The sequence below is a fragment of the Symmachiella macrocystis genome (assembly GCF_007860075.1).
Taxonomy (GTDB): Bacteria; Planctomycetota; Planctomycetia; order Planctomycetales; family Planctomycetaceae; genus Symmachiella; species Symmachiella macrocystis.
In genome coordinates this window covers 4,137,583-4,195,253 of record NZ_SJPP01000001.1, presented here as the reverse complement: position 1 = coordinate 4,195,253, position 57,671 = coordinate 4,137,583, and the positions used below count along the sequence as shown (strand labels likewise).

Here is a 57,671-nt window from a genome sequence, read left to right as displayed (position 1 = left end):
GGAAAGGCGATTGTGATTGGTTTGTGCGGCGCAGCGGCCGGTTTTTTCCTCGGTGGGGCATTGGCCTTAAACCTCGGACCGATAATCTTCCCCGTGACCGCCGCCGCCATCAAGTGGCCTTGGCCGCTACTCAACGCATCATTAGCGGCGGCTACGGGGTTTACGGTGATTGCCAGTTTTCTGCCCGCCGCAGCAGCCGCAGCACAAGACCCCGCTGTGGTATTGCGTGACACCTAGACCGCGCCACGGTAAAAATAAGCCGCTCACTCAGTATAAGAAACTTCGTTGACGTCATGATTCGATTCGAACACATCACCAAAACGTACCGCAAAAAATCAGCGGATGTCTCGGCGCTGGCCGATGTCTCGCTAGAAATTGCGACTGGTGAATTCGTCTCCGTCCGGGGTTCGAGCGGCAGCGGCAAGACCACCTTGCTGCTGACGACCGCCGGCATGTTGCGTCCCTCAAGCGGGCGCGTGTTGATGGGGGACCGAGAGTTATACGCGCTCCCACAACACGAACGGGCGACGATTCGCAGCCATGAGATCGGCTTTGTATTTCAAATGTTTCACCTCGTCCCCTATCTGAACGTGTTGGACAATGTGCTGTTGGCCGGGACGGGCAAGTCATCCCGCGATGAGGCGATTCGTTTATTGGACCACCTAGGAATGTCGGGACGCGCGGGACATCATCCGGCCGAGTTGAGTGCGGGGGAATGTCAACGGACGGCATTGGCGCGTGCGTTTTTGAATTCTCCCAAGTTAATTCTGGCGGACGAGCCGACCGGCAATCTCGATCCGAAAAATGCCACAGTGGTCATGGAGCAATTGAAGGCATATCAAAAATTGGGTGGCACGGTGATTGTGGCGACGCATAGCGAACGCATGGACGAGGTCGCCGACCGCGTCGTGCATTTAGAACATGGCCGGTTACGAACGATTAATGCGGGCAACTAAAACGTACATCACCAACCGAAACTGCAAACACCACGAAGCATTGAAGAACTGAGTTGACGCATGACGGAATTGGAAGAGAAGATAAACCATTCGGTACTGAGCCGTTTCAGCCTACGCGACTTCGCGCCGCTGATCAGCCTGTTTGTCATTGTGATGTTCTTCACGCTGACCAACGACGAGTTCCTGTCGTTCGGACGCTTACGGCTTGTTCTGCAGCAAGGGGCCGTATTAGCGATCGTGTCGACCGGATTGACGTTCGTGCTGTTGTGCGCGGAAATTGATTTGTCGGTCGGCATGTTGGCGCTGTGGACCGCATGCGCTTGCGGTGTGTTGTACGAACAACCATTCGCTGCCGGGGAAGGCGGTCAAGGAGATATTTCGGTGACAACCCTTGTGGTGGTCATCGTCGTTCCGCTGGTCAGCAGTCTGTTGTTGGGTTTGATTTCGGGGCTGTTAACGGTTTCGTCGCGGTTGCCCAGTTTTATCATCACGCTCGCCATGATGAACATCGCCGACGGGTTGTCGAAAACGCTGACGCAGAGCGAAAAATTTTCCGTGCCCGAGGTGCTCAAAGAGATCGGCAACGGGCGGTTGCGCGTGACGGACGATTTCTATTTGCCGTACTCCGCAATCTTGGCAGCTGCCGTGATGATTCTGGGCCACCTGGTATTGCAACATACCCGCTTCGGCCGTTACGTTTATATGACCGGTGGCAATCGCGAAGCCGCGCGGTTGGCGGGGGTGCGAACGGGGTGGATCGTGATCGCTTGCTTGGCCATTTGTGCTGTGACGGCCGGCTTGGGCGGCCTGGTGAATGCCGGACGGTTGGGGAGCGTGACGTTGGATCAAAACGGCGAGTTATTGCTCAGCGCCGTGGCCTGTGTGGTGTTGGGCGGGACGAGCCTGTTTGGCGGCGAAGGAGGCATCGGCCGGACGGTGATCGGTGTCCTCACCTTCAGCGTGTTGGGCGTCGGCCTGAGCGGATTGATCTCCCAAGTCGATTTCCTGGAAGACCGCATGCGACCGCTGTTGATGGGCGTGGTGCTGATGACCGCACTGGTAATCAACGGATTTCTCTCCCGCAAATCTGGTTAGTCGCACAGCTTCGTGGCATGAGGTTTCTTCGTGGGGGAGAATCGCTCGTCCTGCGAAGATAAGTGCGTCGATAGGCAGCCTACGGACGAGGTTTCAACCGGTGTCATCAGTGTTGCTGATAGCGGGGTTGGCCGGCCCAGCCGAGTTTTCTGTGCAGTGTGCGGTAGTAGCTGTGGCCGGGAAGCTTCAGCATGTGCATCGAGACCGATGCGCGGGTGACTTCGATACGGTCGGCCGCCGTCAGTGGTTCGTGGATCTGCCCATCGATGACCAGCGTGACCCCTTCGGCGCATTTGGGCACGGTCAGGGCATAGACGCAGTCGGCGCGATCGACCAGCGGACGAACGGTCAAGGTGTGTGGGCAGATCGGCGTGATTACAAAGGCCGGCAAGTCCTGTCGCAAAATCGGACCGCCCGCGGAAAGGTTGTGCGCTGTAGAGCCGACCGGCGTGCTGATAATCAACCCGTCGCCGCTGTAAGTCGTGACCGGATCTCCATCGATCTCCAGATGCACATCGATCATCGAAAACGATGCGCCAGCCGAGATGGCGACTTCATTCAGTCCCAGATGGACCCGCTCTTCGCCTCCCTGGCGGATCAAGCGGCATTGGTACATCAGGTAATCGACAACCGTGTATTCCCGGGCCAGAAGTTTGGGTATATCCTGGCAGAATTCCTTGGGGGAAACGTCGGCCAGAAATCCGAGTCGGCCGAGATTGATGCCCAAGATGGGAATCTGATGCATCCCCATCTGCCGACAGGCGCGTAAAATCGATCCGTCTCCGCCGAGCACCACGGCAATGTCCGCAGGACAGTCTTTAAAATCGGTCTCGCCATATTCCACGCCGACAATTTCAATGCCCACCTGCGCCTCCAGCACCGGGCGCAATGCATCCCAAGCGGCCTGAACGTGCGGAGCTTGGTCACGAGCGATGATGATCAGTTTCAACGGTGGCGGCGACATGGCGGAATTTGGCCAGAAGGAGGGTCGGGATGGGAACGGCTGCAACATGAAGTATACGGGGAATCGGCCCCGGAAGGGAGTGCGCCGCCCCGGTCGGCCTACGCCGCCTTGGTCGCAACCGCGTGGCGACGGTCCGCATAGAGCATTCTGGCCTGTGTCGCCGTCGTGGTCGGCATGTCGCGGTCGAGCTGGACTTGGAATCCTGCGGAACGCAAATGGTCGATCAATTTCAACAGTCGCGACGGCGGATAGGTTTCCGAGATGTGCACCTCCATCACGATCCGCTCGATTTTTTGGAGGGTCTGCTCGTCGGTCGCCAAAAAGGCATCGTATTCCGAACCTTCAATATCGCACTTCAACAAGTCGACGGTTTCGCAATTCGCCCAGGCGATCAGGTCCGCCAGAGAGATGCTCTGGGTCGTTTCGTAATCCGTGTCGGTGGATTGTTGTTCGGACCAATTGCGATCCACGGAATGCCCGCCGGAGTTGCGGGAGTTGTGATACAACTTCAGCGTTTCCCCGGAATGAGCTGAGACCGCCAGATGCAAGACATCCTCAGCGACGCCGTCGTTGAGTTTCAGATTCCGCAGTGTGTGCCGATAGTTCTCGCCAACTGCTTCGACAGAAATCACCCGCTCGGCTTTGCTCAGCAAGGCGGATGAAAACAACCCTGCGTTGGCTCCCAGATCGATCACCGTTCCCAACCGCTGGTCATGGCCGGACAGATTGTAGTCGTCGTCGATGAAAATCTCGTGGAAGATGAAAAAATCCTGCGTGCCGGGCCGTAGCAGCACCGATTGTCCCCGCCACTCGATTTGTACCAAACCGTCTTCGGTGAAATCGATCGGCGGCCGATGCTCGAAGTACCAGTCCCACAATTTGTGGTCGCGGCCTTGGCGGGAAAATTTCGCGGTGCGTCCCGAGCGGAGCGTGAGCGAAAATGCGGATTTCCCCATGAACGCCAAATTGCACAATGCGCGCAACGGCGATTGAAACAATTCGCGGCAATAGCCATAGCGCACGGGCGAAAATAATGAGGAAAGCCGTCTGATTTGCATGCGTAGCGCCTTTACCTATCGCTCAACCGGTCGGGAAATCGGCCGCAGCTATAAGGAATTGCCGCAGGCGTGTCAATCCGAAGCGGGGAGCCAGCACACCGGGCTCGGCTATCTCAAAAGTAACACGATTCCGCGATTGCCGTGGGGTACACGGGGTGCATGGCATTGGACACGGGAGTGACGAACGGCTTGCTTGTCAGCGGCGTCTGATTGCTTGCGGACTATTTGGACTTGATCCCAAACAATTTCGCAGACAGGCCGGCATAGCCTTCCTTTTCAGGGGATTGGGCTTTTTCGCAGCGTGCCAAAATTTGCGGATCAACAAAAATCACCGCCGGCTCAAGTGGCTGGTACAATTTGGCTGCCCTGAGTAACAGCGACCTCTCTTTGCGCGACAGTCCATGCGTGCGACACAGTTCGAGAAACAACGATTTGGCACTGCCGACAAGGCCACTGCGGCTCTTTCGCCATTTATCGAAATAATACAATCCGACCCAAAAGGCGACAATCAATCCCATCCACGTGATGAGAAACAAATTGTCGCTCATCGTGGTCGAGTGGTATGACGAACGGGCGATGTCATCCAGGCTACCGGCGCGGGCGAAAATGTGATTCAACATGTCAGGCCTCGGTTGGGCAGGCACTTGTCTGCGTCTAAACAGGTGAAGATCAGGGATGGCAGGCGGGAGCCTGCCCTACATCATTCGCCGGCGAGCGCATCGGGTGCGGGCGTCGTTTGGAGTCGTTCGATTCCTTGCTGGGCAATTTCTCGGATTCTGGGATTGGAATCGTCCAGCATGCCTTGCAATGCGGTCAATGATTGTTCACCGGGGATTTGGCCCACGACTTCGGTGGCGGTCCGCCGCACCAGCACGTCGTCGTCTTCCAACAGTTGGATAAATGTTTCCGATAACGGCTCTTGCAGCCCCATGGCAATCGCCGCTTGAGTGGCCCGCATCCGTTTACTCCGCATGGGACCGGTCATTTCCTGGCTCAACTTCTGTAGCGCATCGGGATCGATTTTTTGAATCAATATCCCAGCCAGCCGACAGGTCTGTGTGTCCAACAGATCGTATAACGTCAAAATGCGACGGAGATTGAAATCCTCCAATTCTTCACGTGCCGCCTGTTGGACCTGCTCCATTGGGCTGTCCAATCGCTCGATCAATTTCGTGAACGCCTCGGGAACGCGTTTGGCGCGGAGTTGTGAGGTGGCCCATGCCTGGACCTCTTCGTCATCGGATTCCAAACCTTCTTCGATCAACGTATGCATCCGTCCGCCGTCCAACTCGTCGAGCATGTCGGTCGCCGCGCGCCGCGCTTCTTCGCAGCCATGACTGACGACCCATTCGGCGACGTGGAGCTTGAACTCCCGCTTGATCGAAGTCGCATTGACGAATTGCAGCAGCTTGGCATGCAGCTCAGTGGGAATCAGTTCCAACTCCAACGGTTGCGCTTCCAACCAACAGACCGTCTCGATTTGTTTGAAGTTTTTTCGCTGCGAGATCGTCAAACTCCGCGGCCACGTCCGCAGCAAATGGCAGATAAACTGCGGATCGTCGCGCTCCGCCAAACAGCGAAAGGACAGATAACTGGGATGGCTGAGCGCCATGAAATCCACAACCAACTGCATGATGCCGGGATGGTCGCTGCTGCGAAGTAAATCTTCGGCGTGCTTCCGCCGCGGATGTCCGTCTTGCCGCAACATCTTGCGGATTTCACCCACTTCCAGATCGCCCAGAATAAACAGGCTTTCCAACAGACGCTCGAAGCCGGGGATGTGCGGTTGACCGCATATTTTTTCCAAGGCCGAAACAATCCGTAACTGAATCAATCGCGCATCGCGAAGATACTTATTGTCCTTCGTCGTCTGGTTCACATGCTCGTAGAGCGTGTTAGCAAGTTCCTCGACCGTCTCCAAGCAATACCGATGATGTTCCTGCTGCGACTGCTCGGCTAAAAATTCCAACAAGATCGGTACTTGGTCGTAGACCTCGAATTCGCGGATGAATTGCAGCGCGTTGGATTCGAGTTGTTGCTCGCCGGAATTCGCGCATTGCCGCAGGGCCTTGCCCATTGTGCCCGCGTAGGGTTCCAGCATATTGCGGGTCGCGTCAGGCAAGATGTGGAAACGCCGCAATAATTCGACGTGCCCGCGTGGATTGCGACGTTTCAATACCGCTTTGACAGCATGGTCACGAACTTCTTCACGTGGGACGTCGAGCGCAACAATCAACACGTCCAAGGCGTGAGAATTGGTGGTGCGGGCTAGGCAGTCAAACGTTTTTGAAAATCCGTTCGTCATGGATTTGTCACTTACTCGCATCCGCTTCGCTCACAGGAACGTGAGGGGTCGACTTAGACCGTAGGGAGGAGTGCAGGCAGGGTTTCCCCGAGCAGTTGTTGCCTCACACACCGATATTGGATATCTGGACGCCAACAGCGCGCGACCTCACCGCACGACGTGTCTCAAAACAAAATCGTCCTTTCTGCAATTCGGCAATTGCGCCCAAACTCCTCAAATCGGACTTGAAATGCAGGACTTTCGGCTACAACCGTCAACACCGCTTGATTTCCACCCCCGTGCAGCGGAAACTACTAATGTGACAATCTTGTGACACGAATGTGAAACAATTGTAGCGCCCCAATCGGGTAGGCAGTCTCCATTGCCCCCCATGCGATGCGTACTCGCTTCAGATCGCTGGGGAGTCCCATTTTGGGGGGGACAGTGCAGAGTGCTAGTAGTGCGCCAGCATTGCACCACATGACGCAGGGACAATTTCTGCATCCGGAAGATTGTCTCAACAGACGACGTCTGAGAAAGAATTGAATAGAGGAGTAGACTCGATGTCCGCCACGCAGACAGCCGATGAAATCTTGGAACGCACGTTTTTAGAAATACGGGCCCGCGTTTTAGAAGTCGCCGCCGCGCTGGATCGTATCGAACGTGCCGATGATGACAATCATGCGGCTGCCGATCCCCGTGTCCAAAATCTGCGCCGCGCGATCGAGGTGCTCAATACCGAGGGCTTCGACCGCGCCGAACGCGTTCAAATGATTTTCAGCGATGAATACCAACCGGGTTGGAATACCAAATAACCACCCCGTGAGAAAATAGCGCCCGACAAACGGCAACAGCGAGAGTTGAGAAAGCAGCGAGACTATGTATTACATTGATCCCCACGTGCACATGATTTCTCGTGTGACGGATGACTATGAGCGGATGGCGCGGATGGGTTGCGTGGCTATCAGCGAACCCGCCTTTTGGGCCGGCTTTGATCGCGGCAGCGTTGATGGCTTTCGCGACTATTTTCGACAGCTCACCGAATTCGAACCGACCCGGGCCAGCTGGTCGGGGATTCAACACTTCTCTTGGTTGTGTATTAACGCCAAGGAAGCGGAGAACGTTTCGTTGTCGCGGGAAGTGATTGCCATGATCCCCGAATTCATGGACAAGCCCGGCGTGTTGGGCATCGGTGAAATCGGGTTGAACAAAAACACAAAAAACGAAGCGACGATCTTTCGCGAACATGTCGACTTGGCGATGAAGACCCGCGAGTTGATTTTGATCCACACCCCGCACTTGCAAGACAAGTACAAAGGGACGCGGATGATCGTCGACATGCTGCTCGAAGATGATCGTATCGAACCGGAGCGGGTGTTGATCGACCACGTCGAAGAACACACCGTGCGGCTGGCCAAGGAAGAAGGCTTCTGGTGTGCGATGACACTCTACCCGGTGACCAAATGCACGCCGTCACGCGCCGCCGACATCATCGAAATGTACGGCGACGACCGCATCATGGTGAACTCCGCCGGCGACTGGGGCCCCTCACAACCACTGGCCGTCCCCGATTTCATCCAGGAACTCCGCAAACGCGGCATGCCGGATTCAAAGATCAAAAAAATCGTCTACGACAACCCGCTAGAGTTCTTCCGCCAGTCCCGAAATTTCAAGTTCACCCCACCGGATACCTGTGTCGAGGAGCGTGAAGAGGCGCTGGAGTAAGTTGGCTAAATGGGTGGCCCCGAAAGATTCTTTCGGGGCGGCGCAGCCGCAGGAGTTTGTTATAGCGGGAGTACCGATTCGACGGTCCTGCAGCCGATCTGGGGAAAATCAATGACACCAAGACCCTGTGGTGCGACTCGTATTGTGGAAGTCGAAGTACAGCAAATTGACCTAAACGGCTTCCTGGATTGGGAAGAATTCTCCCTCTACAAGTCGCCCGATCCCTATGACGATTTTGCTTGGTTTACACTCACCATCGGCGTGAAAGGAGAAAAAGAGAAAGGCGGTAATAACTTCCAGGTCCTTGTCGCAACGCCCAAGGCCATTTCTCGCATTAAATCGCAGCACGGTGAAGTACCTGGGATCATCGTTAACCACTTTGACCCTGACACGGTGAACGATGAGATCCGACGAGTCGTATCATCGCTACAAGGCCATTCATGGGAGCAATTCGTTGATCAGTTATGCCAGATAATGCACTGGGAATACGAGGGCATGTCTGGTGGATAGTCGCACATCAATGTTAAGAGGCAGTTCTGTAGGTCAGTTAACCGCCTGACCTACTTTCTAAGGCAAATCCAAATGGCACGAATCGCTACCATCTCGAAATATTTCCAAATTGCGTTTCGTCTATTGGCGCTGCTGGCAATAGCGGCTGTGATTTTTGGGTGGATTAATGAACATCACCACGGCAGAGCAAAGGGCACGCCGATTCCATTTCCGAACGTGCTGTTGTGCCTACTCAGTGCAACTGTCGCCGGGCTGATTTGTAAGAGATATTGGATCGAATATGCCGTGCCGTTTGTAGCCGGCGTCGCTGGAGCGCTCGGTATCTTTGAGCCGCTAAGCGGGCCTTACGGCGGCGTGCTGGGATTTCTGGTTGGCTTTTTCATCTTGGTGTTGCCCTTTGATCGAAAACAGCCAGCGCCCCTGAACGGTGATATCGGTCCCGCACAGCGGGAAGCGAAATAGGTTTGGGGGAAGCCCGAATCTGTAGCCACACTACAGCGTCTGCTCACACGTTACGAGTACAACAGCCACCACTTCTAGGTCTTCACCCAACTTGCGTGTTCTTTCACTGTGTTTAAAGGTTTAAAAAACGGTTGTAGGTATATCTAATTTTATTCCATTTTGCACAGACTAGAAAACGCATGGAACACACGATACCAGGAACCGTCAGTGTGAAAGGACGCGAATTCCTTTACATTGAGTCACGTCCAGGAGAGGACTTCCATCGTCTCGTGGATAACGCGATGTCTTCGTGTGAAGATGTGCCTCTCCCGCATTCCGGGGGCGCAATCGAACACAATGTACATTTGGTCCTCCAAGAAGGAGTATCCATGATTGCTGTTTCATTCAAAGGAGACGTGGAAGGATGGAGGCGAAAATTAACTTCGTATTGTGATAGTGACAATCGAATATGGGGAATTGCTGCTAATGCTAAGATGCGACTTTCGAATGGAAAGCAAGTGAATCTGCATGAGAGCAACTTTACATTTGAAGAATGATTGCTTTAGTTATTAGCCCAGTAGGTCAGGCAGCCGCCTGACGCGGTTCACCAGCAACGTCCAACGTCAAAACACACCCTCTATAATCCCCCGTACAAATGCACTTGGCCCCTAACAATCTGCTAGAGGCCAAGTGCAATTTCAGTTTGAAAATCACCGTTTTACTTCGCTAGCGAATTTGACCGGTAATACAAATATCCGTCCTCCGCTCCGATGAGGAAATCGCGAGCGCCTTTGCCGTCCAGGTCGATGGTCGTGGGGCTGCTGGAGTGGCCGGAGATTTTTCGTTTGTCGATTTCGCCGGTGTTTTTTAGCACCGTCTTGTCGTCGCGCGTGCCCATGTTTTTATAAAAATCGGCATTGGTGCTGTTCATCAACATGTCGCGCCGGCCATCGCCGTCGACGTCGACCAGATGGATTTTACGACGGCCGCTGCCACCGGCGCTCCGCTCGTTGAGTCGCAGCAATTTTCCCTTCTCATCTGTGAACACTCGAGCGCCGGGCAACAATTGCAATTGCTCCCCATTTTTTTTGCGCTGGAAAAAGGCGAGGTAGCCTTCGTGGTCGAGCATCACCAGATCCATCAAGCCATCGTCGTTCCAATCGACCATTTCCGGAGTGGTCCGCCATTGAGTGACGAGTTGTTTGCCGCGCGGATTCCACCAGGTCCAAGCCGGTTTGGGAGTCTCTCCCGGCCACTGCACCTCAACCGGTTGAGCAGCTGCTAATTGGGGAGCGGTGCGGGTGCCGATGTTGCGGTACCAGAGAATTTCGCCCCAGATGGAATTGATCATGATGTCCGGCAATTCATCGCCATCCCAATCGGCCACACTCAGGGTCGTGTAACCCCATTTGGATTCACAGGGGCCTTGAATCGAACCGTTGGGGCCGGCTTGAATGCGGATGGTTTCGCCGTCGGCTTGCATGCGAACCGGTGCCGCCCATTTTGTGGCGGTTCCTTCGCCGCCCAGGTTTTCAATGAAACCGATGTAGCCGGCGGTGTTGCCGCAAATCACGTCTTCGTCACCGTCGCCGTCCCAGTCGACACCATAGGGGGTCGACAGTGCACCGAATTTCACATTCTGCGCCTGTTGTTGGAAGTATCGAGGCGGCAGAAATTCCGGCACGCCATCGATGAGCTTCCCGGTGTTTTCCAAAAAGGCCACCCGGCCATCTTCGTCGCCGCAGATCAAATCGAAATCGCCGTCCTTATCCCAATCAAAGGCTGTCGGCGTAATCATTTCCAAGTCCATGGTTAGCTTTTTGCCCCCATGCATCAACGTCTTGCCGGCGGAATATTTCGGCTCGGTGCGCGTCCCCACATTTTCGAAGTAGGTGAAGCTGTCACGGAATTCGCCACACAACAGATCGAGATCACCGTCGTTATCGTAATCGACGAAATTCGGTGAGGGCCAGCCGAAGACCTCCAGCGGCGCGCCGTCGATTTCGATGCGTTTAGGTTCCGCATAAACCGGTTCTTCCGTCGTCGCGCTGTTAGCGATTACGAACACAAACCCGCGCAATGGTCCGCGGGTCCACTCCCCTTTTTCGTTGTAGGCATCGTCCCAGCCGTAGTCGGTCCAATCGCCAACACCCACGATGATATCCAGCGCCCCGTCGCCGTTGTAATCCAGGTACTTCCACTGATTGGCGCGGATTCTTCCCTTAGGCTTGTAAACCTTCGCCGACAGCTGCAGTTGTTTTTCGTCGGAAAGCTGTGACTGGCGAAAGTTTTGATACTCCATAGCGGGCCGCAACACACGCGGTTCACCATCGACATAAGAGACCTGCATATGGTGGTGCCCCGGCCCCAAGCGAACACCCGGTTTGAAAACCGGCATGGCAACGTCGCCGGACGTGTTCTCGAAGAAGTACGTGCCGTTGTAAGGCTTATCCGGACAAGAGACTACCAGGTCATGGTCGCCGTCGCCGTCGTAATCCATGGGCAACGGAAACGCCCACAGTCCGACTCCTAAATCGACCACTAAGTCGGGATCGTTATACGACAGTCGCTGCAATTCCTCGGCACTGGCTGTGGCAGCGGCAGTGTTCAGAGCGGCGAAACAAATGGCCAGACTGAAAATCAAACGACAACGTGTCATGTGAGAATCCTTTGCCTCCGAGATGAGCTCAGAGGGTAATCTGAGTGTGTATCAATCAAACAAGTAGGGTAAAACCGAAAGCTGTAGCGCTTGTATCGTAAAGTAGCCGAAGAATGCGCAGGACCAGATGATCGCCACAAATCGCAGCGGCGTCATGGAGAGACTGCGCGAAAGGATTTTGTTATTCAAATACAACAGCAACACCGAATAAATCATCATCACGCCGCCATTCATCGCTGCCGATGTTTTGAGCAAGAACAACGGTTCCTTGAACGAAGGGTCGATCGTGCCGTACAGCAGGATGCACGAGCCGAGAATGATTTCGCCCCAGAGAAACAGAAAATACAAACGGCTGGCGGACCAGTTTTCATTGTCGCGTAGTAAGTTCACTTTGACGATGTCGGTGGAGATCCGGGCTGTGGCGTCCAGGACGCCTAATTCGGTCGTCAGTAAAATGGCAATGCCCATCAACAAGAACGCGTACTTCACGCCCCCGCCCAGTTGTGTTCCGATGAGCTCCGCCTGCCCCCAAACAAAGCCCAGGCCTTTGCCGTAGCTTTCAGTTCCGGCAACCGGATTGCCGTCGGCATCGTAAAAGAGTGAATACGAAATCAACGTCAGCAGCATCAGACAGATCAGGCAGGTGAGAAAGAAACTGAAGAAGTGCTCAATCCCCGCCGCCCGCCACCAATGCCGCCAACGGGCCATGTTTTCGTCGGTATGTTTGAAGTGATACCCGACGTCGCTGATTGCTTCTTCTTGACCGGTGAGCGGGCTGGTGATGCGGCCGATGTATTGGCCCATGCCGTAGCCTTTGTCTTTGATGAAATTACTCTGCCCGAGATTCATCGTCCCCCCTGCCCCTGCAAAGGCCAACGCGCCGAGCAAAGCCATCGTCCCCAAGTCGGCCGATTCAGCAGGCATTTGCCCGAAACTCATCGCGCCGGTCAGCATCTGCTCAATCGCATAGGGCTTGATGATCATGATGCCCAAGCCGATAGCGGTCACGAAGATCAGTCCGACCAGAATGGTTTGTATGCGTTCGACGGTGTTGTAGACCACAGGCCCAGCGGTCAGAATCGCGCCCACGATGAAGAGTCCAGCGATGCCGAGGTAGGGAACGTATCGCGCATCGTAATCCACCCCCTCTTTGTTGGTGATTTTAGAAAACACCTCATCGACCGCCTGTTGAAACTGCGGCGCATTGCTGGCTGCAGCCAGTTGCTCTTGTTGTTCGACAGTCATCGGTCCACTCCAGGTGAGCAAGCCGGAGCCCTTGCCGGTTTCGCCATACGATATCGCCGCCAGCTGGGTCAGGCCCGGGGGGACTTCGGCATTAGAAACATCCGCGAATTCCGCTTCGGCCCGAATCACCGGTCCGTAAATCGACCAACTCAGCATGGTCCCCGCACCGGTGGCCCAACCGGGCCAAGCCCAGGGGAGGATGTTCATGAGTAGCATCACCGGCACCCAAATGCGACTCAGGCGACAGAACCCGGTGATCGCGCTTTCACCCGTGACGAGCGTCCAGCGTTCGATCTCCATGTTGAGGAAATACTGTGTAATCACCCCCAGCACGCAGGCCCAAAAGAAAATGAACCCCGCCTTGTAGACGATGTAGGGCCACATCACGAATTCCCCGGACCCGAGCGACAACCCGGCCAGCATGATGCTCGGGCCGATCATCTTCTTCCAGGAAATCGGCCGGGGCATATCGCGGTAGCGCAGCGGCGGCAACGTCCGGTGTGGGATGACTTCGTCCGGGACGAGTTCATCGGGCGGAGGATTCGTCGCGTCACTCATATCGATACGGTTCATTTATTGGACAGAGAGGCCGATGTTCTTGTTTCTTAAGAGAACCCGCCATATTAACCGCGGCGCAGGTGAAACGTCCAGCGCAGCGACTGGAAACTAAGATTAAACCCCATGCTGTTTGCACTTGTTTGCACTCCGGTAATTTAGACAAACCCTGTGATATTCTCGAACTATGAAGACCAGCCCAAGAATACCCAGGATCCGACACATTTTATTTGCAACTAGTTGCATCGCCTTTAGGGCAGCCCTACCGCGACTGAACAGCAATTCGCGTTATGTTGCTGATGACACACGACTAGGTGCGGGGTGATCTCGTAAACTCTTCTCTTGTTGCACTTTGCGGGATCTGGGATAGTCCGAAATTCGCAGTCGCACGCTAGCAATCCAAGCAGCCACCCACAGGGCATTACCGCGATGGGGCATGACCGCAATGGTGATTGAACAACCCTGCCGCATTGTGGCGATTGGCGACATCCACGGATGCACGCATGCGCTCGACGCGGTGTTGGCTGCAGTTGACCCCCAGCCCGACGACACGATTGTTTGCCTGGGCGATTTTATCGATCAGGGGCGCGAAACGAGGGAGGCCATCGACACGCTGATCGCCCTGAGTCAGCGATGCCGAGTGATCATGCTCAAGGGGAATCACGAAGAGATGCTACTTGCTTCGCTGGGCAGTGAATCGGCCAAGAATTCCTGGCTGATGTACGGGGGCGTGCAAACGCTCAATTCGTATCGATTCTGTGGCGGCATCGACGTGATCCCCGCAGCTCATCTCGACTTCATCCGCAGCTGCCGCGACTATTACGAAACGGACGACCACATCTTCGTGCATGCCAACTATTTGGACGATGCGCCACCGGAAGAGTGGCCCGAGTATGTGCTCCGCTGGTCACTACTCGACGCCCCCCTGCCCGGCCCGCACATGTCGGGCAAAACGGTTATCGTCGGTCATACCGAACAGCGCGATGGCGAAATCCTTGACCTGGGTTACGTCAAGTGCATCGACACCGCCTGCTATAACTATGGCTGGCTGACGGCGCTAGATGTCACCAGCGGCCAAACCTGGCAAGCCAGCCGCTGGGGCGTACTACGCGAATCACCAAAAGAACCAAAACCGCAGCGCTGGCCATTGGCAATGGGTGCAGACTGAGGCGTTGTTGCCGTCTCTTAGCTCGACGCCGACAGGTTATTTCGCTGCTGCTTCATAGCGTCCGCAGCTATTGATGCGGGCGTAGCAATCGTTCAGGACCCAGTGGAAGGCGATCAGGTGTACGCATTCGACCATGCCCATGTCGTCCAGCGGCACGTGCAGATTCTTTTGCCCTAGCCCCTGCAATTTGCCGCCATCGTAGCCGGTGATGCCCCAGGTCGTCAGGTCGTGCTTGTTGGCCCATTCGACGGCGTTGAGAATGTTCGGGCTGTTGCCGCTGCCGCTGATGGAGATCAACACGTCGCCGGCGGAGGCAAAGTTTTTGAGTTGCTCGACAAACACGCGGTCGAACCCTTCGTCGTTGCCCCAGGCGAGGATGTAGGGGGTGTTATCGGTCAACGAAAGCACCTTCAGCCGCTTTTTGTCGTCGTTGAGAAAGTCCTCGCGATTGAGCGTGCTTTTGCCGAGATCTTCGCAAAAGTGCGACGAGTTCGACCCGCTGCCGCCGTTGCCGATGATGAACACAAAGCGATCGTTTTCGTAGGCTTCGTAAATGTCATTGCTCAGCCCTTCGATTTGGCTCAGGTCGAGCGTATCGAAGACTTCGCTACAGCGGTCCAGGTATTCTTTCGGATTCAGTGTCGCACCCAACATGGTCGTGGTCTTTCTGCTTTTCTGCTTGCGAAATATGTTTTACCCCCCGGCAAAGCCGGGGGCTGAGAGATCGTTAATTTGCCGAAACGCCCACCCCGTAGCCCCCGGCTCTGCCGGGGGGTGATTCGCCCCTAGGGTCCGCACAGCGGACTCAACGACTGCAGGGGGGGATTTCACCGGCGAACGCATAATTTAGCATGTTTGCCGTCGGCGGACCAGTTTGCGGGCGGCTCACCCGTTACCTAGCTGTAATGTAATTTGAATTGCTGATCTCACCAGCCGGGTTCGTAAAAATCTGCGTTGACAGGGCTGTAGACAATAACATTCTCACTGCGAACCTTCGCTTCCACCCACGCTAAGGGAAAAAATACTATACTCTCTGTTTTACTTTTGAATCTCCGGGTGTGGAAAGTAAGGTCATTATGCATGTCTGGCATAAAGAGTTGTGAATACTCCCCCAACAACAAGTACCCACCCACATACGGCCCCACCGTCACCAGCAACGCGACAATCGCGTAAACAACCAAACTCTGCCACCATTTCGGTTTATCCGTCGTCATGGGTCACCTTTTGAGTTACGACGATACCGGGCTGGACCATCACGAACAGTCGTATAAAAAGCTTCGGATATTAGAGAGTCGTACAGTTTGGTTTCACCGACTGGGGTAATAGACGTCATGACCATTTACCGACCAAAGAGTTACCAATGTGCCCCGTACTTTGGCCTCAATCCATCCCATCGGTACAAATGCCCGCCGTAGAATGTCATGATCGAAGTCGCGAACGCAAATGCCAGAACTGAGCGGACTTCCATGGGAGTCGCTCAGCAAGAAATACCCGCTCACGTACGGTCCCACCGTCACAAGAATCGCAAGGACCGAGTAAACAACCCAACTCCGCCGCGATTTTTCCTTATCAGTCGTCATAGTACACCTCCGTGGTTCTTGACGTAACGACAACACTCCGGCTGCCTCGCCCCGACAGTATACCACGACCCAATATTGCCGTCCGCCTCGGTCGCCGATATATTAGTATTCGTTGAAATGTCCAGCCAATGACGGCCGACTTACGGGAAAGTGGTGACTTCTATGTTCTCCATCCACGATACGCCCCATGCCTTGTGTGACGGGATTTCCCGTCGCGAGGTGCTGCGTATTGGGGGGCTGAGCACATTCGGGCTGACGCTGCCCGGTTTGCTGCAAGCAAAAGAACAGTCCTCGCTCGTCACCGACGATCCGATGTTTGGACGGGCCAAGAATGTGATTTATGTCTGGCTGCAGGGCGGTCCGCCGCAGCATGAGACGTTTGATCCCAAGCCGCACGCTCCGCTGGAAATCCGCGGCCCGTTTCAACCGATTCAAACAACGATCCCCGGTGAGAACTTCTGCGAGTTGCTCCCCCGCACGGCGCGGATCGCGCATAAGTTGGCCATCGTGCGTTCGTTGGCGACGGATAACAACATCCACTCCTCCAGCGCCTACGAAGTGCTGACCGGATATCCCTATCGCGGGCCGAACGCGCGCACGATCACACCGACCGACTGGCCGTACTTCGGCTCGTTGGTCAAAAAACTGAAACCGAGCGAGCGGCTGCCGGCACTGTCGACGGTCTGGCTGCCGGACATTATGCGGCTGAATGAAAACGTGACCCCCGCCGGGCAGACGGGCGGATTTCTCGGACGGCAATGGGATCCCGACCGCTTTAAAGGAGACCCCAACGATCCGAACTTCGAAATCGAAGGCATGAACCTCACCGGCATTGAACCGCTCAGGCTGAACCAGCGGATTTCGTTGCTCAAACAATTCGAACAACGCTTCGACACGATCGAGCGCGATCGCGCCGCCGATGTGTATGACACCTTCCAAGGCCAAGCACTTGACTTGCTGACCAGCGCACGGGTGCGCGAGGCATTTCGTATTCAAAACGAACCGGACCAAGTCCGCGAGCGCTACGGCCGGACCAAGTGGGGGCAATGCTTGCTGCTGGCGCGTCGCATGGTGGAAGTCGGCGTGCGGTTGGTGCATGTAAACTGGACTCGCGAACCGGGCGACTCGGCTGTCGACAATCCGATGTGGGACACGCACGCTCAAAACGCCGACCGTGTTGAAGACGTGTTATGTCCGATGTTTGATGTCGGCTTTACCGCTTTGATCGATGATCTGGATCAACGCGGTCTGCTGGATGAAACATTGGTGGTCGCCATCGGTGAATTCGGACGCACGCCGAAGATCAATAGCTCCGGCGGCCGCGATCATTGGGGGCCGGTGTTCAGTTTTGCCATGGCTGGAGCGGGGATCTCCGAAGGGCAGGTCTACGGCGCCAGTGACAAAACCGGCGGGTACCCGGCGCGCGATCGGGTGAGTGGCGGCGACGTGACGGCCACGATCTTCCACCTGCTGGGGATCGACCACACGACACGGTTCAAAGACACCGAAGGCCGCGAACATTCGCTCACCGGCGGCCAACCGATTTATGGCTTGATGGGCAACGAACCGGCACTCAAAAAGCCGGCTACCCCGGGCGGCAACATCGCCCGGGTCCCGATGTACTCCACCGACCTGTTGCTGGATAAGGATTGCGCTGGCGAGATGCCGTTGATGCCGGTGACCACCGGTTCGCGCCCCAAGGGCTGGCGAGCTGCCCCTCTGCCGGAGGGGAAACCGGAAAGCGCCTTCGCAGTGCGTCACATCGTCAGCAACGATGCGCACCATGTCGCCCTCGGATTTGGTGGCGAAACCGCGGTGACAATTCCCGCCGACGCGACGGCATTGCTGGCCCAAGAGATGCGCAACCCACGTGCAGGCTCCTTCCAAATGACGGTCCGCGCCTGTGCGACGGCGGCCAGTGAGCAAGCCTATCAAGAGTTGTTCGCGAATCATTTCCGCTGCCGGATGGTGATGTTTCGCTTTGCCGATGGAGACAAGAACCCCACGAAGCGGCAAGAACTCGGCACGCTCGAATTCCAACCGCCATTTTCCCCAAGCGGCGCTCCGCACTACAGTAGCTTCGAACTCACCCACCGCCTCGACAGCCCCGCCCCCGGCGCAAACTTCAGCATCGGCCGCGGCTTAGCCATCGCCGTGCTGCTGGAAAAGACGTCCCCCGGCGAACTAAAAATCCCCGCCGGCACGCCCCCGGTCTCATTGTGCATCGACCGCGTTGATCTGCGGTTCAATAGCCGTGTGATCAATGGTGATGTGCAGGTTTGAGGGTTGCGCAGGAAAAGCCGTCGCGTCACAGCGGCTCAAACCTCATCGCTTTCACCCTGAGCCACGCCTTGTTTGCCCGTGTCGGACATTTCAACCGTCAGCGTCCGCTTGGCAAACGGGATGTGCTCCGCTTCAAATTGCTGCATAAGTTGCAGATTGAGTTTTTCGCTGAAGGCGAGGTATTCCCAATAGTCGGGCGGGTGATACCAGTAGATCACTAAAATACCGATTGATGCCGGGTTAATGTCCCGCAGATATACTCGTGGCGGAAAATCTTCTTTCATTCCTTCATGATCTTGGAGCGCATCACGAACGATCTCCAAAGCGCGATTGATTTTGGCGACGGGTGTAAAGGAAGGCATTTCGATCGTCGCCGCACGTCGTATATAGGGACGGCGGCCGATGTTTTCGATGTCGCTGCGGGCCATCTCCTCGTTGGGAATCGAAGCTTGATGGCCGTTCAGCAACCGAATCTTGGTGGATCGCAAACCAATCTCTTCCACCAAGCCATCGTAGCCTTTAGTAACAATCCGTTCCCCAACCCGATACGGCTTGTCCAGCGTGATCATCACGCTGCCGAACACATTTTTGAGTGTGTCTTGCGCGGCCAATGCGACCGCCAACCCGCCGACCCCGGCACTGGCCAACAATGTGCTGAGCGGAATCCCGAACCGCTGCCCGCCCTCTAAAAAGACGATGATCGCTGCGACAATGCTGGCCACGCGGCTAACGAGACGCACGAATTGCGCGTCCAGTCCCCGAGGCTGAATCCAGGGCGTGGCAATCACCAACGCCGCAATACGATTGCCGGCTCCCAGCAATACAACGATCAACGCAAAAAAGAAGACTAGACGTAATGAAAACCCCACGACTAACAGCACGGTTCCGCTAACACGTATCTGTTCGCCAATGAAATAGACCGCAGCCAAAGGAACCAACATCGCCGCGACAGGAAATGCAATAGTTATCAAGTACCGCATGACGTTGGACCGAAAGACGTGCGCACGCCGTCGACCGAACACATAAATTGTCAACATCAGTCCCAACGCCGCCACCAACGTGAGAATCAGAGCCACCCATTGCCACACCGCTTGACCAAACCACCGCGCGCGAGCCCATGACGGCAATGCTCGTATCCACGGCCGGGGCAACATCCAGCCCGGTTCGGCGAGGTAGAATTGAATCATGTATGGTGTCACCATCTCCTTGTCCTGGTACGGAAGGTCTTTGACGATCGTATAAAAATCCACGGCCCGCTCCACGGTCGCAGGAGTGAACAGGAATTCGCCTTCATGAGGACCTTCGTTGACCCGGGCGATCGTGATTTCCGTGTCCGGAATCGTCCAACGTGTGAGTTCCTCAGTCGCGACTTGCTCGGCATCAGGCCAGTCATCCTCCGGCGGTAACTCGATTCGATCGAGTACCTCTTTCAGACAGACTGCGGCTTCCCTGCCCACGTTGTAGCGAACTGACTCCGGAACGTCCCTCAAGTCCAGACAACGCGTGGCACGGGCCGATAATGCGCGGCGTGTTGCGTCGCTGCGAAATCTTCTGCCTTCCCCATAAAAACGACGATGCACCTCATCAAACGTCTCCAAGAAGCTCGTCAAGGTCGCCCGCGGACTCGATGTATCGGCCGTCTTGAGCGGATGGGGATCCGGCGATTCGACGTCCTGCGCAAACAATGGGTTAGCGCCAATAGTGGCTAGCGTCGCGAATAGGCAAAAGGCGAAGTTTGAGGAGCGGCTGATTCCCAGTTGCGGCAAGTCACGTACCGGCAAATTGTAGGTCAACCTCGAAAATCGCTTGAATTGCAGCACGATGCGGATTCCCCACTGTTAGGACTGGTTGCTTAGCTCGCGATGATGCCAATGTTTTGCACGTCATGCATTTATCAGCCTAACGGGTTGTGTAAAATTGTAAAACCAATTGCGGTGTTTCGATCTCGACTCGCCGTGAGCCGACAGTTTTATGAAAGATTCGCCGCTCAGCGTCAGACTGACGTTTGCTTATCCTTGGCGATGTTATGTTCGCCGCTGTTGCTCATTTGCCGCGTCGCCTATAATGTACCCTCTTCAATTCCTTCTATGAATTCCCGCGGCACGGGCTGCAATCACCGATCAGGACCAACCATCTCATGTCACATTGCCTCGTTACCGGCGGCGCCGGGTTTATTGGGAGTCATCTCACGGAACTGTTGCTTGCCGATGGGCATGAAGTGACCGTGCTGGATAACCTTTCCACCGGTGAGCAGGGGAACCTACGCGGCGTGAGTGAGCATCCACGGTTTCGCTTTTTGGCCGGGTCGATTACCGATCCGGTGATGATGAGCGAAGCGGTCAGCGGTGTTGACGCGATTTATCATCTGGCCGCTGCCGTTGGAGTGCGACTGGTTGCTGAAGACCCCGTTCGCACGATCGAAACCAACATCTATCCCACTGAAGTCCTGCTGCGTTTAGCGGTCCAAGGGGGGCAGAAGTTTTTTCTCGCCTCGACCAGCGAAGTCTACGGCAAGAATTTCAAGGAATCGTGGGCCGAAGAAGATGACCTGCATTTTGGTGCCACGACGCGGCCCCGTTGGGCATATGGTTGTAGCAAAGCAATCGATGAATTTTTGGCGCTAGCGTATTCGAAAAAATACAATCTGAATGTGGTGATCGGCCGATTTTTTAACGTCGTCGGGCCGCGGCAGGTCGGGAATTATGGGATGGTGATCCCCCGCTTTGTCGATCAAGCGTTGGCGGGTGGGCCAGTGATTGTTTACGACGATGGCGGGCAAGAACGTTGCTTTGGGCATGTCGGCGAAGTGGCCGGCATCGTCAAGGATCTGATGGACGAACCTTCGGCCGCGGGAAATGTGTTCAACATTGGCAGCGATCAATCGGTTTCGATTCGAGAGTTGGCCGAATCGGTCGTCGCGAAAATCGATCCCAAAATCGCGATCGAATACATTCCCTACAGCGAAGCCTATGGCGACGATTTCGAAGACATCCGCCGCCGCGTCCCCGATGTGGCCAAGTTAGAAAAAACGCTCGGCCGCAAACCGGTCATGCCGCTGGACCAAATCTTGGATGACATCATTGCAGCAAAACGCGCTGACATTTAGAGCGGGCGTTCTGAGGCCAGCAGGCCCTCAAACGAAAGCGTGTTTTGCAGATCAAACCTCACGGCGCTGTACCAGCACCCGATAGGGCGGCAGGGCTTTGATGACTTCGTAGGGGGGACTTGCGGTGTAGTCGTTGAAGAGCGACTGCGCGCGCTCGTTGTCGACGGCTCCCGCATGGGCATGGAGAGCGAAGCGTAATTCGAGCGGTTGGTCCTTGGTGATTTCGATGCCGTTGTGCATGCAGACCGACGCAGCCATCCAGCCATCCTTGCGGACGTGCCAACTGTTGGGCGTGTGGGGGTTCGCGGGGTGGCTGAAGTAGGTGATACCTTCGGTGATCTCATCAGCAATCGGCCCGCTGTAATCCAACCATTGGGCCGGTTTGCCAAAAATGTCTGCTTCGCCGATTGCTCCCTGGCTGTTGGTTAGTTGTCCGCCGCCGTAGGCATTGCTGATCGACTTGGCCATCCGCACTGCCAAAAACGCGAAGTTGGTTTTTTCCAACAGCAACGAATTCCCAGTCGGTGTAAAGCGGGTTTGCAATTCAAGCCAGGTTTCCCCGTCGGGGAGAGGGCGCAAGGCAGCGAACAGTCGTTGTTGCATCAACTTCGCCGCATGTCCATCGTACCAACCGATGTCGGTGACCATCACCGCTTCTTCATCGCCATCCTGGTAATGCACCCAATTATCTTGCCGCGCGCGATTGTTGTTGTTATCCCCCCAGAAATTCAGACCGGCGACTTTGTGGTGCGCGAACCAGATCGATTTGTGATGATCATGATCCGGCGCCGCGGGATGTCCCATCCGGGTGAGTGGTTTTCCGCTGGGACCGAGCAGAGGATAAAAATGCGGCCGGGTATAGCGGCTCCCCGCATGCCACCGCAGTCGTTCAGTCCCCTCGACCTCAAAGGAGACCTGAGAATCGGCAATCGGTACGGCTTGCACTTTGGGGATTTTGTAGGTCATGGGAGATGCCGGGCTGACGGAAGTGGTTTGACGAAAGACAAGCAACGAAGTCGGCGTTGGAATGGGCGCAGCATGCTCGCCCCACTCGAGCGGACGAGGGTGAACGGGGTTCGGCGGCGATGCGGCAAACATCGCCGGGATGAACGCGGCGACTGTTAAAACAACGTATAGATGAACGGGGCCGCCCCGGTGGACCCCAATAGCACCAACAGTCCAACCAAGCCCAAGACGGTGACGATGGGAATCATCCACCACGCCTTGTTTTCGATGATGAACATGCCGAATTCTTGCACAAGCGAAAGCGGCTTTTCCTCGCCAGCCTGTTCGAATTCAGTTTTCGCTTCGGTGTTTGATTCAGTCGGTTCAGGTTCGGCCTGCGGCGACATGCTCAATTTTCCTTACCTGAGATGTGGATGCCAAGCGGCATGACCACATTTGTATGTTACGTTTGGCGGTAATACCTGGTGGCATCGCGTGGTTGCGATTTTGGTTGCCAGTAACTGGCGGAGCTACGCGCGGTTTTCAACTGCAGGGCATCGCGGCGCATCAATCGGAAGATGATTCCGATGGGTAGAAAGACTCCAAAATAGACACAAAGCATTCCCAATTCCCCGAGCACCAATCCCACCGGAATGGCCACGATCATCATTGCCAAGAACACCGGTTGGATTCCGCGCGGCCAAACCAGACCAAGAATTGCCAGCGTCACTCCCACGACAGCCAATGCCATGATGACCGAACTGCTGCCGCCCCAAAGCCATCCGAGGCAGGGCAAGGCGAACGCACAGATGCCGCCGAACTGCCGCAATTTTCGGCTCGTGGGCTGCCAGTCGATCTCAACAAGTTTCATAGGGCTGCCTGCTGTCAGTCCAGTTGGAATTGACCAAGGTGTTCGTTGCGTTCCGCTTCGCTCATTTGCTGAGGCTGTTGTGCTTTCAACAAGACGTGTCGCCCGAGGACCAACACATCCATATCGGTCGCCATAAAACAACGGTACGCATCTTCCGGAGTACAGACAATCGGCTCGCTCCGCACATTAAAACTGGTGTTAATCAGCACCGGACACTCGGTCTTTTGATAGTAACACGTCAGCAGTTGATGAACCAGGGGATTGCGGTCACGGTCAACTGTCTGCACACGTGCGGAGTAATCGACATGCGTGACCGCTGGAATTTCTGACCGGCAAAAATTGAGTTTGTCGATCCCAAAGGCCTGTTCTTGTTCCGGACTGGGTGGCGTGCGGATGTCCGGGTGCACGGGGGCCACCAGCAGCATGTAAGGGCTGTCCTCCTGGGGCCGCATTTCGAAATAGCGATCGACATATTCCCGCAGCACGATCGGGGCGAAAGGGCGAAACGATTCTCGGAATTTGATTTTCAGGTTCATGAGGGACTGCATCTTCTGGCTGCGGGCATCCCCCAAAATGCTGCGTCCGCCCAGCGCGCGAGGTCCGAATTCCATGCGTCCTTGAAACCAGCCGATCACGTTTTGCTGCGAGATCAACTCCGCCACTTCTTCGCAAAGTTGTTCATCCGAGTCGCAGACTTCATAAACAGCGTTGTGCTGGGACAACGTTTGCTGGATCTCGGCCTCGGAAAACTGCGGACCGAGAAAGGACCCGTGCTGCTGATCGGGCGTGCTTGGCGTACGCGGCTTTTCTAGTAGTTGATGCCAGATAAACAACGCCGTCCCCAAGGCGCCCCCGGCATCTCCAGCTGCGGGTTGAATCCAAATGTTCTCAAACGGCCCTTCGCGGAGAATCCGCCCATTGGCCACACAGTTTAAGGCGACGCCTCCAGCCAGAACCAAGTTCTTCAGTCCGGTCGCCTCATGAACGTGTTGCGCCATGCGGAGCATGACCTCTTCGGTGACGGCCTGCACCGAGGCCGCCAAGTCCATTTCGCGCTGCGTGACCTCCGACTCGGCTTCACGCGGCGGGCCGCCGAATAGTTTATGGAACTTTTCCGACGTCATCGTCAGGCCTTGGCAATAGTTGAAGTAGCTCATGTCCATGCGAAACGAGCCGTCCGCCTTCAAATCCAAGACATGTTCCAAAATCCGGTCCTTGTAAACCGGTTGTCCATAGGGAGCCAGTCCCATGACTTTGTATTCGCCGCTATTGACGCGAAATCCCGTGTAGTAAGTCAAGGCGGAATACAACAGGCCCAGCGAATGTGGAAAGCGGATTTCATTTGCCAGTTGGATGTTATTGCCACGACCGACGCCGAAACAGGTTGTCGACCATTCGCCGACGCCATCGATCGTCAAGATGGCTGCTTCTTCAAATGGCGACGGAAAGAACGCGCTGGCAGCGTGCGACTCGTGGTGATCGGTGAAGACAAACCGCCCCGCATAGCCCCCCCCTAGACCGCGACTCAGTTCGCGCGGTAGGTGTAGTTTCTGCTTCAGCCACAGCGGCATGGCTTGTCGAAACGAGCGATATCCCGCCGGGACAAAGGCGAGATAGGTTTCCAGCAGTCGTTCAAATTTGGTGACCGGTTTGTCATAAAAACCGACGTAATTCAATTGCTCGGGTGTGATGCCCACTTCGGCTAGGCAATAATCGACCGCGTTTTGCGGAAACGCGAAGTCATGTTTAATGCGGGTGAAACGCTCTTCTTGCGCAGCGGCGACGATTTCTCCGTCGATGATCAGCGCGGCGGCCGAATCGTGATAAAACGCCGAAAGGCCCAGAATGGCGGTCATGCGAATCTCAATTATGCCTGTGCTAGCCGGGATCAGGATTGCGGCGAGACCACGCGAACGTCGGCACGACGGCAATTCATACAGATGGAGAAGGTAGTTTAACAAATGCAAGGTTGGTGAGTAATGCCGGGCGTGTCGCTTGAGGGCGATCTGATCAAAAGCCGGCTTTCTCCGCGGTGCCGACATTTGGCCGTTGCGTTTTTCGCTGGGTTGCGACAGCCAATATCGATCAGTACAATCGCCAATAAATACCAGTAAAATCGTTGGAATTGACAACTGGATTCGCGACCTGTTGAAAAGCCCCTCAGACAAAGGAACGCGACGCCTTACCTTTGTCTTATGAAGGCCTGGCCTGTCCATCATGCGCAATAACTTTGTGATCCGTCTGACAACCTTGTCCATCACATTGATGTTGGTTCTGGGTTTGACTCGATCTGCATTCAGTCAGGCCGCTCCCGCAGCGGATGACTCATCGGAGGTCAGGCTGACGCTGGAGGCCAACTCAAGGCTCGGCAGTTTTACATATGTGCCTGAGCATTGGGGCGAGTTTTCCCTGCGGCTGGAAAATGATGGGGACACTCCTAAGGAGCTACTTTGCACCAGCTATTTTGATGGTGCTTCGACTCTTCAGTATGGCAGAAAAATCTGGTTGCCTGCTCATTCCAAGTTAGTGCTTTCTCACCCCGTCTTGTTCCCCACAGCGGACAAATTCCCCAGCGGTCGCGCGAACGTGATCTCTTTGCTGTTTGATCAATCGCAGGGGAAAGAGGTATTGCTCAAAAATCGTGCCGGGCTACTTCAGCACAGCCAGGCATTATCGATTACTCCAGACGGTCGAAATACCGGAATTGTGTCCGGATGGGATTCGGCCGGGGACGTGCCGAGGGAAGTCGTGGACCTTGTCATCGCAAACCGGGTCTACCAAGGGCTTAATAATCGGGTCAGTTTTCTGGCAGGTCAATTTCTGCCCGCTGAGGAAAATGGCCTGGATCACTTGGACCATCTAGTGATCGCTGACGATCGCCTTGTGGATGATTTGGCCGCTCTCACAGCTGTGCGACGCTGGGTGCACTCCGGGGGACGGCTATGGATCATGCTCGATCGGACCGGCCCGGAGCTACTGGAGCGGTTATTTGGTGACGAATTTCAAGGAACGGTTGTGGATCAGGTAGGACTTACGTCCGTACGGGTCGATGATCCACCCTCGCTGCAGGTTCCCGAAGGGATCGTGGGGCAAACCTTGGAATACGATGAGCCGGTCCAAATGGCACGTGTCGATGTGCCGGGCATGACTGTCTGGAACACCGTCAATGGATGGCCTGCCGCACTGACCGGATCCTATGGCGACGGACGCGTGCTGATCACCACACTCGGCCCGCGGGGCTGGATGAAATTGGCTCCTCCGCCACCGCCCTTCAAACCTACAAAAACGATGAAGACACCACCTCCCGGCATGGCCGAAATGGTGGCAAAATTTGCCCCGCACGGGCCGATGGAAGACATTGCTCCTTTTATCTTCGCCAGACGCGATGACGAACCGCTTCCTCCAGAAGCGTTGGAAGTGTTCGCAAAAGAGTTTGTCTCCTACGAAGTCCCGTCGGCGACGCTGATTATTGGTTCAATGTGCGGTTTCTTGATTCTCCTGGCTGCCGCCGGAGTTGGGTTATGGAAATTGGGCCGTCTAGAACATTTTGGCTGGTGCGGTTCCCTATTAGCAATGATTTTTGCGATGCTGTTCTTCGGCGTCGGACTCTCGAATCGTCATGGGACGACTGAGACAATTGCAGATGTCCAGCTTGTGCAGGCCATTGCCGGGACAGACGATGTTCTGTCGCATGGAGCCATTGTGGTCTATCGGCCTGAAGGGGGAGACGACCAGATCCAGACATCCCAAGGGGGCGAGTTGATACCGAACCTGACTGGGGAAAGCGGAGAAACGTCTCGGATGGTTACGACCGATCTAGGGACTTATCACTGGGATGGCCTGACCCAGCCGACCGGTTTAGCGACGTATCAATTCGTTGCGTCCGGCGAAGATGCCGACCGGCTAGAAGCGCAAGCAACACTGGACGGGCAAGGAATTGTGGGCAAATCTTCCGGCAAAATGTCCACAGGCTCAGACGCTATGGTGGCGACGCGTCGCGGACGGATCAGCGCACAAATGGCCGAAGGTGGCAACTTCACAGCGAGTGCTGAAGATGTCTTGGAGCCGGATCAGTTCCTCAATGCCACTCTGCTGAATGACGCTCAGGACCGCAGACGGCGAATTTTGCAACAACTCTTCAGCGATCAGCGCTGGCAATCCTCTCTGGATCAACCCCAGCTTTTGGTCTGGGTCAATGACTGGGAGCATGGCTTTGATTTTGGGGACAATTTACAGCAGCAAGGTGACACGTTGGTCATTGCACCTTTGAAGTTCAGCCGCCCCCCTGCGGGGACTGACGTTGTCATTCCGTCGCCATTACTGGATTACGTCACAACTCGCCCACCGGACGGTTCATCCCCCTCAGGATTTTGGGACGACGGCCGACAAGAATGGCAGCCGCGTTCCAGTCTCAGTACGACGTGGCTCAGCGTTCAGGTCCCCCCGGCCTTCCTGCCGCTAACGGCTAACAAAGCACGCATCGAGATCGGTGTGTCGGGGCTCATGGGCCAGATTGAGATCCTGGGTGTCAAAGGCGATGAAGTGGTTAGCCTGGAAACCGTTACGGATCCCGTAGGGACAGTGGTTATTGATATCGACGACCCCGAGGCCTTGACGATTTCGGAAAATGGCGAACTCACCTTGGGGTTGAGCGCCGGTGTCCCCGAGGATGCCGCTGCAGCCGACGCCAATATTAATGCGGACACACCTGCCAATTCCTGGAAAGTCCATTCGCTTTCACTGCGACTCTGGGGCACTACATTAGACTCAACAAATGAAGAAGACTGACGCATGAATGCGAAAGCATCGCCTAAAAAGTCCGGCGAAAAACCCGTTCTCGACATTAAAAACTTGACGAAACGGTATGGTTCCTTCACGGCACTCAATGATTTGACCCTCTCCCTGGATGCGGGCCAAATCCTAGGTGTCATTGGTCCAAACGGCGCGGGCAAAACGACAACGATCAAAATCCTGGTGGGGCTCAGCCGCCCGACTTCAGGAACCGCCACTATTGACGGTGTGGATTGTGTCGAGGATGCCCGGGAGATGAAGCGATTGGTCGGCTATATGCCCGACAAATTCGGTTCCTATGACAACATGCGCGTCAGCGAGTACCTTGACTTTTTTGGTGCCGCCTTCGGGATGTCCACCGCGCAGCGCGCCTCGCGGATCAAGGATGTCATGCAAATGACAAATACCGAATACATGAAGGATCGGTTCGTCGAAAGTCTCAGTCACGGTATGCAGCAACGTGTGGGTCTAGCCCGCACGCTACTGCACGATCCCAAAGTCTTAATCCTAGACGAACCCGTCAACGGTCTCGACCCGCAGTCACGCATCGAAATGCGAGATCTGCTCATCGAATTGGCTGGGCAAGGAAAGACTTTGATGGTGACTAGCCATATCCTTCCGGAATTGGCGCGTATTTGTCAGCAGGTCGCGATTATTACCAACGGGACATTGCGAGCATTTGGGACGGTCGAAGACATCGGCAGCCTCGTCAGCCAGCAACGTACTGTGGAAGCGCACCTCCTCAAAGCAGAGGACGTGAAATCGGCCGCCAAAGTCATCCGAGCCTCTATCGAAGATGGTGCCGAAGTGGTTGAGGCTCGCGCCGAATCGATCGTTCGCTTTCGAACTGCGAGTACCGAAGAACAACTCGCCAAAATGTTGGTCAAGCTATTCAAGGCCGGTGTCTTCGTGAGCCAGTTTCGTGAAGTTCAAACGGACCTGGAAGAAGCGTTTATGTCGTTCACATCGACACCACCAAGTTCCTCAACAAAGAGCCCTGCTGGAGTAACGTCAGATGTTTAGTGCGGTGTTGAGGCGAGAGTTGGTCACGCCGCTGCGTCGCCGACGGATGATTGTTTTTCAGATTGCGATAGCGACGCTGTTTGCCCTGTTGATTGCCGCCCGCTGGCCAACCGACGGACAAGTCGCGCTGCTAGGAGCGCGCTCGCAGCAGATTTTCCGCTTGTTCGGATATGGGCTGATGGCCACGCTGCTGTTATTGCTGCCGGTGTTTCCAGCAGCGAGCATCGTGAGCGAAAAAATAAGTGGCACGCTGGGCCTGCTATTCAATACTCCGTTAGGTCCCGTGCGGATTTTCTTTGCAAAACTGCTGGCGTCGTTGTCGTTGGCGGGCATGATTCTCGCTATGAGCCTCCCAGCAGCAGGGGCCTGTTATTCGATGGGCGGCCTGTCGCTGTACGAAGAAATCGGAAAAGTCTACCTGTTGCTCCTGCTTGTGGCGCTGCAATACACGGCCATTGGCCTGCTCGTGAGCAGCTACGCGCAATCGGTCGACTCGGCGATTCGCATTACCTATGGCATTGTGCTTGTGACGTGCGTTTTGACTTTGGGCCCCCACTATTTCTTCCAAGGTACCGAAGGCAGTCTAGCCAGTCTGGGCGAAATGTTACGTAGTATGTCCCCCTTGGCGGCGCTGACGTCACTCACCGGTGCGGCGGATATTGGCGGCCAAGGGTTGATGACCAAAACAAACGTCATGGGACAATTCACGGTCTGGTCTCTGCTCTGCACCGTCGTTACGTCAGTTTGGACAATTAGTCGCCTGAATCACAAAATCTTCGACAAATCGCGGGCCTCCGGAACGATGAGCGATGACCTCTCCAAGTCCGGTCAGCTCCTGCGAAGAATATTCTTTCTGGTGGATCCTCAGAAACGGTCCCAGCCCATCCCGTTGTTTCTTAATCCCGTGATGGTCAAAGAGTTTCGCTGTCGCAAATTCGGGCGACTGAACTGGCTCCTGCGACTAGTCGCCGTCTGTGCGATGCTCTCCTTGGGACTCACATACGCGACGACCGCCGGCACGACTGACTGGGGCGTGGAAACGATTGGCGGCATCATGGTTGTGATGCAAGTCGCATTGATCGTCCTGATCGCCCCCAGCCTGTCCGCGGGGCTGCTCAGCACGGAACGCGAATTTGGAAGCTGGCAATTGCTACAGACAACACCCCTGTCCATGACCCGCATCATTTGGGGCAAACTGCTCAGCGCCATTTTGCCATTGATGCTCCTGCTTTGTGCCACCATGCCGGGATATATGGTGATTGCCTACATCGAACCGGGAATGAGCCTGCAGGTCCAGCGCGTCATTGTTTGTCTGGTGCTCACCGCATTTTTTGCAATGTCCTGCAGTGCGGCCGTCGGCTGTTTTTTCCGTCGCTCTGCCGTTGCGATTGCCAGTGCCTACGGAGTTTTGCTGTCCATCTGTTGCTTGCCATTATTGGTCTGGATGGGCAAAGACGCCCCGTTTGGACATCGTGTTGTAGAAACGGCTTTATCTTTCAGTTCGATTGCTGCTGCCTTTTCGGCGATCAGAATGCCAGGCTTTGATAACTACGATCTCATTCCCGCAAACTGGTGGTTTATGGGAATCGGATCGCTAATATCTTTGATCGTGTTGCCTGCCTGGGCCTATCATATTTCAAAACCCCAGTGAGCGACCTTGCATGTGTCATTACCGTCGGCTGAAATTGCTTTGTACAACGGCATGGCTTCTCGCCTCTCTCTGTTGTGCCGGGCAAGTGGCCTTTGCAGAAATCCAAACTGATTTCCTGATGGATTCCGATCCGGGGATTCAAATCCCCGAGCCTGTCAAGGATATCCATCCCAACCTGACAACGCTGTGGCTGGAGGCACTCAATCGCCCCGAGATCGACATGCAGCGCATGGCGGCTGAGTCGATCGCCCGCGCGAGCCAGCGGGACATTCCCGGTCTGGACAAAGCGGTTCCCCGGCTTGAGGAAATCCTCGTGGCTGAGGAATCGCACCCGACCGCACGCTATGCGGCGGCTCGCGCGTTGATTGCTCTGGACTCGCGTGCTTCGAGCGACAAGCTGCTCGAGACATCGCAGTCCCACGGAGCTGACTTGGCGCAACTCATTGAACCCGCCCTAGCCGCCTGGGAAAATCCCGCAGCAAAAACGGTCTGGGTGGAGCGCCTTGCCGCGAAGGAAACAGGCCCACGCAACCTGGTTCTGGCGATGCGTGGTCTCGGTGAACTCCAACACCAATCCGCTTTGCCTAGCTTGGTCGCGATTGCAAATGACCTGACACGCACTTCGGCCGTACGCCTGGAGGCAGCAACTGCAGCAGGAAAGATCGCGGAGTCCGGTCTCGAACAAGATGCGGAGCGTCTTGCTGGTGACACCAGAAGCCCTCGGTTCATCAATCAATTTTGCGCCATTCGCCTTCTCGCCGGTCATTCGAGTGCTGGAGCCAAGAAACTCATCACTGAGTTGGCCGATCATGACGAGCCAGCGATTGCCGCCGCTGCATTGAAACGGCTGAACGAGATCGATTACGCCCTGGTACTGCCCATGGCGGAAGAAGCGATGCAGAGCCCCGATCCGGAAGTCCGGCGGCTGGGAGCGCTGTCCATGCTGCAGCTTCCGGCGGTTGATCACATCGTGCCGCTCAGCAAATTGATGGCGGATCCGCACCCCGGAGTTCGCAGCGAAATCAGTGAGGGTCTTCTTAAGTTATCGGAAAAACCAGACCTGAACGAACCGATTCGCGCAGCCGCCATGCAGGTTCTCGCCGAAGACCGATGGCAAGGACAAGAGCAAGCCTCATTATTGCTGGGAGCACTCGAACACAAACCAGCAGCTGATCGGTTCATTGAATTGATGGAGTCCCCGCGCGTGGAAGTTCGGCTTCCCGCCACCTGGGCGCTCCGCAAACTAGCGGTCCCAGAGACCATTCCCGCCCTGATTGCCCAAGCCTCAGAATTGACCCAACGACGCAAAAGCACCAATCAACCGGGCATGGATGAGCAGGTGGCCCATCTGTTTGAAGCGTTAGGCGCGCTACAGGCAAAAGATGCCACACCGTTGCTAGTCCAGTATATCCCTAAGCGCGTCCGGATGAATAATCTTTCAAGAGGCTCTGCAATCTGGGCGTTGGGCCGGATCAACGAAGGCAGCCGCGATGAGAAGCTCGAAGACGCCTTCACCGATCGAATCCTTGATTTTGAGCCCCGCCCCAGCGAAGTCTCTCTCGTCAAGCAGATGTCTGCCATTGCTCTTGCTCGAATGCAAGCTGTCGATCACGCCCCGATGCTGCGTCGATTCGCGCTAGATGATTCACTATTTGCAACTTCAGGCAGTGACGATTCAGGGATGCGTCTGCGAATGGCTCTGCTCTGGGCTGTCAAGGAATTGACCGGCGACGAACTACCGACTCCCAAACCAATGACTATTGGTCAGGACAGTTGGTTTTTAGAGCCACTTCCCTAATGCCCCCAGGATTGAATTAGTCCAGCCTTCAATTTGGCATGACTTCACATGCGGGGAAAAAAAACAACGCGAACGCAAAATCGCAACAATGCAATCACAAACGACTTTCAAAGAACCATTTTTTGCTATGGATACTGCTTGAACTCACAATCGGTGTCTTTCATATCGATGGTCGTTTATAGCTCGGGGCATTTTTTTGATTTTGACGACAATTCCAGGAAATCACTTGACTTTCAGTCCCCGATTCGACATTCTAGGATGCTTCAAGAAAGTTTCTTTATTTTTTGTGTAACACAGCAATACGGCTATGGTTTAGCTAGTTTTGCTAAGATCATTTCTCAAGAATCCAAGCTAGTTAATCATCTACATTCGCCCGACTTGAATGGGCTGCTTCGAGCCAATTCTGGTCGACCAAGTGTTAGGTGAACTCGCAGTGGCTGTTTGCGGTGCCCTGGGTTGTGAATAGAGAGTTAGGTTTTTTCTTTTTTTATTCCAAGTCCGGTTTGGGCAAAATTCACGGTTTTAAACGTCGCCCCCAGTTAGGTCACTGCATTGCTTGGTTGAAGGCGACAAGTTGTTTTCTCTGTTTTCTCCGTTTTTCTGTCTCTTTTCCCAAAGGGGAACATTCCATGATGACACCGTCGAATCCGAAATTACGAAGTCGGCAACGAGCGTTTACGCTCATCGAGTTGCTGGTGGTGATTGCGATTATTGCAATCCTCATCGCGCTGCTCTTGCCGGCCGTTCAGCAGGCCCGCGAAGCGGCCCGCCGAACAGCTTGTCGTAACAACGTCAAGCAAATTGGTCTTGCATTCCATAATTATCACGATGTGTTTGGTCGCTTCCCGGCTGCCTTCTCAGCCAACGCTGGTGATTCAACCTTTGACATTGGCGAAGGTCCGGGACCACGGACCGATAGCGGCGAAATCGACAGTAACATCCATACGTGGGTCGAACGCATTTTGCCCTACATGGACCAAGGCAATGTCTACGAAGGTATTAAGTTTGATACCATGATGGGTTCACTCAATCCTGACGGAACTGGCGTTCCGACATGTGTTGGCGTGAGTACCAAAGGTGGAAACGCTTCTGGTGTGTGGACACAGGCTCATGATCCGGCTGCCCTGAACGCTGTTATCCCGGCGTTTATCTGCCCGTCTTCTCCGCACCCCTCAAACAAGGTTGCTCCGTACCTCGACGACTGGTTGAGCTCTGGCTACGGTGCCCAGGTTTATTACACCGGTGGTGCTTTGGATTACACCGGAATTGCTGACTGGCTGTCGTCCGACTTGAATGGCGGTCAAGGAATTATTGACATCGAACACGGTGTGGGCGAAGCCGGATCCGACGGTATTAAAATCGGTCAAATCGTCGACGGAACGTCAAACACGTTCATCATCGGCGAAAAGTCTTCTCCTGACTCAAAAGAATGGGTTTTGGGGAAACCGGTTAATGATCTGTTGGACGAAGGTACCGGCCTCATGGGACCGGCTTGGAATGACTGGCAGTGGAGTACTGGACACTTCTGGCGTGGACTCACACCTGGCGCTTGCCGCGGTGGAATGGGGTCTGCAGGTTACGACTTTACCGCTGGCTGTCCGGGTGGTCGTCCGGGTGGTACCTGCCTGATCAACTGCAATAGCAAGTATAACTTCTATAGCTTCCACACAGGCGGAGCCTTCTTCTTGTTCGCTGATGGATCTGTTCAGTTCCTCAGCCAAAGTACAGAACGTACCACCTTGTTGAACTTGCACGCTTTCCAAGATGGTGCAACTACGGGTGAATTTTAATCGTTTGCTGGCGAGTATTATTATACTTTCCTGCTGAGTTAGTTAGACCGTGAATTGCTCCACCAGCCCGGCGTCGGCCGGGCTGGTGGCTTTTATGTAAACAAATAGTTCACACTTGAGTAATGTCATACGAGGGATGATGATGTTTTTTCGTAAAGATGTTTTGCTGCTCCTGTCGGCCATGCTACTCCTTGCTGGCTGTGGTCATGAAAAAGAAATCAGCCAGCAAGAGATCGCAGAGCAAGCTGGCGTGGAGGTAGACGAACTCAAAGAAGTCGTTCCAGTTAGCGGGAAAGTCACCGTGAACGGGACACCTACAGGCGGCGTCAAAATTTCTGCATATACTGAAGCAAGCGGAGCGAAACCGGTTGCTGAAACTCAAACTAAAGCGGATGGAACATACTGCTGGACCAAATACGTTCCCTGCGATGGTATGGTCCCGGGGGAATACCGACTTGCGTTCAAGCACATCGCAGCGGAAGGCAAGGGGAAGGACGATGGCCCGGACCAGTTTGAAGGAAAATATCGCAATCCAAACAAAAATGATTTCACGTTGAGTGTCCAAAGCGGTTCCCCGCAAGTCGACGTCAACTACGAACTGTAATCAAGCAGAGCAGGCGTGTCCCTTTGTCGGGGAATAGGCTGCCAATACCCAGGCGGCCTACACGTTACTTTGCGCTCGCGAGTGAAGTTATTGATTGAGCGATGCAATTGGGGTGACTTGTATGCCATGACCATGGCGATGAATATGGTCATGGCTGCTGGTCTGTATTCTGAGGCTTGTCCGTGTCAGACACCTCTGCTGTAACATCACGGCCAGATGCGGTGCCAACCGATTCTGCGCGACGCTGGATGATCAACTGGCGAGTAGATTCTTTGTTGATTCTGCTCACGCCACTGATAGCAGTCCCAGCGGTGTTTCTGCTCTCATCATCCACCGTTGGTGTCGACGCCGCGACCATTTCCCTGATCGTAACGGCCTTCTTCGCCACCGGCCATCATTTGCCCGGGATGATCAGAGCCTACGGGGATCGCGACCTCTTCCAGCGATTTAAGCTGCGATTTATTCTTGCCCCTCCCCTGGTGTTCTTAGCGTATTTTCCGCTCTACAACTACCACTTCGATCTCTACCGACTGATCATCCTTGTGTGGGCGACTTGGCACGGGTTCATGCAGCTTTACGGCTTCGTGAGAATTTACGACGCCAAGGTGGGATCGACGGCCAAGGCAACGGCGAATTGGGACTGGTTGGTTTGCCTGTGTGGTTTTGCGACCGCCCGTCTCATGCGTCCAGAACAGGTCTCGAACACCTTAGGCCACTGGTATTCGGCAGGCGGCCCATTGATCCCACCGACATTGCTGACCACAGTGCGCTGGGGAGCGTTGGCAATTTGTGTTGCGGTGCTTATCGGCTTTACTGTCAACTATATCGTGCAATGGCGACGCGGACCGAAACCGAACCCCCTCAAGGTCGTGATGCTGATCAGCGGCATCGGCACGTGGTGGATCGCCATGTGCTTTGTGGATGAGCTAATCTTAGGCATTGCCCTGTTTGACATCTGCCATGATGTGCAGTATCTGGCGATTGTTTGGCTGTACAACTGCCGCAGCGTCAACGCAAACCCCAAATTGAACCGCTTCATGCGCTATGTGTTCCGCCGCGGAATGGTGTTGCTGTATTTGGGGCTGATCACTGCTTACGGGACCATTGGTTACATTGCCCCTCTGGTGAAGGATGGCACGATCAGCAGCATCGTTTACAGCGTACTTTTTACATCAACGATCCTGCACTATTACTACGATGGCTTTATTTGGAAAGTCCGCGAAAAAACCAACCAAGCCAATCTGGGCTTGGCCCAAGGTGCGGTTATGCCACGGAGCCAATGGTTCTCAGGCATCAGGTCTTCTCATGCTCTCAAGTGGGCGCCGGCGATTGTTGTCTTAGGCTTGTTATTCCTATCCGACCTGATTGACCCGCCGTTGACGACTGCCCAAAAAGACAAGATGGACAAGAGCTACGCTCAGACCGTTGTCGGCAAACCGATACGCCTTGAAAAACCAGAAGAGATCAGCTGGTTAAACGAGAAATTTCAATCAGCGCAAGACATTGCAGCCACCGTCCCGGACGACCGGCGAGCGCAATTGCGGGCTTCCATTTTATTGGCAAACTTCGGACGCAATAATGAGGCGGCAAATCGACTGGAAGAGCTGCTAAAACAGCACCCCGACTATTTCGACGCGCATACAATCTTGGCTGAAATCCATCTTTACCAGGGCAATCTCGAACAAGCATCCGACCGTTTTCAAACGGCGCTTTCCCTTGCCAAAACCGGCAAGGAACGCTCTGCCATCAACCTGAGACTGGGCGAAATCGATCTCCACAAGAAGGATTTTGCTGCGGCAAAAATCAGATTCCAAAAAGCTGTCGAAGACGACCCCCGCCTTTCAGCGTCCGTCGAAGCCCTAGAGAAGGCCAGCTCCCCCTCGCCCAGTCCCTATCCAACCGACGGTTAGTTCAAGCTTGATAGGTGTGACGCGGCTGCCTAATACCTGAGGTGCCTTCCCTTCAATAGGACTGAGCTACGAATTAAAGCTCAGGATGATCAAATTATTGATCCAGTGCGGAAGCAATGCGGCCCAGATTGATTTTGTGTAATGCACTGCGACTGAAAAAACAACGCCGTAAATAAACAGCGACACCAAAGCCGTGGCCAGCGCAACGCCTTGTTGTTCTCCGGACAGAAACCACCAGGGAAGATGCAGCAAGGAGAAGAGTAAGGATTCCAAGAGAATCGCACGCAACGTAGAAGTCACCGACTGAAGGTGCACCAAGATCACGCGGCGAAACATCATTTCTTCGACGAGCGGCGACACGATGATGAAATTAAACCAAATGGCAAATCCAACAGGTAGCGCGAATGTCCGTCCGGAATTTTGCGCCACAATCAAAACGCCGAATAAGCAAGACAATACCGCCCCCACCAGCAACCCCTGTCGCCAGTTCCGGCGGAATGCCCAAAAGTCTTCACGGTCCTGGACCACAAAATGAACATAGGCCAGTGCCGGGATGAGGACGACGGAGACGCGAACCAGGGCGCGGAGCAACGGCGAAGAAAACGGTTCGCCAACGAACGCCATCAAGACAGACCAGAGCGTCCAAGCGGCGAACATTCCACCAACACACCAACCAAAGAGACGCTTCGAACGATTCATAGGAGTCAGTTGATTCTCGGAATGGGCCAGTGGCATGATATCGAAGACCGGTACGAAGTTCTGAAACGCTGAAATAATCCGGGAAAAGTCATGCCGACTTGAAACAACACGACCCGCGTCGCCGCAAGTCATGATTCGTTCGCGTTCGCTAATTCTTGCCGCGAGAAATGAGAACCCAGAAATTCGGCAAGCGAACATTCGCCCCGAATACGGTCCCCTGGATCGATGGTAGTGACGACAGTCTCATCGAAGCGACCTAAATCGTAATCGCTTCTGAGCATTCTACTGACTTGGCGGTTTTGCACAGACGGTGAATCCTTCGAAAACCAGCCCGATATCAACACCAGGCCGTTCACGCGTGGTGAACGGCCTGGGCTGACGCTTCTGGATGATCGTGGGCGTAGGCCCTCGGATCACGTCTCTTTTTATTCGCCGTAGAACTTCGTCAGTTCTTCAACGATCAGTGGCTGTTGGATCGAGTCACTGGTCAACCGGGCACGGAACCGCAAGTTGCCCGCATCGCTACCGATGATGCGGAGCTGATAGGTCACCGTTTCCGACGGTCCCAATTCCGGAATCGAGCGGAAGACCAACAGGCCATTCTCAGCAATGTGAGCCGAGGGGCCTTCGGCGTTGATCAACTCGATACCGTTGGGCAGTTCGATGGAGATGCCCATGTTGGCGGCGGCTTTGGAGCCACGGTTTTCCACACGCACTTCGATCGATGTTTCTGCACCGACTTCGACCGGATCGTCCCGGTCGTCGACGACCATGACCAAGGCAGCACTGCCTTCGACGTTGGCAGCCATTTCGATTTCCTTGTGGCTGCCCTCATCCGATGTCACACGAACGTGGTGTTTGAAGTCACCAATGGTTCGGGCCAGCAATTCGATGTCCAGATCGACCGATTGTCCGGCGTCCAAGTGCCCGACATACCAGGTCACACCTTTGCCCGTTGAATCCGCTTTGCCGCCATTGCTGGCTTTGACAAACTCGAATCCGGCCGGGATTTCGTGGTAGACACGAACGTTGTTGCTAGCAGCACCACCGTCGTTGGTGACGGTCACACTGTATTTGCCACGGCGATTGATGTACCGCAGTGAAGGTCCGTCGATGTTCACGTCCAGACTGGGCGCGACAATGTCGATACGGGACGCGGCCCGTTGTTTCAAGCCGCCTTTGCCGGTGGCCTGTACGAGTACGATGTGTTCGCCACCGTTGACAGCCGCCATGGCGAGGCGGATCGAGCGGCTTTCACCCGGGCCCAATGAACCGACGCCGATGGACAGGTCGGTCCCTTTGGAATGTTTCAGTCCCTCGGGAATCGTGGCTTGCAGAACGACGTTGTGAGCCACACCAGTTCCCGGGTTGGAAACAGTCACCATGTGGGGTGTCGGATCGCCGATGACAGCAGATTCCGGTCCCTTCATTTCGATTTTCAGCAACGGTTCGTCCACTTGGAAATTGGCAATCGATGTTCCCGTGAAGCGAACATTCGCAGCCGTCGCCAATTCTCCCGGAATGCTTGGGATCAAGCGAATGCGAATTTCGGTTTTGGAACCGGCAGCCAATTCAGCGAATTCCCAGGTCAACCGCTCGACGCTGTTGGCCGGTTTGGGCTCGGCGTCCAGCAAGCGGACGGAGTTGGGGAATGTCGCATCAACAATGACTTCCTGTGCGGCAGCGTCGCTGGTGTTCTCAACGATCAGACTGCATTCGCATTCTTGACCGACATTGATTTCATCATACATTTTCCATGTCAAATTGACCGCTGGCGTTCCGGTCGAGTGGACGATGGAGTGTGCGGTGGTCGAGACACGCTTGTCCGCAGCGGACGGCTCAACAAAATCAATGGCCGGCTTGGTACTGGCCGAGTCGACCGCACGGGTCTGGTTGATTTTTGCACGAGCCCCTTCATCGAAAAAGTGGCCGGCGTTGTAAACCGGAGGTTTCGGAGCGACCTCAATTTTACCGGAGGCCTGACGAACTTTCTCGTCCCGACCCAATTGATTGTCACTACGGTGATCGGCGTGACGTACGTCTTTGACGTCGTCAGTTTTCACCTTCGCGGTGGCTTGCACCGCTTTCTCGTCTTCAGCTTCGAAGAGTTTTCGATAGTTTTTGACGGCGGTTGCACGATCGCGGCTATAGCGGCGTACGGCTTGGCTCGTTCTTTTTTTGGCACTCGTTTTTTTTGCCAAGAATTTTTCGTAGCGTGAGGCGGTGTCATCCACTCCCGCGTTTTGGTCTGCGGCCCAGGCCGCACTGGTCATTCCCACGATGGTTGCCATCGCGAGCATCCACATCCCGCTTCGCATCCTAGATACCTCATTCATTCAAAGTAGTGACCGGTCCGTTGCGACGAGTCATCCCGAAAACCGAAACATCGCTGACCGGTACTTGGCCCGGAAAAGTGGTTTTTGAGAGACGCTTTCTGAATTCTCCCGTAGGACCTTGAGGGTCCCCAAGAGGATTCAACTTCCGTCGCAGCCCTGTGGCAAAGCCGATGATTCATCACCGACCTAGACACACACAAATCATCCATTGTCGTTGGTATCGGTTGTTTCAATCGTACGGCTAAAGCCGATTTGGAAAGATTTGACGGTTTTTCCGATTGTGAGGCGCGAGCTAGGCTCAAGCGTTTCGAGATGCGCGGTTGAATCTCGACCGCCGAATCGACAAACTGGCTAAAACCAGTTTTAAAACCGGGCAGGGCTTGTTCCGGTACCTTGTAAGATCAGTTCACTTGCAGATCCGTGTCAGCGGGTCGTGCTCCAGGGTTTTGAAACGACTTGAACTGTGACTTGTTTGCTTTCCCCCTGTTTCCCTGTGTTTCCTGAGAACGGCGGCCGATATGCGGTATCTCCCGACCAGACAGCGACTGATTTGTGGAATTGCGGTCCTGTACCTTCTTTGTGGAGCAGCAATCTTGAGGGACTTTCAACCTTATCTCGATACGGAACAAGCCGTTGCTGACAGCGGCTACGTGCGGCCGGCGCCCAACGGACGCCAAAGCCGATCAGCAGTCATCGCCCAAAACGGCATCGTCGCCACCAGCCAACCATTGGCCGCGCAAGCGGGGTTGGATATCCTGAAAGCGGGGGGCAATGCCGCCGACGCTGCCATCGCTGCCAACGCCGTGATTGGGCTGACCGAACCGATGAGCTGTGGCATCGGCGGTGATCTGTTCGTGATCTATTGGGATGCGAAATCGCAAAAGCTATACGGCCTCAACGCCAGCGGACGCAGCCCCTACAAATTGAATCGCCAAGTTGTCGCCGAGCAAGGTTTGAAGCAGATTCCCACGCAAGGCCCGCTCGCCTGGTCGGTGCCGGGATGTGTCGATGGTTGGGCGGAACTCAATGAGCGGTTTGGAACCATGCCGCTCAAAGAGATTTTGCAACCTGCCATCGAATATGCCGAAGCGGGGTTTCCCGTCAGCGAAATCATCGGCCTCGGTTGGAAAGGCTCGCTGCGATCGCTCAGTGCTTGGCCCGACTCGGCGAAGACCTACCTCCCCGGCGGGAGCGCGCCGGCTATCGGGGAAATTTTCAAAAATCCCAATCTAGCTGCCAGCTACCGTAAAATCGCCGAACAAGGCCGCGACGCTTTTTATCATGGAGACATCGCTAAAACGATTGTCGACTTCAGCGAAAAAAACGGGGGCTATTTTTCCCTCCGCGATTTTGAAGATCATACCTCGGAATGGGTCGAACCGGTTTCAACAAATTACCGCGGCTACGATATCTGGGAACTCCCCCCCAATGGCCAGGGGATTGCGGCGCTGCAGATTTTGAATCTGTTGGAGCCATACGACATCAAATCGCTGGGGCATAACAGCCCGGAATTCGCACACCTATTCGTCGAAGCGAAAAAGCTGGCCTTTGCCGATCGCGCGAAATTCTATGCCGATCCAACCTTCAACAAACTGCCAACCGCTGAGTTGATCTCCAAACCCTATGCGGACCGCCGCCGCCAATTGATTGACCCTGCTCGGGCAGCGGCCAATGTGCCGGCGGGCGATCCGATCCTGCAAAATGGTGACACGATCTATCTGACCGTCGTCGACAAAGACCGCAATTGCTGTTCGTTGATTCAAAGCAACTACTACAGTTTCGGCTCGCAGGTCGTGCCGGGAGACGTGGGGTTTGTCCTGCAAAACCGTGGGGCATTGTTTTCGCTGCAAGAAGACCACCTGAATCGCTTAGAACCACATAAACGTCCCTTCCACACGATCATTCCCGCCATGGCGACGAAGGATGGAAAACCGTGGCTGTGCTTCGGTGTGATGGGGGGCGACATGCAGCCGCAAGGACATGCGCAGGTGTTGATCAACATGATCGATTTCGGCATGGACGTTCAAGAAGCCGGGGATGCGGCGCGTATCCGGCATTTGGGCTCGCGCACACCCACCGACATTCCCATGGACGCCGCAGGCGGAACTGTGAATGTCGAACCGACCATCCCGCAATCGACGATCGATGCCCTGCAAGCCAAGGGGCATCGTGTCGAACGCTCCGTCGGTGGCTTTGGCGGTTACCAAGCGATTATGATTGACCACAAGCAAGGCACCATTCATGGCGGGACCGAACCGCGTAAAGACGGCGCCGCCGTCGGCTATTAGACACTCCACCACCAAAGCACCCGCTCAAATAGCGGGCAGAACAACGCGAAATAGAATCACGTGGAAATCGAAAAAACACAACTGTTGGAACTGCTCGAATCACTCAGTCGCGGCGACGTCTCCCCCGAGGGGCTGATTGAGCAATTGGAAACGGCGCGGAGCGTTGGCACACACGATGCACAGGTCGATGTCGATCGACAACAGCGCTGCGGCTTTCCGGAAGTCGTCTTTTGCGAGGGGAAAACGGCGGCGGCAATTGCCGATATTTTTCGCGTGTTGATCGCGCAGGAGCAGGACTGTTTCGGCACACGACTGTCAGCCGACAAAGCTGAGAGTTTGCTGGAATGGTTTCCCGAGGCCCAGCACAACGGCGTTGCTCGTACGATACGAATTCCTCAACCCGTTCTCCCCGAACCGGTCGGCAATGTAGTGGTGATCACTGCCGGAACCGGTGACCGTCCAGTGGCGGAGGAGGCGGTCGAAACCGCGCGTTGGATGGGCTGCAACGTGCGGTTGATTGTCGATATCGGTGTGGCCGGTCCGCACCGCTTGCTGCAGGAGAAACCAAATTTCGTCGGCGCCGATGCGGTGGTCGTCGCCGCCGGGATGGAAGGAGCTTTGCCCTCAGTCGTCGGGGGACATGTCGCTTGCCCGGTGATCGCCGTTCCCACCAGCATTGGTTACGGCGCCAGTTTCGGCGGTTTGGCGGCACTGTTGGGCATGATCAATAGCTGCGCCGCCAACGTCACCGTCGTCAACATCGACGCCGGTTTCAAGGGAGGCTACCTCGCCGGCCTGATCGCCCACCAATCCGCACCGCGAGTTTCGCCATCTTAGCGGTGCAATTTAGCCACAGATTGAACACGGATGAAATCTGCTCTTGGAACACGTCGGATCCCAAACTCTGGTTGGGATCGTGATGAATATAAAAAAACGCTGTGTTTGATCTGTGTTTCATCTGTGTTTCATCTGTGTTTCATCTGTGTTTCATCTGTGTTTCATCTGTGGCCAATGATGCCGGAGCCTATTTCGTATCACGTACCTCCTGTACGGGGCGCGTTGCGTCCGAAAATATGACGCGGCCGAAATCTTGCGGGCGGTGGTATTGAGGTTTGGTGGATGTTCCCGGTGACCATTGGCTGTACTGGCTGTTCGTGTTGCCGCCAAGACGATTGAGATTGAGATGCCACACATCGTCCGGTAGCGGCCGTGTGTGCTTGGCGACGTGGGCGAACGCGGCAAAGGGAATTGCTGCTTCGAGAATCCATAAGGTGTCCGTGTCGCTGTCATTGTTGAGCGTGCCGACAACCGATGTTTTGATTTGGATACCCTCAGCGTTCCAATTCGTCTCAAGCGGCGTTAATTTTTTTGAGGGGTGGTACCCGTCTAAGTGCGCCCCGCGGACGTTCATTTCAATATTGAAATAGGCCATCGGCAGATCGGGATTGGGAGCGGTGAAGACCTCAACGCAATCATCTTCCCAGACGTCGCTATCATGCTTGGTCCGCGTGCCGGCGATATGTGCGTCCTGGCAAATAAAGGAGACGTACAGGTTTTTGTCGTCCCACAGAAATTTCGCAACCGTCTGCTCCCGCTTGCCCGATTTGTACCAGGCAAATTGAAACTCTCCCACGCTCGGCGCCGCAAACCAACCAGGTTCGTCCAGCTTGCCATCAATCGTGATCGGTGTTGCCGTACGATAGATCGTGTAAGGCGCCGGCTTAACCTCACGCGGCGCCGCCTTCAACAGGCGCGTAGCAATCGGTGCCGCACTCGTCGCCGATAGCAACATGGCAAAGAGCACAAAAAGAAGACGGCGTGGGAATGACATTCGCGTAATCCTAATTCATTGAACTGAACGGGTAGGTGATTTGTCTTTGTGACTATTCCGCATTGGCGGCCTCAACGCGATCTTGCCAGAATTCGCGTGCCGTTGTGTGATGTTTCAACACTGCACGCCGCATCTGGGGATCGGTCAACTTCACGCGGGCCGTTCGTTCCTCGACCCAATCCACGAAGAACTGCGCCGCCGATTTGCTGACCCGCTGCGGCTCATCACCAATCTCCACATAATACGGTGCCGTCGAGGCAAAGCGAAACGTGCGTGGGTTTTTGCAGCGAACCCGAATCAAAAACCATCCGCTACGATCGAAGGTGATCGCCGACAGTTCACCGGAGTAACTTTTTGCATGGGGCGTGAGGGACTGAACCACTTCGCCGTTTTGGATGACCTCAATCACATCCATCTCATCCCGGCCAGTGATGTCGGCAACGAGGTTGATATCAAACTGCCCGTTGGCTTTCGCCTTGAAGATATGTCCGGGCAACTTACCGTTGGCGGTGACTTTGAGAAGCGGACCGTTGGTGACAAACGACCGGCCGTTGCGGAGACCTGCCCACCAAGCCTCATAGGTCAGCTCGCCGTCTAGTTGCACATAGACGCGGTTGTATCCCACTGGATTGGGCAACACGCCTGACGCACTGCCGGCCGACGGTGGAATCCGCAAGCCGCTGTTGAGGATCTTGTAGTACAACTCTTGCGTCCACATTCCATTGCCGCGCGGGGCGGGAAGCCGTGTCTCGTCGCGCGGTTTGCCCCAAGCTTCATCTTCGTACATGCGGCTGCGGCACATGTGATTGTTGGCCAGTCCGATAGAGTCGACTTGCTCGCTGGCCAGCCAAATCGGCACATCCCACCAAAAGGGTTTTTCAATATCGACCCACACTTGGTCGTGTTGTCGCGCGGTTTGGAGAAACGCCATCGGCGAGGGGAACTCGCGTGTCGCCCCCATGATTTCTAATGGCCGTGCGAGGTTGAAGTACAACAAGGCCCCCCCTTCGCGTTCATCTTCACCGGCCATCAGGTGATAAAACCGATTGCCGTCGAAACGGACGAGCAGTGGGTCGGGAATCGCTTGGTCCTTCCAAACATTGCGATCGTTCCACCAGGTAACCACCGGAGCAACATGCAGATCCTCAGCCTGCATCAGTAGTTCGATATCCTGCACGTCCCGATGGACATGCAATTCCCCCGACCACCACCCCGCCGCTGCCATGTTGGTGATGCGGGCGATGGTGATAGCAACGTCGTTCTTCGCACCGTCGACGACCGTGAACATCCCGGTCGCTGCAACGTACTCCGGTCCACGTTCCACTTCGTAGGTGTATTCCCCCGCCGGCAAGTCCAGCGTCGCCGTCCCCGGGCAAACAAAGTGATCGCGATAACTAGGAAGCGCCTCGCTCAACACCGCTTCACCAGCAGAATCCCGGAGATGCACACGACAAGGCACCGCCGCCTCGGTGGCAGTATCCACAACGTTGATCACCACCTCCGCCCCCGCCAGCGATCCCATCCCAGAGCACCACAACAGAGCCGCGCAGAGCAAAACCCAAAACTGGTTCATCAGCCTTCCCCCTTGAGTACGCACCGCATGCTGCAAATCAGACGACGGTCACATTGCTAACCTACGACGCCTGACAACAATCGGCAAGCAAACGACTTATTGGAATATCATCCCCGAAAGAAAAAAACCTCGCGCTAAGACTCCAAGGCGCAAAGGTTCCACAGCCAGACTGTCCTCAATATTTCTTTCTCTTTTCCTTCTTTCTCTCTGCGCCTCCGCGTCTCTGCGCGAGACCTTTTTTTAAAGTCACATCACGCATCACCGGCTTTAGCAGACGCTAGAATCTCGGTACACTGCAAGCCGGACAATGGCGATCCCTTTTCAACGAGAATATCATGCACCGATCCTGGTTTCCCCTCCTGGCCGTTTCTACGTTTCTAGTAACGCCGATAACAGCTGATGAGCCGGCAACGAAATTCCAACCGCCGACTTACGACATCCTCCGCACCGCCGAGCCGATCCAACTCGACGGCAAGCTTGACGAACCAGCCTGGATTGCCGCTCCGGCGATGGGCGATTTGCACTTCACTTGGTACAAATCGGGCCGCAAAGAACAGTCGGTCGCCAAAATGCTGTGGGACGACAAATATCTGTACGTCGGCCACATCTGCCAGGACGCCCACATCACCGCCCGCCACAAACAGCACGACGGGCCGATCTCGCAGGACGATTGCTTCGAGGTGATGTTCGCCCCCAACCCCAAAAAACCCAACGTCTATTTCAACGTCGAGTGGAACGTCATTGGCGGCTACATCGACAACCATCGCCCGAACGGTCCCAAGCAACCGCGGGCGAAGAAATGGGACGCGGCCGGCGTCAATATCGCCGGGACCTACGTCGGTACGCTCAACGATGACAGCGACACCGACGGTTATTGGATCGTGGAAGCCGCCATTCCGTTCGAGAATTTCCGCAACTACATGCCGCACACCCCACCCGAGCCGGGGACCCAATGGAACCTCAATCTCAACCGCCATGGCGGCGACACAAACATGCAATACAGCCAATGGTCCCCAGCCGACACCGACGTCCCCAGCTTCCACACCCCGCACCGCTTCGGCCATGTGATCTTTTCTAATCGGCGGAGTCCGTTTGGGGAGTAGCGATTGGTCTTACTCTACCCTGGTTCCCAAACTCCGTTTGGGAACCCACTTTCCAGAAGCTCTGCTTCGAACGAGAACGTCCTACCGCCCAAGGCCTAAAGCCTACAGCCTTTTGCCTCCGTGCCTCCGTGGTGAACCCCACTACGAAGTCGTAAACACAAACTCCCCATCCTGCGCGTCGATGTGAATCGTCGTCCCCTCGGCGAATTTGCCGGACAGGATTTCGTTCGCCAGTGTGTTTTGCAGTCGCTGTTGAATCACCCGCTTCAGGGGCCGTGCTCCATAAACCGGGTCGTAACCTTCGTTTGCCAGTTGGTCCTTGGCTGTATCGGAGATAGTGAACCCGTAACCGGCTGTCTCCAATTGCTTGGTCAGGTTTCGTAATTGCAAATCGACAATTTGGCGGATTTCCGCTTTACCCAACGGGTGGAACACGATTGTCTCGTCGATGCGGTTGAGGAATTCCGGCAGGAACTCCCGTCGCAACGCTTCCATCACGCGGTTGTGGATCTCTTTCTCGTTTTCCTGACCAGCCAAGTCCATAATCGTTTGGCTGCCGATGTTGGAGGTCATCACCACAATGGTGTTGCTGAAATCCACCGTGCGGCCTTGGCTGTCGGTCAGACGGCCATCGTCCAACAGTTGCAACAACACGTTGAACACGTCGCGGTGCGCTTTTTCGATTTCATCGAGCAATAACACGCAATAGGGCCGTCGGCGGACCGCTTCGGTGAGTCGTCCTCCCTCTTCGTAGCCAACATAGCCGGGAGGCGCGCCGATCAACCGGGCGACGCTGTGTCGTTCCATGAATTCGCTCATGTCGATGCGGATCATCGCCCGTTCGTCGTCGAATAAGAACTCGGCCAGCGCCTTGCACAACTCGGTCTTGCCAACACCGGTGGGCCCCAGAAAGATGAACGACCCGATCGGTCGGTTTTGGTCCTGCAGTCCCGACCGCGAGCGGCGTACCGCATTCGAAACGGCTTCGACCGCTTCCTGTTGGTTGATCATCCGCTGGTGGATGCCCTCTTCCATGTGCAACAGTTTTTCGCGTTCCCCCTCCATCATGCGGTTGACCGGAATTCCCGTCCAGGTGCTGACCACGCGGGCGATATCTTCCTCGTTGACATCCTCGCGCAGCAACCGCTCTTCGCCGGAGTCCTGGATTTCCTGAAACTGATCCTCCAACTCCGACAGTCGGGCTTCCGCCTCTTTGAGATGTTGTTCGGCTTGTTGGGCGGTGATGTAATCTTCGTTGTTGTTGGTTTGCCGCGCGCGATTGAACGCCTGTTCGTACTCCGTCCGCAAACGGTCAATGTCTTCTTTGAGCGGTTGAATACTCGATAAGGTTTCCTTCTCCGCCTCCCAGCGCATTTTAAGCTGATTGACCTGTTCCTCTCGATCGGCAATCTGCCGCTGCAGGTCTTCAAGTCGTTGTTTGCTATCCGTGCCGCTCTCTTGCGCCAGTGCGGTGGCTTCGATTTGCATCCGCGTTAGCTGCCGCGTGGCCTCGTCGACCTCAGCGGGCATCGAATCGATTTCCATACGCAAGCGACTAGCCGCTTCGTCGACCAGGTCGATTGCTTTGTCCGGTAAAAAACGATCGGCGATGTAACGGTCCGACAGCGTCGCAGCGGCAATCAAAGCTGGATCGGTGATCCGTACGCCGTGATGTGATTCATATCGTTCCTTTAAGCCCCGCAGAATCGAAATCGTATCCTCGACGTTCGGTTCTTGGACCATCACCGGCTGGAACCGTCGCTCCAAGGCGGGATCCTTTTCGACATGCTTGCGATACTCATCCAGCGTAGTGGCCCCGATACAGTGCAATTCCCCGCGGGCCAATGCTGGTTTGAGCAGGTTGGACGCATCCATCGCTCCCTCTGCGGCCCCGGCTCCGACGACCGTGTGCATTTCATCGATGAACAGGATCACGTTGCCTTCCGCTTCGGTGACTTCCTTGAGGACCGCTTTGAGTCGATCTTCGAATTCGCCACGATACTTCGCTCCGGCGACCAGCGCACCCATGTCAAGTGAGACCACGCGTTTGTCTTTGAGGCCGACCGGCACGTCACCAGTGACGATACGATGCGCTAACCCTTCGACGATGGCCGTCTTGCCAACGCCTGCTTCGCCAATCAGCACCGGATTGTTTTTGCGCCGCCGCGAAAGGACTTGGATCACGCGACGAATTTCGGTATCGCGGCCGATGACCGGATCGATTTTTCCGCGGCGAGCGATTTCGACCAGATCGTGCCCGTATTGTTCGAGAGCTTGGTACTTGCCTTCCGGGTCTTGGTCGGTCACTTGTTGTCCTCCACGAACGGTTTTCAAGGCGGCCAGAATGGTATCGTTATCAATACCGTGCATGTCCAACAAACGTTTCGCCTGATCGTCGACATCGGCCAGCGCTAGCAACAGATGCTCGGTCGAGACATACGCATCCTTCATCGTGTCAGCCAGGGATTGTGCTTTTTCCAAGACTTGCATCGCCGGACGACTCAGCCCCACGTTGCCCTCGGCCCCGGTGACTTTGGGAATGCGGTCGATCTCGCCATCGACGATTGACGAGAGCTGTTGCAGGTTGGCGCCGATCTTTTCGATCAACGGCCGCACGATGCCCTGTTGCTCGTCCAATAGTGCTTTGAGAAAATGAATCGGTGCAATTTGTTGATGGCCATGTTCCATCGCGAGCGACTGCGCACGCTGCACCGCTTCTTGTGCTTTGACGGTCAGTTTTTCAATTTGAAATGCCATAGCAAAACTCCTCTTGTGTATTGAATCACTATTCTACGCGCGCAGCGGTTCTGGCTCCAGGTTGCTCAAGGAATTTAAACCCGCTCGACTCGCCCGGTATTTACTACGTTGGAATCAAGCAAAGTTCCGGGAGGATTTCGAGAACAGGAGGATGAAACGGCGGAGAGGGTTTTCGCACTGCAAGCGATTTGCCACCTGCCCCAATCCGCTTCCATCCGAAACGCGGCGCAGCATTTGCCACGTCACTTTGGTAAGGCGACTCACCTGCCCTCCGCCGGATGGTGTGCGCGACGCACCCCACTGCGCGGCGACTGCCGACGTGGAGCGTTTCTAGAATTGTGCCTGGTGTTGTCGCTGGTGGTGGTACTTGATGGCTGCTTCGACAAAACCGGAAAACAACGGATGCGCCGCCGTCGGTTTCGATTTGAACTCCGGATGAAACTGCACGGCCACAAACCAGGGATGCGCCGGGACTTCAACGATCTCCACCAACTTGCCGTCGGGACTGGTCCCGGAGGGAGTCATGCCTGCTTCGATGAATTGCTGTCGGTAATCGGGATTGAATTCGTAGCGGTGACGGTGGCGTTCTGAAACCTCGGTCGTCTCATAACATGCCGCAGACCGGGAATCCTCGGCCAGTCGGCAGGGTTGCGTCCCGAGCCGCATCGTGGCCCCTTTGGTTGTTACCGACCGTTGTTCATCGAGCAAACAGATCACGGGATGCTCAGCCTCATCGGCAAATTCGGAACTGTGCGCGTTGGTCAAATTCAGCACATTGCGGGCGAATTCAATGACCGCGCACTGCATCCCCAGGCAGATGCCGAAGTAGGGGATTTCGCATTCGCGGGCAAAGCGAATCGCTTCGACCTTCCCCTCAATGCCCCGTTCGCCAAATCCACCCGGACAAAGGATGCCATCGACCCCTTGCAGCAAAATCTCGGGGCCTTCCGCCTCCAAGGCTTCGGCATCGACGCGCTTGACCAACACCCGCGTCGAATTCGCGATGCCCGCGTGTTCCAACGATTCATAAATCGATTTATACGCGTCGCGGTGTTCGATATATTTGCCGACTACGGCGATGGTCACTTCGTGTTGGGGGTTCCGCAGGCGATGGATCAAGTTCCGCCATTCGCTGATATCGATCGGCTGGGCGGGCAGCGCCAGTTTGTCGACGATCAATTGATCGAGTTTGCTTTCCACCAGTCCCAACGGGACTTCATAAATCGAAAAGTCCTTGTCCCGTTCCTCAATCACGGCTTGTTTTTCCACATTGCAGAACAGCGCGATCTTCTCGCAGTTGTCGCGTCCCAACTCACGCTCGGTCCGCACGATCAAGATATCGGGTTGAATACCAATTTGCCGCAACTGCCCCACGCTGTGTTGTGTTGGCTTGGTTTTGGCTTCCTGTGCTGCCTTTAAGTAGGGAACCAATGTCAGGTGAATGAACAAGCAGTTGTTCTTGCCGACATCCAATGGAATTTGCCGAATCGCTTCCAGAAACGGCAGGCCTTCGATGTCTCCGACTGTGCCGCCCAATTCCGTAATCACCACATCCACATCCGGGCCGCCGAGATTGATCACCGCTTCCTTGATCGCGTCGGTGATGTGCGGCACGACTTGTACGGTATTGCCCAGATAGTCGCCACGCCGCTCTTTTTCGATCACACTGGAATAGATTTGGCCGGTGGTGTAGTTCGATTTACGCGACAAGGGACTGTTGGTGAAGCGTTCGTAGTGCCCTAGGTCGAGATCGGTTTCCGATCCGTCGTCCAGCACATACACCTCGCCGTGTTGAAACGGGCTCATTGTGCCGGGGTCGACGTTGATATACGGGTCCAGCTTCTGCATCCGCACTTTGAGTCCGCGTTGTTCCAACAGCAAACCAATGGAGGCCGAGGTCAGTCCCTTTCCCAAAGAACTCACCACACCGCCGGTTACGAAAATATGCTTGGTCGTCATCCTGAACTTTCAGCCTGAAGGAACGATACGCGTCAGATGGCCGTCTGACGGGCGAAATGCAATAGTCCCAATCTTCACGATTGCGGCACTAAACTGTCAACTCACCTTCAGCCATTCCGACCACTGTCGGGGAAAATCGGGGGGTGGGTGCCGAAAAAACTTCGCAAAACCAGACGGCCAGGAAATGCCCAAGCGTGGGCCTGAATGCTTTTTGCTATCCGTGCGGATGCGGATCGTAAGAATCCATAAGCCGAATCTTGAGGCAAAGATTCTCCGCAACTACCTACAGAGAAATAGATTGCGACTCCCAGTACCTGCAGCGAATAGAGCGGTTCGCAATCGCTGGCTTCTGAATCAAGCCGCGCGTTCGTGCCGCTGGACAAACCGGGCGTAGTCATCGGGAGTATCAATCCCGGCTGCCGGGTGGGCCACTTCGCCGACTTGGATGGTCGCACCCGACTCCAAGGCCCGCAGTTGCTCCAGCCGTTCGAGTTTTTCCAAACGGGACGGCGGCAACTCCGTCAACCGTAGCAAGAAATCGCGGCGATAGGCATAAAGGCCCAAATGCAGCCGCCAAGGGGTATCCCCCTCCAGTAACTCATCCGGTTCGCCATCGCGATAGAACGGAATCGGACAGCGGCTGAAATACATGGCAGCGCCATTCGCGGCGCAGACAACCTTGGTACAGGAATTGTCAGCCCACTGTTCACGCGTCGTGATCGGCGTACACAAAGTCGCCATTTCCGAGTCAGGATTTTCGGCCAATAATTCCACCAGTTGATCCAAACTCGCCGGGTCAATGTCCGGTTCGTCGCCTTGGATATTGACAATAATCTCCGCGTCGTCGGAGCGGCGGCGAACCACTTCAGCGATACGGTCCGTGCCGCTGGGATGATCGTCGCGGGTGATTTCACAGGTCCCGCCGAATCCTCGGACCACCTCGGCGATCTCTTCGCTATCGGTGGCGACGATGATTTCCGAGAGTTGCGTGGCTCGGCAGGCGGCTTCCCAGGTGTATTGCAGCAATGGCTTGCCGGTTTCTGCCAACAACAATTTCTGCGGCAAGCGGGACGACGCCAACCGGGCCGGGATGATTCCAATTGCTCGCATGGGCAACTACCATTTCTCTGTAACCCCCGGCTCCGCCGAGGGGGACCGATTACGAAACCAACATGGATCCGCCAAACCGTGGCGTGGCGGGGTGATACCAAATGTTTCCTCTCAAATCGAGACCAATCGCCGAAGGGCGACTGCTCACAATTCGGGGCATGGGGTGCGCGCAGCTAGTTGTCAAAATGGGAAGGTAGAGGCAATTCTGGGCGTGGCGCGATGATTAGGTTCAATTTCGGTGCCTGCCAGATCGAGTCTTGTGCTCCCTTCCCGGCACTGCCAAGTTGGCAGGTTTGGTGCAGGGCCTCAAAACGCTGTAATTCCATAAGGTTCTCTCCAGTAGTCACTTGTGGTATTTCGGTTATTTGGCACAGCGCTTGCTTTTCGGAGGAGGTCGAGGGATGTGTTGCCTGTTGGCGGTCGCGGTCGGTCAAAAACCGCTCGACCGGGTGCGAAATCCCCCGAGCGATCTGTTGCAGGTCGTTTGCCCAACGGAATAGGCGGGCCTTACCGGTTCGCAATCACATATTCAGTAGTGACAAAATCAATAGTCCGGTCCGTGAGGACTAGATCACAGCAGTCGCAAATTGGCCTGTAGTGAGGAGAAACTGTGGCGAAGTTGATGAATTTCGATGAGGACGCCCGCGCAAGTCTGTTGGCGGGAGTCGGTAAGTTGGCAAGAGCAGTCGGCAGCACCCTCGGTCCCCGCGGACGCAATGCCGTCCTCGACAAAGGGTGGGGCAGCCCCAAGATCACCAAGGACGGCGTGACCGTTGCCGAAGATGTTGACTTGGAAGATCCCTACGAGAACATGGGCGTGCAGTTGGTCAAGGAAGCTGCTTCCAAGACCAGCGATATTGCCGGCGACGGAACAACGACCGCCACGGTCTTGTCCGAAGCAATCTTCAAGGAAGGCCTCAAGTTTATCGCTGCTGGCGGTGACCCGATGTCGCTGAGCCGCGGGATCAACAAGGCTGTCGAGGCTGTGGTGGGCGACATCAAAAAGATGTCCAAACCAGTCGCCGGAAACGACAAAAAACAAATCGAGCGCGTGGCGACAATCGCGGGGAATAACACTCCGGAGATTGGCGCGATTCTGGCCAATGCCCTGATGAAGGTGGGCGCCGATGGCGTGATCACCGTCGAGGAAGGCCGACACGTCTCCACCGAAGTGGAATTGGTCGAAGGGATGCAATTCGAGCGGGGTTATCTCTCGCCGCATTTTGTCACCGACCAAGACCAGCAAGAATGCGTGTTGGAAAACTGCAAGATCTTGATCTTCGAAGAAAAAATCAGCAACGCCAAAGATTTGGTGCCGCTCCTGGAAGCCGTTTCCAAAGCAAACGCGCCGCTGTTGATCATTGCTGAGGACATCGAAGGCGAAGCCCTGGCAACACTGGTCGTCAACAAGCTCCGCGGCATCTTGAACATCGCAGCCGTCAAAGCTCCTGGCTACGGCGACCGCCGCAAGGCACAGCTGGAAGACATCGCCATCCTCACCGGTGGCAAAGCGGTCTTCAAAGATCTGGGCCTAAAACTGGAAAACGTGCAGTTGAGCGACTTGGGAACAGCCAAGAAAGTTCGCATCACTGCTGAAAATACGGTGGTCGTGAGCGGTGGTGGCACCAAAGCCGCCATTGCCGGACGTGCCGACCAAATTCGCCACGAAATCGGCGAGACCGACAGCGAATACGATCGTGAAAAACTGCAGGAGCGGTTGGCCAAGTTGGCTGGCGGCGTCGCGCAGATCAACGTCGGAGCCGCGACTGAAACGGCCATGAAGGAACGCAAAGACCTGATCGACGACGCCCTGGCGGCAACGCGTGCGGCGATCGAAGAAGGAGTTGTTCCTGGTGGCGGCGTGGCATTGGTTCGCTGTGCCAAAGCCATCGACGCTCTCAAGCTCGTCGGTGACGAAGCCCATGGAGCCTCAATCATCAAGAACGTGTTGGACATCCCGATTCGTCGCATCGCCGCAAACGCCGGTGCTGAGGGAGCGGTCGTTGCCAACAACGTTCGCAAACTGAAAACCAAGTCCGAGGGCTACGATGCTCTCAACGACCGCTACGGCGACATGTTCGAATTCGGTATCGTCGACCCAGCCAAGGTGACACGAATTGCCTTGCAAAACGCCGCAAGCGTGGCGTGCTTGCTGTTGACGACTGAAGCGATCATTGTTGAGGAACCGGCCGAAGAAGGCGACGACCACCAGCACGACCATGACCATGGAATGGGCGGCGGCATGGGCGGCATGGGCGGCATGGGCGGCATGCCTGGCATGGGCGGTGGAATGCCCGGAATGGGTGGCATGCCCGGCATGGGTGGTATGCCGGGAATGATGTAAGCATCGGCTCTTCAGCACTTCCGCTGTGTCGGAGTTTGAGTCTGTGACTCAGAAGCAATTGGCACATCGGCAGAATGGAAAGTCGGTCCGAGTCGAGTCGATGAAGTCAGCCCCGCGTCCGGCAGAAATGGCGTGCGTTGGGGCGGACCTTTTCAATAAATACGGTGTCAAAACCAATACGGCTTCAAAACCAAATAACGAGCGGCACGTTCGCTGGTCTGAGCGTCAACAACTGGCGTATGCGGTTTTGAGCCGAGTGTTAGCAACAACGAAAACCTTGGCGAACGGATTTTTGGAGCAAACAAGAAGATGCAGTTGAAACCTTTGGATGATCGTGTTGTCGTACGAGTGATGGAAGCAGAAACCACAACCGCCGGCGGCATCGTGCTGCCCGACGCGGCCCAAGAAAAACCCCAACGCGGCGAAGTGGTTGCCGTCGGTCCCGGCCGTTTGCTGGAATCGGGCGAACGCGCTGAGTTGAGCGTAACAGTTGGCGATAAAGTCCTGTACGGCAAATATGGCGGAACGGACATTGAAGTCGATGGCCAAGAAGTCATGGTCCTGCGCGAAAGCGATATCCTGGCGAAAATCGTCAGCTAACGTTGCACAGTTCACATGGCGGTGGCGGTCGTTTCTTGCGTCGTCGCACGTCGATTACTGATCAATCCGGTCATTTGCAATGATTACAAACACCCCCGACGAGGAGTGAGATAGCGTGGCGAAACAATTACTTTTTGATGACCGCGCGCAACTCAAGTTGCAGCGCGGAGTACGGACGCTGGCGGACACCGTCGCCGTCACCATGGGACCGACTGGCCGGAATGTCGTGATCGACAAAAGCTTCGGCAATCCCGTCGTGACCAAAGACGGCGTGACCGTTAGTAAAGAAATCGAATTGGACGACCCATTCGAAAACATGGGCGCCAAGTTGGTCAATGAAGTCGCCACCAAAACCAGCGACATCGCCGGCGATGGTACGACCACAGCGACCGTCATGGCCCGTGCCGTGTTCGAAGCGGGACTGCGAAGCATTACCATGGGTGCCAATCCCATGGTAGTTCGTCGTGGTATCGAAAAAGCGACCGAAGCTGTTTTGGCCTATTTCGCCGAAACATCGAAGCCGGTTTCCAGCAAGGAAGAGATCGCCCAAGTCGGCTGCATCTCGGCCAACAACGACCGTCCGGTGGGTGACTTGATCGCCGACGCGATGGAGCAAGTCGGACGCGACGGTGTGATTACTGTCGAAGAAGGCAAAGGTAACGAAACCACGCTGACGCTGGCTGAAGGGATGCAATTCGACAAGGGTTACATCTCCCCCTACTTCGTCAACGATCCAGAAACCATGAAGGTGGAACTGGAAGATTGTTATATCTTGCTGTTCGAGAAGAAAATCTCGAACCTGCGGGAACTTGTGCCGCTGTTGGAGAAGATTTCACAATCCAGCAAGCCGTTGTTGATCGTCGCTGAAGACGTTGACGGCGAAGCGTTGACCGCATTGGTTGTCAACCGCCTGCGTGGCGTGTTGAATGTGGCAGCCGTCAAAGCCCCCGGTTTTGGTGATCGCCGCAAAGCCATGTTGGCTGACATGGCCGTTTTGACCGGTGGCACACTGATCTCCGAAGAGTTGGGCATCACCTTGGAATCGGTCGAGTTGAATCAACTTGGTCGTTGCAAAAAGGTTGAAATCGACAAAGATTCCACAACCTTGATCGAAGGTGGCGGCGACTCCGAAGCCATTAAAACCCGGGTGCAACAAATCCGCACTCAAATCGAAAATACCGATAGCGAATACGATCGCGAGAAATTCCAAGAACGCCTGGCCAAGTTGACCGGCGGCGTGGCAATTATCTCCGTCGGTGCCGCCACGGAATCGGAAATGAAACAGACCAAGGCACGCATGGAAGATGCCCTACACGCCACACGGGCGGCTGTCGAAGAAGGCATTCTTCCCGGCGGTGGTGTCGCTTACTTGCGGGCGATCGAAGCAGCCAAAAGCGTCAAAGCCAAAGGGGACGAGAAGATCGGCGTCGCCATTGTGGCCAAAGCACTTGAGGCCCCGATTCGCCAGATCGCCGAAAACTGCGGCGAAGATGGTGCGGTGATCGCCGACGAAGTCCGCCAGAAAGGCCAGAACATCGGCTACAACGCCCAAGCGGGTGAATACGTCGACATGTTCAAAGCCGGTATCATTGATCCGACCAAAGTGGTCCGCAGTGCCGTCCAGAACTCGACATCGATCGCCGGCTTGATGCTGACGACCGAAGTCTTGGTCACACGAACCGACGACCTCGAAGGGGGCGACAAGAAGGCGGTTGAAGGTAGTATCCGCTAACACGTCGCGCACTTTGAGTTTTCAATAAATTCGGACGGGCCACCCTTGCGGTGGCCCGTTTTGTGAATCAGCGATTGCAAAACCCACGATCTGTATACGATACGAAAAGCAGTTTCTTCGAATTTCGACTTCGAGAACAGCTCAACGGAAGCTTAGCTGACTCAGTGCGTGCGAGTTTGGTTTCTCGTATCAACAATCGCGACTCAGTGTGAATCATTCTCCTCGAAAAATGGATCGCTTGCGACGGCGGTCATTCCAGCTTGTAGCGAAATCATGGCGGTAATGGCAACGAAACGCGACTATTACGAAGTCCTCGGCGTGGCAAAG

General features: G+C 55.3%; 45 protein-coding genes (2 of these 45 only partly in view). 24 read left to right on the top strand and 21 right to left on the bottom strand.

The window, feature by feature from the left end:
- The 3 genes in view from CA54_RS16405 to CA54_RS16395 are tightly spaced (at most 60 nt apart) and all read left to right on the top strand, a layout consistent with a single transcriptional unit that may run on beyond the window.
- A protein-coding gene (locus CA54_RS16405; RefSeq protein WP_146371888.1) for an ABC transporter permease crosses the window boundary here: on the top strand, window positions 1-237 show its 3' end. It extends 912 nt beyond the left edge of the window; only the last 237 of its 1,149 coding nucleotides appear in the window; the start codon falls outside the window, past its left edge; it ends in the stop codon at window positions 235-237.
- Window positions 238-293: 56 nt separating this feature from the next.
- A complete protein-coding gene (locus CA54_RS16400; protein WP_146371887.1) occupies window positions 294-956 on the top strand; it encodes an ABC transporter ATP-binding protein in 663 nt (220 codons plus the stop codon).
- Between the two features lie 60 nt (window positions 957-1,016).
- A complete protein-coding gene (locus CA54_RS16395) occupies window positions 1,017-2,051 on the top strand; it encodes an ABC transporter permease (protein WP_146371886.1) in 1,035 nt (344 codons plus the stop codon).
- Between the two features lie 106 nt (window positions 2,052-2,157).
- Here CA54_RS16395 and CA54_RS16390 read toward each other — a convergent pair whose 3' ends face one another.
- The 4 genes from CA54_RS16390 to CA54_RS16375 all read right to left on the bottom strand — a co-directional run bounded on the left by CA54_RS16390 (window position 2,158) and on the right by CA54_RS16375 (window position 6,378).
- The gene (locus tag CA54_RS16390) at window positions 2,158-3,015 is read right to left on the bottom strand and encodes an NAD(+)/NADH kinase (RefSeq protein WP_146371885.1); all 858 of its coding nucleotides are present in this window, start codon (window positions 3,013-3,015) and stop codon (window positions 2,158-2,160) included.
- A 98-nt stretch (window positions 3,016-3,113) separates the two neighbouring features.
- The gene (locus CA54_RS16385; protein ID WP_146371884.1) at window positions 3,114-4,073 is read right to left on the bottom strand and encodes an FkbM family methyltransferase; all 960 of its coding nucleotides are present in this window, start codon (window positions 4,071-4,073) and stop codon (window positions 3,114-3,116) included.
- A gap of 221 nt (window positions 4,074-4,294) precedes the next feature.
- A complete protein-coding gene (locus tag CA54_RS16380) occupies window positions 4,295-4,693 on the bottom strand; it encodes a hypothetical protein (protein WP_146371883.1) in 399 nt (132 codons plus the stop codon).
- An 80-nt stretch (window positions 4,694-4,773) separates the two neighbouring features.
- Window positions 4,774-6,378: a HEAT repeat domain-containing protein gene (locus CA54_RS16375; protein ID WP_197532507.1), complete on the bottom strand. Its 1,605-nt coding sequence runs from the start codon at window positions 6,376-6,378 to the stop codon at window positions 4,774-4,776.
- Between the two features lie 542 nt (window positions 6,379-6,920).
- Between CA54_RS16375 and CA54_RS16370 the strand changes: the two genes are divergently transcribed.
- The 4 genes from CA54_RS16370 to CA54_RS16355 all read left to right on the top strand — a co-directional run bounded on the left by CA54_RS16370 (window position 6,921) and on the right by CA54_RS16355 (window position 9,054).
- Window positions 6,921-7,172, top strand: coding sequence for a hypothetical protein (locus tag CA54_RS16370; RefSeq protein ID WP_146371881.1), 252 nt, complete (start codon window positions 6,921-6,923; stop codon window positions 7,170-7,172).
- Window positions 7,173-7,236: 64 nt separating this feature from the next.
- On the top strand, window positions 7,237-8,082 hold the full coding sequence (locus tag CA54_RS16365; protein ID WP_146371880.1) for a TatD family hydrolase: 846 nt from the start codon (window positions 7,237-7,239) through the stop codon (window positions 8,080-8,082).
- Between the two features lie 9 nt (window positions 8,083-8,091).
- Window positions 8,092-8,592 carry an Imm8 family immunity protein gene (locus CA54_RS16360; protein WP_146371879.1) on the top strand — a complete coding sequence of 167 codons (501 nt, stop codon included), beginning with the start codon at window positions 8,092-8,094 and terminating at the stop codon, window positions 8,590-8,592.
- Between the two features lie 72 nt (window positions 8,593-8,664).
- Window positions 8,665-9,054: a hypothetical protein gene (locus CA54_RS16355; protein ID WP_146371878.1), complete on the top strand. Its 390-nt coding sequence runs from the start codon at window positions 8,665-8,667 to the stop codon at window positions 9,052-9,054.
- A 697-nt stretch (window positions 9,055-9,751) separates the two neighbouring features.
- On the opposite strand, the gene CA54_RS16350 is transcribed toward CA54_RS16355, so the two are convergent.
- Together CA54_RS16350 and CA54_RS16345 are read right to left on the bottom strand one after the other, a co-directional pair.
- Window positions 9,752-11,692, bottom strand: coding sequence for an FG-GAP repeat domain-containing protein (locus CA54_RS16350; protein ID WP_146371877.1), 1,941 nt, complete (start codon window positions 11,690-11,692; stop codon window positions 9,752-9,754).
- Between the two features lie 51 nt (window positions 11,693-11,743).
- Entirely contained in the window at window positions 11,744-13,495 is a 1,752-nt protein-coding gene (locus CA54_RS16345; protein WP_146371876.1) for an Nramp family divalent metal transporter, read from the bottom strand.
- A 442-nt stretch (window positions 13,496-13,937) separates the two neighbouring features.
- On the opposite strand from CA54_RS16345, the gene CA54_RS16340 reads away from it, so the two are divergent.
- Complete coding sequence (locus tag CA54_RS16340; RefSeq protein WP_146371875.1) at window positions 13,938-14,660, top strand: metallophosphoesterase family protein; 723 nt, start codon at window positions 13,938-13,940, stop codon at window positions 14,658-14,660.
- 36 nt (window positions 14,661-14,696) lie between these two features.
- Here the strand turns inward: CA54_RS16340 and CA54_RS16335 are convergent, their stop codons facing one another.
- From CA54_RS16335 to CA54_RS16325, 3 genes are all read right to left on the bottom strand, one after another.
- Complete coding sequence (locus tag CA54_RS16335; RefSeq protein ID WP_146371874.1) at window positions 14,697-15,314, bottom strand: D-sedoheptulose-7-phosphate isomerase; 618 nt, start codon at window positions 15,312-15,314, stop codon at window positions 14,697-14,699.
- 272 nt (window positions 15,315-15,586) lie between these two features.
- A complete protein-coding gene (locus CA54_RS16330) occupies window positions 15,587-15,874 on the bottom strand; it encodes a hypothetical protein (protein ID WP_146371873.1) in 288 nt (95 codons plus the stop codon).
- 93 nt (window positions 15,875-15,967) lie between these two features.
- Window positions 15,968-16,240 (bottom strand): hypothetical protein, encoded by a 273-nt coding sequence (locus CA54_RS16325; RefSeq protein ID WP_146371872.1) that lies wholly within the window; start codon window positions 16,238-16,240, stop codon window positions 15,968-15,970.
- Window positions 16,241-16,402: 162 nt separating this feature from the next.
- On the opposite strand from CA54_RS16325, the gene CA54_RS16320 reads away from it, so the two are divergent.
- Complete coding sequence (locus tag CA54_RS16320; protein ID WP_146371871.1) at window positions 16,403-18,523, top strand: DUF1501 domain-containing protein; 2,121 nt, start codon at window positions 16,403-16,405, stop codon at window positions 18,521-18,523.
- A 35-nt stretch (window positions 18,524-18,558) separates the two neighbouring features.
- On the opposite strand, the gene CA54_RS16315 is transcribed toward CA54_RS16320, so the two are convergent.
- A complete protein-coding gene (locus tag CA54_RS16315) occupies window positions 18,559-20,343 on the bottom strand; it encodes a mechanosensitive ion channel family protein (RefSeq protein ID WP_146371870.1) in 1,785 nt (594 codons plus the stop codon).
- A 317-nt stretch (window positions 20,344-20,660) separates the two neighbouring features.
- Here CA54_RS16315 and CA54_RS16310 point away from each other — a divergent pair, with 317 nt between their 5' ends.
- The gene (locus CA54_RS16310; protein ID WP_146371869.1) at window positions 20,661-21,629 is read left to right on the top strand and encodes an NAD-dependent epimerase/dehydratase family protein; all 969 of its coding nucleotides are present in this window, start codon (window positions 20,661-20,663) and stop codon (window positions 21,627-21,629) included.
- Between the two features lie 51 nt (window positions 21,630-21,680).
- Here CA54_RS16310 and CA54_RS16305 read toward each other — a convergent pair whose 3' ends face one another.
- The 4 genes from CA54_RS16305 to CA54_RS16290 form a co-directional block, all read right to left on the bottom strand.
- Window positions 21,681-22,595, bottom strand: a complete 915-nt coding sequence (locus CA54_RS16305; RefSeq protein WP_146371868.1) for a DUF6807 domain-containing protein — start codon at window positions 22,593-22,595, stop codon at window positions 21,681-21,683.
- A 155-nt stretch (window positions 22,596-22,750) separates the two neighbouring features.
- Window positions 22,751-22,981 carry a DUF5989 family protein gene (locus tag CA54_RS16300; RefSeq protein WP_145427509.1) on the bottom strand — a complete coding sequence of 77 codons (231 nt, stop codon included), beginning with the start codon at window positions 22,979-22,981 and terminating at the stop codon, window positions 22,751-22,753.
- A gap of 56 nt (window positions 22,982-23,037) precedes the next feature.
- Complete coding sequence (locus tag CA54_RS16295; protein WP_146371867.1) at window positions 23,038-23,445, bottom strand: hypothetical protein; 408 nt, start codon at window positions 23,443-23,445, stop codon at window positions 23,038-23,040.
- Between the two features lie 14 nt (window positions 23,446-23,459).
- A complete protein-coding gene (locus tag CA54_RS16290; RefSeq protein WP_146371866.1) occupies window positions 23,460-25,301 on the bottom strand; it encodes a carbamoyltransferase family protein in 1,842 nt (613 codons plus the stop codon).
- A gap of 361 nt (window positions 25,302-25,662) precedes the next feature.
- On the opposite strand from CA54_RS16290, the gene CA54_RS16285 reads away from it, so the two are divergent.
- The 7 genes from CA54_RS16285 to CA54_RS16255 all read left to right on the top strand — a co-directional run bounded on the left by CA54_RS16285 (window position 25,663) and on the right by CA54_RS16255 (window position 37,012).
- Entirely contained in the window at window positions 25,663-28,233 is a 2,571-nt protein-coding gene (locus CA54_RS16285; protein ID WP_146371865.1) for a hypothetical protein, read from the top strand.
- A gap of 3 nt (window positions 28,234-28,236) precedes the next feature.
- Window positions 28,237-29,259, top strand: coding sequence for an ABC transporter ATP-binding protein (locus CA54_RS16280; protein ID WP_146371864.1), 1,023 nt, complete (start codon window positions 28,237-28,239; stop codon window positions 29,257-29,259).
- The gene (locus CA54_RS16275; protein ID WP_197532506.1) at window positions 29,252-30,910 is read left to right on the top strand and encodes an ABC transporter permease; all 1,659 of its coding nucleotides are present in this window, start codon (window positions 29,252-29,254) and stop codon (window positions 30,908-30,910) included. The genes CA54_RS16280 and CA54_RS16275 overlap by 8 nt, the downstream gene beginning before the upstream one ends.
- Before the next feature lie 118 nt (window positions 30,911-31,028).
- Window positions 31,029-32,708, top strand: a complete 1,680-nt coding sequence (locus CA54_RS16270; protein WP_197532505.1) for a HEAT repeat domain-containing protein — start codon at window positions 31,029-31,031, stop codon at window positions 32,706-32,708.
- Window positions 32,709-33,337: 629 nt separating this feature from the next.
- Window positions 33,338-34,498: a DUF1559 domain-containing protein gene (locus CA54_RS16265; RefSeq protein WP_449342982.1), complete on the top strand. Its 1,161-nt coding sequence runs from the start codon at window positions 33,338-33,340 to the stop codon at window positions 34,496-34,498.
- 136 nt (window positions 34,499-34,634) lie between these two features.
- Complete coding sequence (locus CA54_RS16260; protein WP_146371861.1) at window positions 34,635-35,102, top strand: hypothetical protein; 468 nt, start codon at window positions 34,635-34,637, stop codon at window positions 35,100-35,102.
- 248 nt (window positions 35,103-35,350) lie between these two features.
- Window positions 35,351-37,012, top strand: coding sequence for a tetratricopeptide repeat protein (locus tag CA54_RS16255; RefSeq protein WP_146371860.1), 1,662 nt, complete (start codon window positions 35,351-35,353; stop codon window positions 37,010-37,012).
- 66 nt (window positions 37,013-37,078) lie between these two features.
- On the opposite strand, the gene CA54_RS16250 is transcribed toward CA54_RS16255, so the two are convergent.
- Together CA54_RS16250 and CA54_RS16245 are read right to left on the bottom strand one after the other, a co-directional pair.
- Window positions 37,079-37,711 carry a CPBP family intramembrane glutamic endopeptidase gene (locus CA54_RS16250; protein ID WP_197532504.1) on the bottom strand — a complete coding sequence of 211 codons (633 nt, stop codon included), beginning with the start codon at window positions 37,709-37,711 and terminating at the stop codon, window positions 37,079-37,081.
- A 425-nt stretch (window positions 37,712-38,136) separates the two neighbouring features.
- Entirely contained in the window at window positions 38,137-40,002 is a 1,866-nt protein-coding gene (locus CA54_RS16245) for a DUF11 domain-containing protein (RefSeq protein WP_197532503.1), read from the bottom strand.
- 638 nt (window positions 40,003-40,640) lie between these two features.
- Here CA54_RS16245 and ggt point away from each other — a divergent pair.
- Window positions 40,641-42,335, top strand: a complete 1,695-nt coding sequence (gene ggt / locus CA54_RS16240) for a gamma-glutamyltransferase (RefSeq protein ID WP_231963087.1) — start codon at window positions 40,641-40,643, stop codon at window positions 42,333-42,335.
- 60 nt (window positions 42,336-42,395) lie between these two features.
- Window positions 42,396-43,172, top strand: coding sequence for a nickel pincer cofactor biosynthesis protein LarB (gene larB / locus CA54_RS16235; protein WP_231963086.1), 777 nt, complete (start codon window positions 42,396-42,398; stop codon window positions 43,170-43,172).
- A 187-nt stretch (window positions 43,173-43,359) separates the two neighbouring features.
- Here the strand turns inward: larB and CA54_RS16230 are convergent, their stop codons facing one another.
- Window positions 43,360-44,166 (bottom strand): carbohydrate-binding family 9-like protein, encoded by an 807-nt coding sequence (locus tag CA54_RS16230; protein WP_146371856.1) that lies wholly within the window; start codon window positions 44,164-44,166, stop codon window positions 43,360-43,362.
- 52 nt (window positions 44,167-44,218) lie between these two features.
- Window positions 44,219-45,739 (bottom strand): CehA/McbA family metallohydrolase, encoded by a 1,521-nt coding sequence (locus CA54_RS16225; protein WP_146371855.1) that lies wholly within the window; start codon window positions 45,737-45,739, stop codon window positions 44,219-44,221.
- A 335-nt stretch (window positions 45,740-46,074) separates the two neighbouring features.
- Between CA54_RS16225 and CA54_RS16220 the strand changes: the two genes are divergently transcribed.
- Window positions 46,075-46,842 carry a carbohydrate-binding family 9-like protein gene (locus CA54_RS16220; RefSeq protein WP_146371854.1) on the top strand — a complete coding sequence of 256 codons (768 nt, stop codon included), beginning with the start codon at window positions 46,075-46,077 and terminating at the stop codon, window positions 46,840-46,842.
- Window positions 46,843-46,983: 141 nt separating this feature from the next.
- On the opposite strand, the gene clpB is transcribed toward CA54_RS16220, so the two are convergent.
- The 3 genes from clpB to kdsB form a co-directional block, all read right to left on the bottom strand.
- Window positions 46,984-49,599, bottom strand: coding sequence for an ATP-dependent chaperone ClpB (gene clpB / locus CA54_RS16215; protein WP_146371853.1), 2,616 nt, complete (start codon window positions 49,597-49,599; stop codon window positions 46,984-46,986).
- Between the two features lie 330 nt (window positions 49,600-49,929).
- Window positions 49,930-51,558 (bottom strand): CTP synthase, encoded by a 1,629-nt coding sequence (locus CA54_RS16210; protein WP_146371852.1) that lies wholly within the window; start codon window positions 51,556-51,558, stop codon window positions 49,930-49,932.
- 354 nt (window positions 51,559-51,912) lie between these two features.
- Window positions 51,913-52,668 carry a 3-deoxy-manno-octulosonate cytidylyltransferase gene (kdsB, locus tag CA54_RS16205; protein WP_146371851.1) on the bottom strand — a complete coding sequence of 252 codons (756 nt, stop codon included), beginning with the start codon at window positions 52,666-52,668 and terminating at the stop codon, window positions 51,913-51,915.
- 610 nt (window positions 52,669-53,278) lie between these two features.
- Here kdsB and groL (CA54_RS16200) point away from each other — a divergent pair.
- The 4 genes from groL (CA54_RS16200) to dnaJ form a co-directional block, all read left to right on the top strand.
- A complete protein-coding gene (groL, locus tag CA54_RS16200; protein ID WP_315851707.1) occupies window positions 53,279-55,012 on the top strand; it encodes a chaperonin GroEL in 1,734 nt (577 codons plus the stop codon).
- A gap of 309 nt (window positions 55,013-55,321) precedes the next feature.
- Window positions 55,322-55,612: a co-chaperone GroES gene (groES, locus tag CA54_RS16195; protein WP_145378654.1), complete on the top strand. Its 291-nt coding sequence runs from the start codon at window positions 55,322-55,324 to the stop codon at window positions 55,610-55,612.
- A 115-nt stretch (window positions 55,613-55,727) separates the two neighbouring features.
- Window positions 55,728-57,344 carry a chaperonin GroEL gene (gene groL, locus CA54_RS16190; protein WP_146371850.1) on the top strand — a complete coding sequence of 539 codons (1,617 nt, stop codon included), beginning with the start codon at window positions 55,728-55,730 and terminating at the stop codon, window positions 57,342-57,344.
- A 282-nt stretch (window positions 57,345-57,626) separates the two neighbouring features.
- Window positions 57,627-57,671, top strand: partial view of a molecular chaperone DnaJ gene (gene dnaJ / locus CA54_RS16185; protein WP_197532502.1) — the beginning only. Its footprint extends 1,095 nt past the window's final position; 45 of the gene's 1,140 nt are visible here — the first part of the coding sequence; the start codon lies at window positions 57,627-57,629; its stop codon lies beyond the right edge, outside the window.

Bases quoted from the DNA above. Each gene is read 5' to 3' on its own strand.
- CA54_RS16265 (WP_449342982.1), top strand. From the start codon at position 33,338: ATGATGACACCGTCGAATCCGAAATTACGAAGTCGGCAACGAGCGTTT.
- CA54_RS16375 (WP_197532507.1), bottom strand. From the start codon at position 6,378: ATGACGAACGGATTTTCAAAAACGTTTGACTGCCTAGCCCGCACCACC.
- CA54_RS16365 (WP_146371880.1), top strand. From the start codon at position 7,237: ATGTATTACATTGATCCCCACGTGCACATGATTTCTCGTGTGACGGAT.
- CA54_RS16380 (WP_146371883.1), bottom strand. From the start codon at position 4,693: ATGTTGAATCACATTTTCGCCCGCGCCGGTAGCCTGGATGACATCGCC.
- CA54_RS16275 (WP_197532506.1), top strand. From the start codon at position 29,252: ATGTTTAGTGCGGTGTTGAGGCGAGAGTTGGTCACGCCGCTGCGTCGC.
- CA54_RS16230 (WP_146371856.1), bottom strand. From the start codon at position 44,166: ATGTCATTCCCACGCCGTCTTCTTTTTGTGCTCTTTGCCATGTTGCTA.
- CA54_RS16290 (WP_146371866.1), bottom strand. From the start codon at position 25,301: ATGACCGCCATTCTGGGCCTTTCGGCGTTTTATCACGATTCGGCCGCC.
- CA54_RS16250 (WP_197532504.1), bottom strand. From the start codon at position 37,711: ATGAATCGTTCGAAGCGTCTCTTTGGTTGGTGTGTTGGTGGAATGTTC.
- CA54_RS16260 (WP_146371861.1), top strand. From the start codon at position 34,635: ATGATGATGTTTTTTCGTAAAGATGTTTTGCTGCTCCTGTCGGCCATG.
- CA54_RS16285 (WP_146371865.1), top strand. From the start codon at position 25,663: ATGCGCAATAACTTTGTGATCCGTCTGACAACCTTGTCCATCACATTG.
- CA54_RS16295 (WP_146371867.1), bottom strand. From the start codon at position 23,445: ATGAAACTTGTTGAGATCGACTGGCAGCCCACGAGCCGAAAATTGCGG.
- CA54_RS16305 (WP_146371868.1), bottom strand. From the start codon at position 22,595: ATGACCTACAAAATCCCCAAAGTGCAAGCCGTACCGATTGCCGATTCT.
- kdsB (WP_146371851.1), bottom strand. From the start codon at position 52,668: ATGCGAGCAATTGGAATCATCCCGGCCCGGTTGGCGTCGTCCCGCTTG.
- CA54_RS16255 (WP_146371860.1), top strand. From the start codon at position 35,351: ATGATCAACTGGCGAGTAGATTCTTTGTTGATTCTGCTCACGCCACTG.
- CA54_RS16340 (WP_146371875.1), top strand. From the start codon at position 13,938: ATGGTGATTGAACAACCCTGCCGCATTGTGGCGATTGGCGACATCCAC.
- CA54_RS16395 (WP_146371886.1), top strand. From the start codon at position 1,017: ATGACGGAATTGGAAGAGAAGATAAACCATTCGGTACTGAGCCGTTTC.
- CA54_RS16320 (WP_146371871.1), top strand. From the start codon at position 16,403: ATGTTCTCCATCCACGATACGCCCCATGCCTTGTGTGACGGGATTTCC.
- CA54_RS16400 (WP_146371887.1), top strand. From the start codon at position 294: ATGATTCGATTCGAACACATCACCAAAACGTACCGCAAAAAATCAGCG.
- CA54_RS16300 (WP_145427509.1), bottom strand. From the start codon at position 22,981: ATGTCGCCGCAGGCCGAACCTGAACCGACTGAATCAAACACCGAAGCG.
- clpB (WP_146371853.1), bottom strand. From the start codon at position 49,599: ATGGCATTTCAAATTGAAAAACTGACCGTCAAAGCACAAGAAGCGGTG.
- CA54_RS16210 (WP_146371852.1), bottom strand. From the start codon at position 51,558: ATGACGACCAAGCATATTTTCGTAACCGGCGGTGTGGTGAGTTCTTTG.
- CA54_RS16360 (WP_146371879.1), top strand. From the start codon at position 8,092: ATGGGTGGCCCCGAAAGATTCTTTCGGGGCGGCGCAGCCGCAGGAGTT.
- CA54_RS16310 (WP_146371869.1), top strand. From the start codon at position 20,661: ATGTCACATTGCCTCGTTACCGGCGGCGCCGGGTTTATTGGGAGTCAT.
- CA54_RS16370 (WP_146371881.1), top strand. From the start codon at position 6,921: ATGTCCGCCACGCAGACAGCCGATGAAATCTTGGAACGCACGTTTTTA.
- CA54_RS16245 (WP_197532503.1), bottom strand. From the start codon at position 40,002: ATGGCAACCATCGTGGGAATGACCAGTGCGGCCTGGGCCGCAGACCAA.
- CA54_RS16355 (WP_146371878.1), top strand. From the start codon at position 8,665: ATGGCACGAATCGCTACCATCTCGAAATATTTCCAAATTGCGTTTCGT.
- CA54_RS16330 (WP_146371873.1), bottom strand. From the start codon at position 15,874: ATGACGACGGATAAACCGAAATGGTGGCAGAGTTTGGTTGTTTACGCG.
- CA54_RS16390 (WP_146371885.1), bottom strand. From the start codon at position 3,015: ATGTCGCCGCCACCGTTGAAACTGATCATCATCGCTCGTGACCAAGCT.
- CA54_RS16225 (WP_146371855.1), bottom strand. From the start codon at position 45,739: ATGAACCAGTTTTGGGTTTTGCTCTGCGCGGCTCTGTTGTGGTGCTCT.
- CA54_RS16270 (WP_197532505.1), top strand. From the start codon at position 31,029: ATGGATTCCGATCCGGGGATTCAAATCCCCGAGCCTGTCAAGGATATC.
- CA54_RS16335 (WP_146371874.1), bottom strand. From the start codon at position 15,314: ATGTTGGGTGCGACACTGAATCCGAAAGAATACCTGGACCGCTGTAGC.
- groES (WP_145378654.1), top strand. From the start codon at position 55,322: ATGCAGTTGAAACCTTTGGATGATCGTGTTGTCGTACGAGTGATGGAA.
- CA54_RS16220 (WP_146371854.1), top strand. From the start codon at position 46,075: ATGCACCGATCCTGGTTTCCCCTCCTGGCCGTTTCTACGTTTCTAGTA.
- CA54_RS16385 (WP_146371884.1), bottom strand. From the start codon at position 4,073: ATGCAAATCAGACGGCTTTCCTCATTATTTTCGCCCGTGCGCTATGGC.
- CA54_RS16350 (WP_146371877.1), bottom strand. From the start codon at position 11,692: ATGACACGTTGTCGTTTGATTTTCAGTCTGGCCATTTGTTTCGCCGCT.
- CA54_RS16325 (WP_146371872.1), bottom strand. From the start codon at position 16,240: ATGACGACTGATAAGGAAAAATCGCGGCGGAGTTGGGTTGTTTACTCG.
- CA54_RS16280 (WP_146371864.1), top strand. From the start codon at position 28,237: ATGAATGCGAAAGCATCGCCTAAAAAGTCCGGCGAAAAACCCGTTCTC.
- CA54_RS16345 (WP_146371876.1), bottom strand. From the start codon at position 13,495: ATGAGTGACGCGACGAATCCTCCGCCCGATGAACTCGTCCCGGACGAA.